51 protein-coding genes and 3 rRNA genes (1 of these 54 cut by a window edge) are annotated in these 57,671 nt (G+C 60.0%); 45 read left to right on the forward strand and 9 right to left on the reverse strand.

Annotated features, from left to right (window positions below; genetic code table 11):
* Positions 1-96: 96 nt before the first annotated feature.
* From hisB to J2S67_RS02495, 6 genes are all read left to right on the forward strand, one after another.
* Positions 97-717, forward strand: coding sequence for an imidazoleglycerol-phosphate dehydratase HisB (gene hisB / locus J2S67_RS02470; RefSeq protein WP_035756988.1), 621 nt, complete (start codon positions 97-99; stop codon positions 715-717).
* Positions 714-1,358: an imidazole glycerol phosphate synthase subunit HisH gene (gene hisH, locus J2S67_RS02475; protein ID WP_310245984.1), complete on the forward strand. Its 645-nt coding sequence runs from the start codon at positions 714-716 to the stop codon at positions 1,356-1,358. Before hisB ends, hisH begins: the two co-directional genes overlap by 4 nt.
* Positions 1,358-1,609: a hypothetical protein gene (locus J2S67_RS02480; RefSeq protein WP_035756994.1), complete on the forward strand. Its 252-nt coding sequence runs from the start codon at positions 1,358-1,360 to the stop codon at positions 1,607-1,609. Before hisH ends, J2S67_RS02480 begins: the two co-directional genes overlap by 1 nt.
* 77 nt (positions 1,610-1,686) lie before the next feature.
* Positions 1,687-2,493, forward strand: a complete 807-nt coding sequence (gene priA, locus J2S67_RS02485) for a bifunctional 1-(5-phosphoribosyl)-5-((5-phosphoribosylamino)methylideneamino)imidazole-4-carboxamide isomerase/phosphoribosylanthranilate isomerase PriA (protein ID WP_310245988.1) — start codon at positions 1,687-1,689, stop codon at positions 2,491-2,493.
* Positions 2,494-2,525: 32 nt separating this feature from the next.
* Positions 2,526-3,494, forward strand: coding sequence for an SseB family protein (locus J2S67_RS02490; protein ID WP_310245991.1), 969 nt, complete (start codon positions 2,526-2,528; stop codon positions 3,492-3,494).
* A gap of 75 nt (positions 3,495-3,569) precedes the next feature.
* Positions 3,570-4,820, forward strand: a complete 1,251-nt coding sequence (locus J2S67_RS02495) for an MFS transporter (protein WP_310245993.1) — start codon at positions 3,570-3,572, stop codon at positions 4,818-4,820.
* 142 nt (positions 4,821-4,962) lie between these two features.
* Here the strand turns inward: J2S67_RS02495 and J2S67_RS02500 are convergent, their stop codons facing one another.
* The gene (locus tag J2S67_RS02500) at positions 4,963-5,352 is read right to left on the reverse strand and encodes a DUF1844 domain-containing protein (RefSeq protein WP_035756996.1); all 390 of its coding nucleotides are present in this window, start codon (positions 5,350-5,352) and stop codon (positions 4,963-4,965) included.
* A gap of 426 nt (positions 5,353-5,778) precedes the next feature.
* Here J2S67_RS02500 and infC point away from each other — a divergent pair, with 426 nt between their 5' ends.
* From infC to pheT, 11 genes are all read left to right on the forward strand, one after another.
* Positions 5,779-6,417 carry a translation initiation factor IF-3 gene (gene infC / locus J2S67_RS02505; RefSeq protein WP_035756999.1) on the forward strand — a complete coding sequence of 213 codons (639 nt, stop codon included), beginning with the start codon at positions 5,779-5,781 and terminating at the stop codon, positions 6,415-6,417.
* A 212-nt stretch (positions 6,418-6,629) separates the two neighbouring features.
* Entirely contained in the window at positions 6,630-6,824 is a 195-nt protein-coding gene (gene rpmI, locus J2S67_RS02510; RefSeq protein ID WP_035757002.1) for a 50S ribosomal protein L35, read from the forward strand.
* 110 nt (positions 6,825-6,934) lie between these two features.
* Positions 6,935-7,315, forward strand: a complete 381-nt coding sequence (gene rplT, locus J2S67_RS02515) for a 50S ribosomal protein L20 (RefSeq protein ID WP_035757005.1) — start codon at positions 6,935-6,937, stop codon at positions 7,313-7,315.
* A gap of 167 nt (positions 7,316-7,482) precedes the next feature.
* Positions 7,483-8,340: a TrmH family RNA methyltransferase gene (locus J2S67_RS02520; protein WP_310245999.1), complete on the forward strand. Its 858-nt coding sequence runs from the start codon at positions 7,483-7,485 to the stop codon at positions 8,338-8,340.
* Positions 8,341-8,428: 88 nt separating this feature from the next.
* The gene (locus J2S67_RS02525; protein ID WP_310246002.1) at positions 8,429-8,932 is read left to right on the forward strand and encodes an NUDIX domain-containing protein; all 504 of its coding nucleotides are present in this window, start codon (positions 8,429-8,431) and stop codon (positions 8,930-8,932) included.
* Positions 8,933-9,194: 262 nt separating this feature from the next.
* Entirely contained in the window at positions 9,195-9,884 is a 690-nt protein-coding gene (locus J2S67_RS02530; RefSeq protein ID WP_310246005.1) for a hypothetical protein, read from the forward strand.
* A 122-nt stretch (positions 9,885-10,006) separates the two neighbouring features.
* A complete protein-coding gene (locus J2S67_RS02535) occupies positions 10,007-10,699 on the forward strand; it encodes a hypothetical protein (protein WP_310246007.1) in 693 nt (230 codons plus the stop codon).
* Between the two features lie 378 nt (positions 10,700-11,077).
* The gene (locus J2S67_RS02540; RefSeq protein WP_310246010.1) at positions 11,078-11,926 is read left to right on the forward strand and encodes a hypothetical protein; all 849 of its coding nucleotides are present in this window, start codon (positions 11,078-11,080) and stop codon (positions 11,924-11,926) included.
* A gap of 224 nt (positions 11,927-12,150) precedes the next feature.
* Positions 12,151-12,972 (forward strand): hypothetical protein, encoded by an 822-nt coding sequence (locus J2S67_RS02545; RefSeq protein WP_070507845.1) that lies wholly within the window; start codon positions 12,151-12,153, stop codon positions 12,970-12,972.
* Between the two features lie 42 nt (positions 12,973-13,014).
* Positions 13,015-14,109 carry a phenylalanine--tRNA ligase subunit alpha gene (pheS, locus tag J2S67_RS02550; protein ID WP_070507847.1) on the forward strand — a complete coding sequence of 365 codons (1,095 nt, stop codon included), beginning with the start codon at positions 13,015-13,017 and terminating at the stop codon, positions 14,107-14,109.
* A gap of 3 nt (positions 14,110-14,112) precedes the next feature.
* Positions 14,113-16,659 carry a phenylalanine--tRNA ligase subunit beta gene (gene pheT / locus J2S67_RS02555; protein ID WP_310246014.1) on the forward strand — a complete coding sequence of 849 codons (2,547 nt, stop codon included), beginning with the start codon at positions 14,113-14,115 and terminating at the stop codon, positions 16,657-16,659.
* Positions 16,660-16,788: 129 nt separating this feature from the next.
* On the opposite strand, the gene J2S67_RS02560 is transcribed toward pheT, so the two are convergent.
* Entirely contained in the window at positions 16,789-17,754 is a 966-nt protein-coding gene (locus J2S67_RS02560) for a quinone oxidoreductase family protein (RefSeq protein WP_310246017.1), read from the reverse strand.
* Positions 17,755-17,909: 155 nt separating this feature from the next.
* Here J2S67_RS02560 and argC point away from each other — a divergent pair, with 155 nt between their 5' ends.
* From argC to argR, 6 genes are all read left to right on the forward strand, one after another.
* Positions 17,910-18,941: an N-acetyl-gamma-glutamyl-phosphate reductase gene (argC, locus tag J2S67_RS02565; RefSeq protein ID WP_310246019.1), complete on the forward strand. Its 1,032-nt coding sequence runs from the start codon at positions 17,910-17,912 to the stop codon at positions 18,939-18,941.
* Complete coding sequence (gene argJ, locus J2S67_RS02570; RefSeq protein WP_310246022.1) at positions 18,941-20,164, forward strand: bifunctional glutamate N-acetyltransferase/amino-acid acetyltransferase ArgJ; 1,224 nt, start codon at positions 18,941-18,943, stop codon at positions 20,162-20,164. Before argC ends, argJ begins: the two co-directional genes overlap by 1 nt.
* Before the next feature lie 126 nt (positions 20,165-20,290).
* Positions 20,291-21,217, forward strand: coding sequence for an acetylglutamate kinase (argB, locus tag J2S67_RS02575; protein ID WP_310248677.1), 927 nt, complete (start codon positions 20,291-20,293; stop codon positions 21,215-21,217).
* A gap of 48 nt (positions 21,218-21,265) precedes the next feature.
* Positions 21,266-22,582 (forward strand): acetylornithine transaminase, encoded by a 1,317-nt coding sequence (locus tag J2S67_RS02580; protein ID WP_377650330.1) that lies wholly within the window; start codon positions 21,266-21,268, stop codon positions 22,580-22,582.
* The gene (gene argF, locus J2S67_RS02585) at positions 22,579-23,550 is read left to right on the forward strand and encodes an ornithine carbamoyltransferase (RefSeq protein WP_310246025.1); all 972 of its coding nucleotides are present in this window, start codon (positions 22,579-22,581) and stop codon (positions 23,548-23,550) included. The genes J2S67_RS02580 and argF overlap by 4 nt, the downstream gene beginning before the upstream one ends.
* Positions 23,547-24,152 (forward strand): arginine repressor, encoded by a 606-nt coding sequence (argR, locus tag J2S67_RS02590; RefSeq protein ID WP_310246027.1) that lies wholly within the window; start codon positions 23,547-23,549, stop codon positions 24,150-24,152. The genes argF and argR overlap by 4 nt, the downstream gene beginning before the upstream one ends.
* 42 nt (positions 24,153-24,194) lie before the next feature.
* Here argR and J2S67_RS02595 read toward each other — a convergent pair whose 3' ends face one another.
* Positions 24,195-24,773, reverse strand: a complete 579-nt coding sequence (locus J2S67_RS02595; RefSeq protein ID WP_310246029.1) for an ankyrin repeat domain-containing protein — start codon at positions 24,771-24,773, stop codon at positions 24,195-24,197.
* A 122-nt stretch (positions 24,774-24,895) separates the two neighbouring features.
* On the opposite strand from J2S67_RS02595, the gene argH reads away from it, so the two are divergent.
* Both argH and J2S67_RS02605 read left to right on the forward strand, forming a co-directional pair.
* Complete coding sequence (argH, locus tag J2S67_RS02600) at positions 24,896-26,368, forward strand: argininosuccinate lyase (protein ID WP_310246032.1); 1,473 nt, start codon at positions 24,896-24,898, stop codon at positions 26,366-26,368.
* 43 nt (positions 26,369-26,411) lie between these two features.
* Complete coding sequence (locus J2S67_RS02605) at positions 26,412-27,020, forward strand: adenine phosphoribosyltransferase (RefSeq protein ID WP_310246035.1); 609 nt, start codon at positions 26,412-26,414, stop codon at positions 27,018-27,020.
* Between the two features lie 107 nt (positions 27,021-27,127).
* On the opposite strand, the gene J2S67_RS02610 is transcribed toward J2S67_RS02605, so the two are convergent.
* On the reverse strand, positions 27,128-28,042 hold the full coding sequence (locus J2S67_RS02610; RefSeq protein ID WP_310246038.1) for a hypothetical protein: 915 nt from the start codon (positions 28,040-28,042) through the stop codon (positions 27,128-27,130).
* Between the two features lie 269 nt (positions 28,043-28,311).
* Positions 28,312-29,163: a hypothetical protein gene (locus tag J2S67_RS02615; protein ID WP_310246041.1), complete on the reverse strand. Its 852-nt coding sequence runs from the start codon at positions 29,161-29,163 to the stop codon at positions 28,312-28,314.
* Positions 29,164-29,463: 300 nt separating this feature from the next.
* On the opposite strand from J2S67_RS02615, the gene J2S67_RS02620 reads away from it, so the two are divergent.
* The 6 genes from J2S67_RS02620 (at position 29,464) to rrf (ending at position 39,877) form a co-directional block, all read left to right on the forward strand.
* The gene (locus J2S67_RS02620) at positions 29,464-31,764 is read left to right on the forward strand and encodes a HelD family protein (protein WP_310246043.1); all 2,301 of its coding nucleotides are present in this window, start codon (positions 29,464-29,466) and stop codon (positions 31,762-31,764) included.
* Between the two features lie 49 nt (positions 31,765-31,813).
* Positions 31,814-33,112, forward strand: coding sequence for a tyrosine--tRNA ligase (gene tyrS / locus J2S67_RS02625; RefSeq protein ID WP_310246045.1), 1,299 nt, complete (start codon positions 31,814-31,816; stop codon positions 33,110-33,112).
* A 140-nt stretch (positions 33,113-33,252) separates the two neighbouring features.
* Entirely contained in the window at positions 33,253-33,768 is a 516-nt protein-coding gene (locus tag J2S67_RS02630) for a ferritin (protein ID WP_035757376.1), read from the forward strand.
* Positions 33,769-34,424: 656 nt separating this feature from the next.
* A 16S ribosomal RNA gene (locus tag J2S67_RS02635) occupies positions 34,425-35,954 on the forward strand.
* A 520-nt stretch (positions 35,955-36,474) separates the two neighbouring features.
* Positions 36,475-39,585: ribosomal RNA gene (locus J2S67_RS02640) — 23S ribosomal RNA — on the forward strand.
* A 175-nt stretch (positions 39,586-39,760) separates the two neighbouring features.
* Positions 39,761-39,877 (forward strand): 5S ribosomal RNA (gene rrf / locus J2S67_RS02645).
* The 16S, 23S and 5S rRNA genes sit together here, the layout of an rRNA operon.
* 221 nt (positions 39,878-40,098) lie before the next feature.
* Here rrf and J2S67_RS02650 read toward each other — a convergent pair.
* Entirely contained in the window at positions 40,099-41,577 is a 1,479-nt protein-coding gene (locus tag J2S67_RS02650; RefSeq protein WP_310246047.1) for an aldehyde dehydrogenase family protein, read from the reverse strand.
* 32 nt (positions 41,578-41,609) lie between these two features.
* Positions 41,610-41,942, reverse strand: coding sequence for an MDR/zinc-dependent alcohol dehydrogenase-like family protein (locus J2S67_RS02655; RefSeq protein ID WP_198020682.1), 333 nt, complete (start codon positions 41,940-41,942; stop codon positions 41,610-41,612).
* Between the two features lie 153 nt (positions 41,943-42,095).
* On the opposite strand from J2S67_RS02655, the gene J2S67_RS02660 reads away from it, so the two are divergent.
* The 8 genes from J2S67_RS02660 to J2S67_RS02695 are packed head-to-tail and all read left to right on the forward strand — an operon-like array spanning position 42,096 to position 49,626.
* Positions 42,096-43,193 (forward strand): hypothetical protein, encoded by a 1,098-nt coding sequence (locus J2S67_RS02660; protein WP_310246050.1) that lies wholly within the window; start codon positions 42,096-42,098, stop codon positions 43,191-43,193.
* Positions 43,190-44,065 (forward strand): HAD-IIA family hydrolase, encoded by an 876-nt coding sequence (locus tag J2S67_RS02665; RefSeq protein ID WP_052048652.1) that lies wholly within the window; start codon positions 43,190-43,192, stop codon positions 44,063-44,065. Before J2S67_RS02660 ends, J2S67_RS02665 begins: the two co-directional genes overlap by 4 nt.
* Positions 44,058-44,264, forward strand: coding sequence for a hypothetical protein (locus tag J2S67_RS02670; protein WP_310246053.1), 207 nt, complete (start codon positions 44,058-44,060; stop codon positions 44,262-44,264). The genes J2S67_RS02665 and J2S67_RS02670 overlap by 8 nt, the downstream gene beginning before the upstream one ends.
* On the forward strand, positions 44,261-45,094 hold the full coding sequence (locus J2S67_RS02675; protein WP_310246055.1) for a TlyA family RNA methyltransferase: 834 nt from the start codon (positions 44,261-44,263) through the stop codon (positions 45,092-45,094). Before J2S67_RS02670 ends, J2S67_RS02675 begins: the two co-directional genes overlap by 4 nt.
* A 25-nt stretch (positions 45,095-45,119) precedes the next feature.
* Entirely contained in the window at positions 45,120-46,208 is a 1,089-nt protein-coding gene (locus J2S67_RS02680; RefSeq protein ID WP_310246056.1) for an NAD kinase, read from the forward strand.
* Complete coding sequence (recN, locus tag J2S67_RS02685) at positions 46,205-47,938, forward strand: DNA repair protein RecN (RefSeq protein ID WP_310246059.1); 1,734 nt, start codon at positions 46,205-46,207, stop codon at positions 47,936-47,938. Before J2S67_RS02680 ends, recN begins: the two co-directional genes overlap by 4 nt.
* Before the next feature lie 40 nt (positions 47,939-47,978).
* Positions 47,979-48,650: an NUDIX hydrolase gene (locus J2S67_RS02690; protein WP_310246061.1), complete on the forward strand. Its 672-nt coding sequence runs from the start codon at positions 47,979-47,981 to the stop codon at positions 48,648-48,650.
* Complete coding sequence (locus J2S67_RS02695; protein WP_035757513.1) at positions 48,643-49,626, forward strand: site-specific tyrosine recombinase XerD; 984 nt, start codon at positions 48,643-48,645, stop codon at positions 49,624-49,626. The genes J2S67_RS02690 and J2S67_RS02695 overlap by 8 nt, the downstream gene beginning before the upstream one ends.
* Positions 49,627-49,636: 10 nt before the next feature.
* Here the strand turns inward: J2S67_RS02695 and mgtE are convergent, their stop codons facing one another.
* Together mgtE and J2S67_RS02705 are read right to left on the reverse strand one after the other, a co-directional pair.
* Positions 49,637-50,980 (reverse strand): magnesium transporter, encoded by a 1,344-nt coding sequence (gene mgtE / locus J2S67_RS02700; protein ID WP_310246063.1) that lies wholly within the window; start codon positions 50,978-50,980, stop codon positions 49,637-49,639.
* Between the two features lie 72 nt (positions 50,981-51,052).
* Positions 51,053-51,232: a hypothetical protein gene (locus J2S67_RS02705; RefSeq protein WP_070490958.1), complete on the reverse strand. Its 180-nt coding sequence runs from the start codon at positions 51,230-51,232 to the stop codon at positions 51,053-51,055.
* A gap of 187 nt (positions 51,233-51,419) precedes the next feature.
* Here J2S67_RS02705 and J2S67_RS02710 point away from each other — a divergent pair, with 187 nt between their 5' ends.
* The 6 genes in view from J2S67_RS02710 to der are tightly spaced (at most 54 nt apart) and all read left to right on the forward strand, a layout consistent with a single transcriptional unit that may run on beyond the window.
* A complete protein-coding gene (locus J2S67_RS02710; RefSeq protein WP_035757520.1) occupies positions 51,420-52,265 on the forward strand; it encodes a ParA family protein in 846 nt (281 codons plus the stop codon).
* Positions 52,262-53,248, forward strand: a complete 987-nt coding sequence (locus J2S67_RS02715; protein WP_310246065.1) for a segregation and condensation protein A — start codon at positions 52,262-52,264, stop codon at positions 53,246-53,248. Before J2S67_RS02710 ends, J2S67_RS02715 begins: the two co-directional genes overlap by 4 nt.
* Positions 53,245-53,847: an SMC-Scp complex subunit ScpB gene (gene scpB / locus J2S67_RS02720; protein ID WP_070490956.1), complete on the forward strand. Its 603-nt coding sequence runs from the start codon at positions 53,245-53,247 to the stop codon at positions 53,845-53,847. Before J2S67_RS02715 ends, scpB begins: the two co-directional genes overlap by 4 nt.
* Positions 53,848-53,901: 54 nt before the next feature.
* Positions 53,902-54,966: a pseudouridine synthase gene (locus J2S67_RS02725; protein ID WP_310246068.1), complete on the forward strand. Its 1,065-nt coding sequence runs from the start codon at positions 53,902-53,904 to the stop codon at positions 54,964-54,966.
* Between the two features lie 3 nt (positions 54,967-54,969).
* Positions 54,970-56,073 carry a prephenate dehydrogenase gene (locus tag J2S67_RS02730; RefSeq protein ID WP_035757528.1) on the forward strand — a complete coding sequence of 368 codons (1,104 nt, stop codon included), beginning with the start codon at positions 54,970-54,972 and terminating at the stop codon, positions 56,071-56,073.
* A 2-nt stretch (positions 56,074-56,075) separates the two neighbouring features.
* Positions 56,076-57,671: the 5' portion of a bifunctional cytidylate kinase/GTPase Der gene (der, locus tag J2S67_RS02735; RefSeq protein WP_239446493.1), read on the forward strand. The gene runs 561 nt beyond the window's last position; the window shows 1,596 of its 2,157 coding nt (coding positions 1-1,596); the start codon lies at positions 56,076-56,078; its stop codon lies off the right edge, out of view.

The following is a 57,671-nucleotide window of genomic DNA, read 5'->3' on the forward strand; positions in this document are numbered from 1 at the left end:
GACGCCGCAACAGCACCCTCATAGAATGAGGGCAGAACAATCCCCACGCAGATGCGTAGACGCGCATCTGCGCATCACATGAAGAAAGCGAGCACCATGAGCGCCCAGCTGATCGGTACCCGTGAAGCCACCATGGAACGGATCACCTCCGAATCCACCGTTAAAGTCACCATCAAACTCGATGGAACCGGTCAAGCGGACATCTCCACAACAGTTCCGTTCTACGATCACATGTTGACCTCGCTGGCGCGCCACTCGCTCATGGACATCACCATCGCAGCGCACGGGGACACAGATATCGACGTCCATCACACTGTCGAAGACACCGCGATCACGCTCGGCGAGGTATTCAAAACAGCGCTCGGTGACAAGCGCGGCATCACCCGCTTTGGCCAGGCAACCATCCCACTGGATGAGGCGCTTGCGCGCTGCATCGTGGATCTCTCCGGCCGCCCTTACGTGATCCATGAAGGCGAACCTGAGGGCCAGCAGTACCACCTCATCGGCGGGCACTTCACCGGTTCGATGACCCGCCACGTCTTCGAATCCTTCGCCTACCACGCAGGCATCTGCCTGCACATCGACGTTCTGCGTGGCCGCGACCCTCACCACATCGTGGAATGCCAGTTCAAGGCTCTAGCGCGAGCACTGCGTGAAGCCATCGAACCAGACGAGCGGATGGGGAACACGATCCCGTCCACTAAGGGAGCGCTATGACCCAGGGCCGCCGGCCGCGTATCGCGGTTGTCGATCACGGCGCGGGTAACGTTCACTCGGTTCTGCGCGCCTTCAAACACGTGGGCGCTGATGTCTCGTTGACCGCGGACAGCGATCAGTTACGTACCGCTGATGGCGTGGTGCTGCCCGGTGTCGGTGCGTTCGCCAGCGTCATGGCGGCACTCAAGAAGGGCTCGCTGCTGCGTCATCTCGGCTACCGGATCGCGGGTGGGAAGCCCGTTCTGGGGATCTGTGTGGGCCACCAAGTGCTGTTCACTGAAAGCACGGAGGGCGGCACCAGGACGGCGGGCCTGGACGAATGGCCTGGCGTGGTTGAGCGGCTCACGGCCGATGTGGTTCCGCACATGGGCTGGAACAGCGTGACTCCGCCGGAAGACACGCAGCTGTTCCGCGGCATCGAAGGCGAACGTTTCTACTTTGTCCACTCCTACGCTGTACAGAGCTGGGATTTCGACGTCGTTCAGCCGCTCATGAAACCGCCGATGGTCACGTGGTCGGATCACGGTGGCCCGTTCATCGCGGCAGTTGAGAACGGACCGCTGAGTTCGGTTCAGTTCCACCCGGAAAAATCTGGCGAGCCCGGCGCCCAGTTGATTAAGAATTGGATGGAGACGCTCTGATGCCCTCACCGATTGTGTTGATGATCCTGGGCGGGTTGCTGGTTGGCGGCACGTATTCGCTCGCTCAACAGGGTGTTAAGCGGGTATGGGTCATCGTGTGTGGCGCGCTGGCTCTCATGTTTTTGATTGCGGCGTGGGCTGTTGCGCAGAAAGGCCCGGACACGGACGATAAAGGCAACGAGGACGCCGTGAGGGAGGGGCAAGCGATCCATGTGGTCGCTGAGTTCCCTCCACCTGCCACCACGGTTTGAACCTTTCTTCCGAGAGCATCGCTTCGTTTCTTCCTAGTTTTCACTTCTTGAGCTGTTGAGAGAGACCCGAAAAACCCATGACTGATCACAAAGCAACTGCGCACACGCCAACTGGGCACACGCCAGCCGAGAATCAGAAACTCCTTTTGTTCCCTGCGGTGGACATCGTCAACGGGCAGGCGGTGCGCCTGACCCAAGGGGAAGCCGGCACCGAAACAGATCACGGCGACCCGTTCGATGCGGCTTTGCGCTGGCAAGAAGCCGGCGCGGAATGGATCCACGTGGTTGACTTGGATGCCGCTTTCTCGCGCGGGGATAACCGTCCAGTGCTCAGACGCATCGCGACCGAGCTGGATCTCAAGGTTGAGCTTTCCGGCGGTATTCGAGACGATGAGTCACTGGATCGCGCACTCGAATGGGGTGCAGCACGGGTCAACATCGGCACCGCGGCACTAGAGAATCCGGAATGGACCGCCAAAGCCATCGAACGGGTAGGCGAGGCGATCGCGGTAGGCCTCGACGTGCGTGGCACCACGCTCTCTGGCCACGGCTGGACCAAAGACGGCGGGGACCTGTGGGATGTGCTCGCTCGCCTCGATGATGCCGGGTGCGCCCGCTACGTCGTCACTGATGTGACCCGTGATGGAACCATGACCGGCCCCAATACCGAACTGCTCGCCGACATCGCGAAGCACACTGATAAGCCGCTGATCGCATCCGGTGGCATGTCCACCCTCGATGACCTACGCGCCCTACGCGCGATGGTCGGTAAAGGCGTAGAAGGCGCGATCATTGGCCGCGCACTCTATAACGGCGCGTTCACCCTCGAAGACGCGCTCGCCGTCGCACGCGGCGAGAAGTCAACAGAAACGAGAAGTACGTAGAGGCGAGAAATAAACCGAGCTGAGAGGCAAACATGGCCAATAACTCCGCCGAAGATAACCTAGCCCAGAACAACCCTGCCCACAACAAGCCCGCCACGGCTGAAAACCCCACCGAGCCCAACCCGGCCGCCGCTAACCCAGCGCCGGGTTCGAAGGCTTTGCCGGCGCACATCCAGCAGGCTTTGCTTGCGGGTGCTGGTGGCGCATCGGACACCGCGGGCCAGTCCTGGGAGGGCCGGGACCTATCGGGTGAGGGCAATCCTCTGCACCAGTTTGACGGCGATGACGGCTTGCCGAATGAGGCGTTGCAGGAAGCCCTTGATGCTTTGAAAGCCGGTTATGGCCCGGAGGACGATGTGGTTGAGGCTTTGGCTGATGCGCGCGTCTTTGTCCCGATTGTGGCTCAGACTGGCCACACGGAGATCGGGGAGCATGGTCATTTGGTGGAGAAGGAAGCGGATATGGCGTTGGTCATGATCGCTGCTCCTGATGGCCGGACGGCTTTGCCTGTGTTTTCTTCGGTGGATCGCTTGACTGATTGGCATCCGGAGGCTCGTCCGGTTGCGGTGTATGCTCCGCGTGCCGCGTTGTCTGCGGTGGATGAGGGTGCGCAGTTGTTGGTTTTGGATCCTGGCGCGAATGTCACGTTCGTGGTGCGGCGCCCGGCGGTGTGGGCTTTGGCTCAGCAGCGGGTGTGGTTGCCGAGCTATCGTGATGATTCGCTTGCGGCACCGTTGCAGGAGGCGGTTTCTCATGTCGATGGTGTGGGTGCGCTGATTTTGGGTCCGGCGGATGGGATCGCGTCGCGGGCCGGTGATGGGACTGTGATGCGTGGCGGCGGTCACGGCCCTGAGTTGGCGGTGACTGTAGTGGTGAATAACACGGTTACAGATCAGGATGTCTCGCGTATAGTTTCTGAGGTTCGCACTGCTGTTGAGGGTACTCAAGAGGTGCAGGAGAAAGCTGATTCGTTGACCATTAGGGTCGCGCAAGGGGGATAACGCATGACCCAGGCGGGTGTTGGGGAGCCGAGTGGTGTTTTCCAGCGTTATGCACGGGTTCTGAGGCGCCCGCATGTGCCAACTCTTTTGTTGGTTGGTGTTTTTGGTCGTTTGCCGCATTCGGCGGCCGCGATCCTGTTGACGTTGCATGTCCGTAACGGCCTGCAGATGGATTTCGCCTCGGCTGGTCTGGTCACGGCGATGCTCACGATTGGTGTAGCGATCGGTTCGCCGTGGCGTGGCCGGATCGTGGATATCAAGGGTGTTCGTCGCGCGGTTTTGCCGTCGATCGTGGTTGAGGCGGGCGCGTTCGGTGCCGCGCCTTTTGTGGGTTTCCAGGTGTTGCTGGTGCTCATGTTTGTGGCGGGCCTGTTTTCGTTGCCGGTTTTCACGGTGGTGCGGCAGTCGATGGGGGTTGTGGTTCGCGGGCCTGATCGCACTACGGCGTTCGCTCTGGATTCGATGACCACTGAGCTGGTGTTTGTGATTGCACCGGGCGGTATCAGTGTTCTTGCTACGGCGATTTCAACGACGGCTTCGCTGCTTTTGGTGGGCGCGCTGGTGGTGTTCGCTGGCGTGATTTTGGTGGTCACGAACCCGCCGACGCGTTCTTCGCAGTTGCCGTCTGCCCCGCGGGAGGCGGTCGATGATTTGGCGGCTCCTTCGCACCCTAAGGATGCTTCGTCGGTTCCTGCGATCACGGGTGCGATCCCGGTGGTTCCGTTGCCGCAGCCTCAGCCTCGGAAGCGTCGTTTCATGCCGTGGCTGAGTATTTCGGCGGCTGCGATGATGGTCATGGCGTTGGGCGCTGGTATGGCGCTTGCCGGTACTGAGGTCGCGTTGGTGGGCTTCAACGAGACCCTGGGTGGTGGCGGTGACACGCTGTGGGTCATGTATGGCGTGTGGTGTTTCGGCTCGCTCGTGGGCGGGTTCGTGTATGGCGCGTTGTCTCGAAAGTTCGATCCGTTCGCGATCATCATTGTTTTGGGTCTCACGCTGGTTCCGGTCGCGTTCTCGTTGACGTTGGCGTTGATTTCGATCGCGCTTTTCGCGTCTGGTTTCTTTATTGCACCGTTGATGACGGCAGCCTCGGAGCGGTTGACGGAGGCTGTCCCGGAGCGTAACCGCGGCCAGGCGATGGGCTTATATGGTTCGGCGATGACTGCCGGCACGGCGGCTGGTACGCCGTTGGTGGGCGTCATGTTGGATGTGGGCGGCCCCACTGTTGCGATCTGTGCGTTGGCTGGCGTCGCGGTTGCTACCGGTGTTGTTGCGATGGTGCTGCGCCAGATTCGTCGTCGCCGTCGCCGGATGGCTTCATCCTGAACCAGCAACATCTAGCCAGCAACGCTGAACCGGCAACGCCTCGCGGACTCAGACCTTCTTAAACACCGACGTGGGGTGAGCTTCCGCTGGGAAGCTCACCCCACGTCGTTGGCAGAGGTGTTCGCGTTGCCGCGTTTGTGTGTTAGCTGACGGGGCCGGTCCATTTCTCGCCGGGGCCTTGGCCTGGCTTGTCTGGGATCATGGACGCTTCGCGGAATGCGAGCTGGAGGGAGCGTAGGCCGTCACGGATCGGGGCGGCGTGCTGCGAGCCGATCTCTGGGGCACCCGCTGTCACAAGGCCTGCGAGTGCCGTGATGAGTTTGCGGGCTTCGTCGAGGTCTTTGAGATCTTCGGCGTCAGGGCCGTCGGCGAGCCCGACCTTGACGGCGGCAGCAGACATGAGGTGGACCGCGGTGGTTGTGATGACCTCGACTGCGGGAACTTCTGCGATGTCACGCAGCTGCTGTTGGGCGTCTGCATACTCGGAGTCCGAGAAGCTGTGTACGTGCTGATTCGAATTCTGATCGCTCATAATGCTAAGCTTGTCACAGACCGTCCTGCTTGTTGATGGTTTATGCCGTAAATGTGGCGTTCATCGCTGAAGCCAACTGCTGCAGCGATAGCGAGAATCATTGATGGCCTGAATCATTGACAGTGCGGATGCGCGCGCCAAGTAAGAATCTGCTGGGTGTGCGTGTTTGGCTTGAGAGCAGGAATTCAAAGCGGAGGTTTCCCACCCGCGATCGCCTCAGGGCGGCCGGGTCAGGTCTAGCAAGTAGCACGCTGGATGCTACGCAGTTTCGATTGCGTGGTGGGTGCGGCTTGCTGGTATCTGAGCCCCCGTGTTGAACCCGGGGGCTTTTTTCGTAGGCCTCCCGAGAACGTCGACCACACCATCGCATGAAGGAGCACTAACATCAGCGACCCACGCATCAACGATCGAATCCGCGTCCCAGAGGTGCGGTTGGTCGGGCCTAACGGTGAACAGGTGGGGATCGTCCGTATTGAGGACGCCCTGCGCCTGGCGGTTGAAGCAGATCTCGACTTGGTTGAGGTTGCGCCGAACGCTCGTCCACCTGTGTGCAAGCTGATGGACTTCGGCAAGTACAAGTACGAAGCTGCGGTCAAGGCTCGTGAAGCTCGCAAGAAGCAGACGAACGCGTCCCTCAAGGAGGTTCGTTTCCGTCTGAAGATTGACACTCACGACTATGAGACGAAGGTGCGTAACGCGCATCGTTTCTTGTCTTCGGGTGACAAGGTTAAGGCGATGATTCAGTTCCGCGGCCGTGAACAGCAGCGTCCTGAGTTCGGTGTGAAGTTGCTTCAGCAGTTCGCTGAGGATGTGGCCGATGTGGGTGTGATTGAGTCGCAGCCGCGCCAGGATGGTCGAAACATGGTTATGGTCGTTGGCCCGCTCAAGAGCAAGGCTGAAAGCCGTAAGGCTCAGCAGGAGAAAGCTCCTCGCCGCCAGCGCCGTCAGCAGCGTTTGGATACGTCCGCTCCACAGGACGCTTCCGGCCAGACGGTTGCGGCATCGGCTCCTGAAGCTATGCGCCGCATGGCGCAGGCCTCCAAAGACCAAGCCAAAGAGGGCTGATACCGGCGTCCACGCCAGGTAAGTCCACACATATAGATAGTTTTCCTCCTCCGTTCCACTTGAGGATGAGCATCATCTGGGGATCCCTTCCGTTGGAGAATCAACGGCGAGTGGGGGAGGAGCCCAGCGGGCGCCCGCGGCACAGTGTGTGCGGGTAGCTGCACCCGATGACCCAGGGGTCATGCGGGAAGACGTACAAGGAGAAGGCTCTCATGCCGAAGTTCAAGACCCACTCTGGGGCTAAGAAGCGTTTCAAGCTCACCGGTTCTGGCAAGATCCGCCGTCAGCGTGCAAACCGCCGCCACTACCTCGAGCACAAGTCCTCGCGTTTGACTCGTCGCCTGAAGGGCGATGTGGTTGTGGCTAAGGCTGATCAACGCACCATCCGCCGCATGCTGGGCCTCTAAACCCACGCTGTCGTGTACGTGCGCTAGAGCGCACACCTATTTGAGACCTTCGAAACTTTTCTAGCCGCATCGTGAAGGTGTGGCTGGACCCCACATGTTAGGAGACACACGTGGCACGTGTGAAGCGGGCAGTTAACGCCCAGAAGAAGCGTCGCGTCGTTCTGGAACGCGCATCTGGTTACCGCGGTCAGCGTTCGCGGCTCTACCGTAAGGCTAAGGAGCAGCTGCTCCACTCGTTCGTATACAACTACAACGACCGTCGTAAGCGTAAGGGTGACTTCCGTCGCCTCTGGATCCAGCGCATCAACGCTGCGGCTCGCGCTAACGGCATGACCTACAACCGTTTCATGCAGGGCCTCAAGCTCGCTGGCATCGAGGTTGACCGCCGTATGCTCGCCGAGCTGGCTGTGTCTGACGCTCACGCATTCTCGGTTCTGGTGGAGACCGCTAAGAAGGCTCTGCCAGCCGACGTGAACGCACCGCGCGCATAACTGAAGCTGTGACGCCGCTATAGCCATCGTTGTGACACCGCGAATGTGACACTGCGAATGTGACACGGCGGCGTGATGCAGGGGGTTCCGACTCGTACGGGTCGGAACCCCCAGTGCTTTAATGCGTGCGATGCGGTCGCGTTGCCACAAGATGGGAGGATGAATGTATGGAGATCATGGATAATCCGCGCGCAGACCGAGTCCGGGCGGCCGCGCACCTAGGGAAGGCCGCGGGCCGGAAGAAGTCGGGGGAGTTCCTGGTTGAGGGGCCGCAGGCTGTACGGGAAGCGATTGCCCAACATCGAACCCAGCGCGGCCTTGTGCGCGAGGTATTCGTTACTGAGCAGCGGATGGAACGTGAACCTGAGCTCGCCCAGGTCGCCGACGCACGGGTCAACGTTGTGACTGAGCGCGTCCTGGCCGCGATCGCGGACACGCAGTCCCCGCAGGGCGTGGTTGCCCGTTGCCGCATCCCGCACGTGAGCTTGAAACAAGCGCTGACGCCGAAGACGAGCCTGGTCGCGGTGCTGGGGCGGGTCCAGGACCCCGGTAATGCTGGCACCATCATCCGTGCGGCTGACGCCGCGGGTGCGGACGCGGTGGTTGCGCTGAAGGGCAGCGTGGATGTTTTCTCGCCTAAAGTGGTCCGGTCCACGGTAGGCTCGTTGTTCCATGTTCCGGTTGTCACGGGTATTGAGCTTGATGAACTGACCGAGCACCTGACCCGTTGCGGGATCGTTTTGCTAGCGGCTGACGGCGGCGGGGATCACGATTTGACGGTGCTTGAAGACGATGCGGCCGCCCGCCAGCACGGCGTGACCGTTAGGGGCTCGATGAAGCGGCCGTCCCTGACGACGGCGACCGCGTGGCTGTTCGGTAATGAAGGCCAGGGGATCTCGGAAGCGGAACGGGCGGCGTCCTTCGCTACGGTCTCGATCCCTCTGTATGGGCAGGCGGAATCCTTGAATGTTTCGACGGCCGCGGCCTTGTGCCTCTACGCATCGGCACGTGCTCAACGCAGCTGAAGGCTTGTGCCCAACGCAGCTGAAAGCTCGATGACAGGGTGCGGAGAATGATCGTGGTGAACATGACAAGCCGAAAAGAGGGAGTGCAGTGAGCGCGCAGAATGGTGCCGTAGGTAGCGCTGGCCAGGTGGTGGGGCTCGCGATTGTGGATGACCTCGTGGATGCTCGGCGTGTGCTGGCAGCGCAACGGGCATATCCGGAATCATTGCGGGGACTGTGGGAGTTCCCGGGCGGGAAGGCCCAGGAGGGGGAGGGACCGCTGGAGGCGCTTGAGCGTGAGATTTCCGAAGAGCTCGGCTACACGTTCAGGGCTGGCCAGGAGGTCGTACCGCCTGCGGGATATGCAGGCTGGCCGTTGGATAACGGGATGACGATGCGCGTCTGGACCGGGGTCCTGTTAGACGCCGATGGGGGAGTGCTGAAGCCGGCCGAGGTCACAACGGGCACGCAACCTGAAGGGGCGGATCATCTTGAGTTGCGGTGGCTGATCCTGGATCAGAACACGGAAGAAGCGGTCGAGTGGATCCCGGCCGATAAGCCGATTGTGAGAGCGCTCGTTGAAACCACGGGCTGCATGCCGACCTTCTGCTGATCCAGTCCTGGTGAGCCGTGTCCTCTTGAGTATGAGCCGAGCCTATTGAGCATCTGTGCGTTGTGTGCAGGCATACGCCAGTAGGGGGATTTCCACTCGATTCGACGTCATCCTGCCGGGGGATCTGCTGCAATGTTCCTTCTGTGAACATGGAGGCATCAACGAGGTTATAAGCCTTCCCCTATGGCCGTTTCAGGTTGCAGACGTTGAGATATGCAGCTCTGCAACCTCCGGCCTTGGCTATCGAGTGAAGCAGGAGATCATGAAGTTCACTAAGTCTTTGAGTGCAGTGACCGCAGTACTTTTCGCTGGCGCTTTAGCGTTGACCGGCTGCTCTGCAGGGGGTGCTGAGAAGACGCAGGAGAAGCCGACGGCTAATAAGTTCACGGATAATATTCACATCGAAGCTCCAGACGATGCGAAGAAACCCCTTGTAGCGAATGTTAGGTCCAAGGTCGAAGTCACGGATGAGACCCTCGAGAAATTGGGTAAGGAACATGGGGTAGACAACCCGGACGCTAAACGCACGCTTGAAGGTGATATGGAAGAGATGATTAAGGCCGTCGATTTAGGCGAGGACCAGGTTCGTCTCACCGCAGAGTCCCACAACGTAGCCCGCATTGAAGTAGACCGCATCCCGATGGACAAGCTCTACAAAATGCTGAGGACTAAGGTTTCCTATACCGATAAGGGAACATATCGGGTGGAGATTCGTCCAATGGTTCTGGAGCCCGTTGAGGAAGATAACCTGACGACAGAGCTGAACGTGACCCTGCCGGAGCCGATCGAGAAAGCGAACGTTAGCGGGAAGGTCGACGGGAACACGGTGACATGGACGAGCGATAACTATGCTGAGGCAATGGAGGGCGTAGAAATCGTACCAGGCGAAATGTTTGATACCGACGGGAAAACCCTTACCGCTGAAACCCGTCCAACAAACACCGATAAGTAAACACAAACATCAAGGCATCAACGAGGCTATAAGCCTTCCCTCTAGGGCCGTTTCAGGTTGCAGACGCTGAGATATGCAGCTCTGCAACCTTCGGCCTTGGCCATCGAGTGAAGCAGGAGATCATGAAGTTCACTAAGTCTTTGAGTGCAGTGACCGCAGTACTTTTCGCTGGTTCTTTAGCGTTGACCGGCTGCTCTACGGAGGGGGCTGAGAAGACGCAGGAGAAGCCGACCGTTGATAAGAACATATATAACGTTGAAGTGGAAGCTCCAGACGGTGCGAAGAAGCCCCTTGTGGCGAATGTTAGGTCCAAGGTCGAGGTCACGGACGAGACCATCGAGAAAGAAGCCAAAAAACATCCGAAGGATGACATCAAGGATGCTAAAGGCACACTTAAGAAACAGATAAAAGCCCTGCCTCAGGTCATCGGTGTGAGTGAGGACCAGGTCCGGCTCACTTCAGAGTCCCACAACGTGGCCTACGTTGAAGTGGACCGGGTCCCGATGGACAAACTCTACAAAATGTTGAGGATCAAGGCTTCCCATACCGATAAGGGAACATACCGGGTGGAGATTCGTCCGATGCTTCTGGAACCCGTGGCGGAAGGAAACGTTAGGGATGAGGTGAACGTGACCCTGCCGGAGCCGATCGAGAAAGCGAACATTAGCGGGAAGGTTGACGGGAACACGGTGACGTGGACGAGCGATAACTATGCCGAGGCAATGGAGGGTATAGAAATCGTACCAGGCGAAATGTTCGATACCGACGGGAAATCCCTCATCGCTGAAACCCGTCCAACAAACACGGATAAGTAGACACCGGCCTGACTTTCGCTGGGTGTGGGGTGAGTGCGTTGTGCGCACTCACCCCTTGGCGTTGCAGTGGCGGTGCATCCGCGGCAACCGCAACGCCAGAGCTTCCCATGCTCACACCATCATTAGAACATATATTCGAATCACTGTCACGCTGAGAATTACTGTCACTTTGAACGAAACGCTGTCACCGCAAAGAAAGGTGCGGGCACCTTCACAGTCGGGGTCATCCTTACGGTGGACCTACTGCTCTGTGCTTTCTGCAAACATGAAGGCATCAACGAGGCTATAAGCCGTCCCCCCTATGGCCTTTCGGGCATGGATGCTGAGGTGTTCAGCTCTGTAGCGTTCCGCCCCCGCCGTCAAACGAAGTAGGAGATCATGAGGTTCACCAAGTCTTTCCGTGCCGTGACCGCGGCGCTTTTCGCTGGCGCTTTAGCTTTGACCGGCTGTTCCGCAGGGAGTGCTGAGAAAACGCAGGAGAAGCCGACCGCTAATAAGTACACGGAGAACATCCAAATCGAAGCTCCAGACGGTGTGGATGGACCCCTTATCGCGAATGTTAGGTCGAAGACCGAGCTCACGGATGAGCTCCTCGAGGAACTGGGTAAGGAGCATGGCGTAGACAATCCGGACACTAAACGCACGCTTGAAGATGAGGTGACAACCTGGCCTGAGGACCTCGGCGTGAGAGAAGATCAGGTCCGTCTCATCGGCGAGTCTCATAATGTGGCCTTCATTGAGGTAGATGGGCTCTCGATGGAAGGGCTCTACGACATGTTCAGGGCCAAGGTTACCTATACCGATAAGGGAACATACCTCGTGGAGATTCGTCCAATGCTTGTGGCTCCGGAAGAGGAACTTAACCTTACGACAGAGGTGAGCGTTACCGTGCCGGAGCCGATCGCGGAAGCGAACGTTAGCGGGAGAGTCAACGGGAACACGGTGACGTGGTCGAGCGATAACTTCGCCGAGGCAATGGAGGGCGTCGAGATTCAACCGATGATGAACGAAGCCGACGGGAAAACGCTCACCGCTGAAACCCGTCCCGCAACCACGGTTGATCAGACACCGATCTGGCTCTCAGCTGTGATCTTCGTGCTCGGTGTCATCGCGGCCGCTCTGATGGTTGCTCTGGCCGTCACTCCAAGAAAGAAAGCATCGAAGCCGGACACCGGAGCGGACACCGGAGCGGACACCGGGGCCGATGCCGCTGAGGGCAACGCATAAGCGAGGACGTGACCCGTTTGCGCCCGTTTCTATCCGTCCTACTTCCCGTTCGCGGCACCTTCTCTTGAAGCAGTGGCGGGGGACTTGCCGCAATGTGCTTTCTGTAAACATGGCGGCACCAATTAGGCTATATATGGCCGTCCCCTATGGAGCTGCCTGGCTGTGGCCTTGAAGCGCCTAGCCATGCAGTGTCCAGTCTCAGCCGTCGTACAAAGTAGGAGATTATGAAGTTCACCAAATCTTTCCGTGCAATGACCGCGGCACTTTTCGCTGGCGCTATGGTGCTGACTGGTTGCTCTGCCGGAGGTGATGGCGCATCGAATGCAAAGCCTGAGGTGAATAAATTCACGTACGATGTCGAGCTCGAGGCTGACGTCCGGACTCCGGAGAAGCTCGAGGGGAACGTCGATGTGCAGCTTGAGCTGACCGAAAAGATGCTGCAGGAACAGCGCAAGGCGGGCGGGGACGATAAGTTCTCGGCTAAAGCCCAGCTCGAGGGGGTCAAGCAGGTGCTGGCTTCACGGGTCGGCATTGATGAGAAGAAACTGAAGGTCGTCGAGAAATCGGAGCAGGACGCGCATCTGATCGCAGAAGACCTCACGATGCAAGAAGTCACCGATCTCGTCGCGGTTCAGGCCGAGTACACCAGTGATGGAACATATCTCGCGCAGGTGTATCCGATGGTTATTGCCGGCAACCAGCAGCAGGGCACCGTTGCAGAGCTCAACTTGACTCTGCCAGCGGCGATCACTGAGGCGAATACCGGTGGCCAGATTAGCGGCAACACTGCCACATGGACTACCGAGAACCTTGAAGAAGCTGTCAAGGCGAATGAGGCTCCGGAGTTTCTCACCGCTGAAACCCGTCCCGCAACCACGGTTGATCAGACACCGATCTGGCTTTCAGTTGTGATCTTCGTGCTGGGCGTTATCGCGGCCGCTCTGATGGTTGCTCTGGCCGTCATTCCAAGCAAGAAGACGTCTAAGTCGTCAAATACCGCGAAGCCAAACACCGCGGGCACCGATGCTGCCGAGGGGAACGCGTAAGCGTCGCCACTTCTTTCGTATAGATAGGACTGACTAACATCCATGGAGAAAGAAACTGCTGTGCCAGAGTCTCCAGCGCAGGTAGCTACAGAGATTCCGCCGGTTCCGCATCCGACTGATGAAGCCGCCGTTGAGGCTGTTGTTGCGGCCGCGTTGACGGCGTTCGAGAAGGCAAGCGATCTTGACGAGCTGAAAGCCGCACGCCTGGCTCACCTGGGTGACAAAGCGCCGATCACGCTCGCTAACCGCGGCATCGGCAAGCTTGAAAATAAGGACAAGGCAACCGCCGGTAAGCTGCTCGGTGGCGCCAAGGGCCGCATCAATAAGGCGTTGGCGGCACGCACCGAGGTTCTTGAAGCGGAGCGTGCGGCCCGTCGTTTGCGTGAAGAGACCGTGGATGTCACGGCTCAGCCGCGCCGCACCGTCTTAGGTGCACGCCACCCGCTCTCGCTTCTGCAGGAGCGCGTTTCAGACGTGTTCGTCGGCATGGGATGGGAGATCGCCGAGGGCCCCGAGGTTGAATCCGAGTGGTACAACTTCGATGCGCTGAACTTTGACCAGGACCACCCGGCACGCGAAATGCAGGACACGTTCTTCGTGGACCCGCCGTCCCAGCACCTGGTTTTGCGCACCCACACGTCGCCGGTTCAGGTGCGTTCGATGCTGGACCGCGACGTCCCGATCTATGTCTTGTGTCCGGGCCGCACGTTCCGCACCGATGAGCTGGACGCGACTCACACCCCGGTTTTCCACCAGTTTGAGGGTCTCGCAGTGGATCAAGGCCTCACTATGGCGGACCTCAAAGGCACGCTCGAGCACTTCGCACGCCAGATGTTCGGCGTGGAAGCGAAGATCCGTTTGCGTCCGTCCTACTTCCCGTTCACGGAGCCATCCGCTGAGCTGGATATTTGGCATCCGAACGCTAAGGGCGGCCCGCAGTGGATCGAATGGGGCGGCTGCGGCATGGTGCACCCGAACGTTCTGCGTTCCGGCGGCATCGACCCGGACGTGTACTCGGGGTTCGCGTTCGGTATGGGTGTTGAACGCACCCTGATGTTCCGCAACATGGTCCCTGACATGCACGACATGATCGAGGGCGATATCCGCTTCAGCCAGCACTTCGGGATGGAGATCTAAGCAATGCGTATTCCACTTTCTTGGTTGCGTGAGTTCACCGAACTGCCTGAGGGTGCTCGCGCGGAAGACCTCATGAACGATGTGGTCCGTGTGGGCCTTGAGGAAGAGGCCGTTCACCGTCCCCTCGATGAGCTGACCGGCCCGATCGTGGTTGGCCAGGTACTCAGCCGTGAACCGGAGGAACAGAAGAACGGTAAGACGATCAACTGGTGCTCTGTGCGTGTTGTGCCGGAAGGTCAGGAGCAGACGTTGACGGGCGAAGGCATCGATCCGTCCGGTGTTCAGGGGATCGTGTGTGGCGCCCACAACTTCGATGTGGGGGACAAGGTCGTCGTGACCTTGCCTGGCGCTGTGCTGCCAGGGGATTTCCGCATCAGCCCGCGCAAGACCTACGGTCACGTTTCGGCCGGCATGATGGCTTCGGCTCGCGAGCTCGGCTTGGGCGATGACCACGACGGCATCCTCGTGTTCTCAGACCTCGGCCTGGACCCGGAGATCGGCCAGGACGCGCTTCCGTTGCTCGGCTTCACGGATGAAGCCGCTGAAATCAACGTGACCCCGGACCGCGGCTACTGCTTCTCGATCCGCGGCGTAGCCCGCGAATACGCGTTGGCCACCGGCACATCGTTCACCGACCCGGCATCCAAGGTCACCGTGGCCGCGCCGACCGAGGCCGAAGTTGAGACCCGCATCGAGGATCAAGCGCCGATCCGCGGCGTCCAGGGCTGCACGCGCTTCGTGACCCGCGTCGTCACCGACATCGACCCGGAAGCGACCACCCCAAGCTGGATGGCTGAGCGTTTGCGCCTTGCGGGCATGCGTCCGGTCTCGCTTCCGGTGGACATATCCAACTACGTCATGTGGGAGCTCGGGCAGCCGACCCACTGCTACGACCGCGATAAGCTCACCGGCGGCATCACAGTGCGCCGCGCCGAGGCAGGCGAGAAGCTCGTGACGCTGGATGAGAAGGAACGCGAACTCAACCCTGAGGACCTCGTGATCGCGGACGAATCCGGGGCGATCGGCATCGCCGGCGTCATGGGTGGCGCCTCCACCGAGGTCTCGGATGAGACCCGCACGATCGTGATTGAGGCAGCGAACTTCGACCCCGTCAGCACGGGTCGCAGCCGTCGCCGCCACAAGCTGCCGTCCGAGGCCGCTAAGCGCAACGAGCGCGGCGTGGACTGGGACATGGCCTCCGTGGCCGCCCAGCGCGTCGTGGACCTGCTGGTCGAGCTCGCGGGCGGCCGCGACACCGGCAAGGGCGCAGACGTGGGCGAACGCCCAGAGCCAACGCTCATCCACGTTCCGGCGCACTACCCGGCCGAGCGCGTCGGCATCGAATACACCGAGGAACAAATCGTATCCGCGCTCGAAGGTGTTGGCTGCGAACTCAACCGCACCGATGAAGGCGGGGACGTCACCGTTCCGCTGTGGCGTCCAGACATGACCATCGCTGATGACGTCGTCGAAGAGATCGCGCGCGTGGTCGGCTACGAAAACATCCCTTCCTCAATCCCGGTTCCACCGCCAGGCCGTGGGCTGACCGTGGCTCAACGCAGCCGCCGCCGCATCAGCGATGCGCTCGCCGGCGCCGGCATGACCGAGGTGCTCGCGTACCCGTTCGTGTCCCAGGCTCAGAACGCGGCGTTCGGTTCCACTGAAGCCGACGCCGAGGTTGAGGCTGTGCGCCTCGCCAACCCGGTGTCTTCCGAATACGGCTGGATGCGCTTGTCGCTTCTGTCGGGGCTCATCGAGATCGCGCGCCGCAATAACGGCCGCGGCTTCCGTGACCTCGCACTCTTCGAAGGTGGGCTTGTGTTCTTGCCTGCCGAGATGCAGGGCCCGGTCGAGTTGCCTGCGGGCGGGGAGCGCCCATCGGCGGATGTGCTCGCGGAGCTGAACGCGACCGTCCCTGTTCAGCCGTGGCACATCGCTGCTGTCATGGTCGGTAAGGCCTCCCGCGCGGTTCTCGGCGAGACCGAACGCGCGTGGGACTGGGCGGACGCAATCGATGCCGCGCGCCTCGTCGCTGACACGTTGGGTGTTGAGCTCGTGGTCCGCCAGGGCAGCCACCACTCGTTCCACCCGGGCCGTGCCGCGCGTCTTGAGACGAAGGACGGCCAGCTCGTGGGCTGGGCCGGGGAACTTCACCCTGACTGGTTGGCCTCCCAAGACCTGCCGGAACGCATGGTCGCGATGGAACTGGACGCCGAGGCGTTGATCAACCGGATGCCGGAGGCCGTGATCGCTGAGCCGCTCACGACGTTCCCTGCAGCGACGCAGGATGTCGCGTTGACCTTGGCGGCGGATATCCCTGCCACCGATGTCCTCGAGACGTTGCGTGAGGGTGCCGGCGAGCTGCTGGAGCACATCGAACTGTTCGATGACTACCGCGGCAAGGGCATCGAAGAAGGCCAGAAGTCGCTCGCGTTCGGTATGCGTTTCCGCGCCGCTGACAGGACGCTGACAGCCGACGAGGCCTCCGAAGCCCGCCAAGCGGCAGTGCAGCTGGCGGCCGAGAAGTACGGGGCCCAACTGCGCGGCTAGCGTGCCGAACGGCTAGTGAAGTAAGTAGCTAATTCAGCGTGTAGCTAATGCAGCGAACAGAGCTGAGGGGCGGTGCCGTGTGGCGCCGCCCCTCACGTGTCTGTATTGGTTCAGTACGTTTGCGTTGGATTAGATGGTGAGCACGAGTTTGCCGGTTGTCTTGCCGCTTTCGAGGTCGGCGTGGGCTTGGGCGGCGTCGGCGAGGTCGTAGGTGCCTCCGATGCTGACCTCGAGTTCACCGTCGGCGAGCATCCCGAATACGTCGCTGGCCCGCCACTGGAGCTCTTCGGTGGTGAGGCAGTAGTGAGCCAGTGACGGCCGGCAAACGCTGATCGAGCCTTGGGCGTTCAGACGTTGTAGGTCGAAGGGTGGAACCTGTCCGGATGCGCCTCCGAAGAGCACGAGCATCCCGCGGGTCCGCAGGCTTGCCAGTGAGTTGTCAAACGTGTCTTTCCCGACGCCGTCGTAGGCGACATCCACGCCGCGGCCGTCGGTAATCTCCAGGACCTTCTCTGGCACTTCATCGTATTTCAGCACGTAGTCCGCGCCCTTGGATTTCGCGATCGCGGCTTTCTCGTCACTGGAGGTTGTGGTGATCACGGTCGCGCCCTTGGCTTTGAGCATCTGCGTCATGAGCCCACCCACACCGCCAGCGCCAGCGGTCGTGAGAACCACATCGCCGTCTTGGACGTTATAGGTCGAGTTGATGAGGTAGTGGCTCGTGAAGCCCTGCAACGGCAACGCTGCCGCGGTCGTGAGGTCGAGCCCGTCCGGGATGCGCGCGAGCTTGTTCTCATCAACGAGCATGTATTCGGAATAAGACCCCCGCCCACCTGCGGTCGCGACAGCATCCCCAACCGAGAAGTTAGTCACACCCGACCCTACCGCGGCCACGGTCCCGGCACCCTCGCTGCCGGGAATGAACGGCAGGTCCACGGAATAGACGCCGCTGCGCTGATACGTCTCGATGAAGTTCACGCCTGCGGCAGCGACCTTGACCAGAACCTGGTTTTCGCCTGGCTCGGGAACCTCGATGTCGGTGAGGGCGAGGACCTCGGGGCCTCCGGTGTGTTTCATCTGGATCGCGCGGGCCATGCTGGCCTCCTTTGCATATTTTTTGATTCGAGATTCTCGCGCTCTGATAGAACGCAACTCAACGCTTATAGCGGGGTGGAGGTAGGGATCATTCCCGGCCCGTCATCATTGCATAACTATTCGTTGGAGTGAATATGGCGGCGTATCATGTGCTTATGACGTATTCGGTAGCGGTTTCTGGAGCCACAGGTTACGCCGGCGGCGAGGTTTTGCGCCTGCTCACCCAACATCCACATGTCAGCATTGGCGCAGTCACGGCGCATTCGAGCGCAGGGGAGCGGTTGGGTGTTTCGCAGCCGCACTTGCGTTCGTTGGTAGAGAGGGTGGTTGAACCCACGAACGCTGAAACCCTCGCAGGCCACGATGTGGTGTTCCTAGCGTTGCCGCACGGAGCTTCCGCCGAGATCGCTGAGCAGCTTGGCGAGGACGTGTTAGTGATCGATGCGGCAGCGGATCACCGTCTCGAAGACCCAGTTGCCTGGGAAAAGTTCTATGGAAGTGAACATGCTGGCTCGTGGCCGTATGGCCTGCCTGAGCTACCAGGGCATCGCGAGAAGCTTCGCGGCACCAAACGCATCGCGGTACCTGGATGCTATCCGACCTCAGCGCAGCTGGCACTCGCCCCGGGGATGGCGGCGAGGCTCCTAGAACCGCAGGATGTTGTCATTGTTGCGGCCTCCGGCACCTCAGGTGCCGGCAAGTCCCTCAAACCGCATCTGCTGGGTGCGGAGACGATGGGCGGGATGAGCCCGTACGGCGTCGGTGGGATGCATCGACACACCCCGGAGATCGAACAGGGCCTGAGCGCGCTAGCCGGTGAACCTGTCCAGATTTCTTTCACACCAACGCTGGCCCCGATGCCGCGTGGAATCCTCACCACGGCCACCGCCCGCGTCAAGCCCGGGGTGAGCGCAGAGCAACTGCGTGAGGCGTGGGTGAACATGTACCAAAACGAGCGGTTTGTGCATGTTCTGCCTGAAGGTCAGTGGCCGCACACCAAAAACGTTGCAGGCTCGAACCATGTTGAGATGCAACTGGCCTTCGATGCGCACGCCGGCCGCGTCATCGTGACCGCGGTGGTGGACAACCTGACCAAGGGGACCGCAGGGGGTGCGGTTCAGTCGATGAACCTTGCGCTCGGCTTGGAAGAACATGCTGGTTTGCAGCAGGAAGGTATGGCTCCGTAATGAGCAAACATGTCAGCGTTGAACCGCTTCCGGAATACACCTCAGCAGATGCCGCCCGCGAGCTCGCGGGCGTGACGGCCGCGAAGGGTTTCCGGGCCTCGGGCGTCACCGCAGGTTTGAAGCCTTCAGGTAAGCCAGATGTTGCGTTGGTTGTCAATGACGGCCCGGACTATGTAGCCGCGGGCGTGTTCACGACTAACCGCGTGTGCGCGGCCCCGGTGCGTGTTTCGCGTGCCGCGCTGGAACGCAACCGTTCTGCGCACGCGATGGTTTTGAACTCGGGTGGCGCGAACGCGTGCACTGGTCAGCAGGGGCTCGCGGATGCGTTGGCTACCCGCCAGCACGTCTCGGACCTGTTGGGTTGTGAGCCTGACCAGGTTCAGGTCGCCTCCACCGGCATGATCGGTGTCCTGCTCCCGATGGATACCTTGTTAGCCGGCACGGATGAGGCGTTCAAGCAGCTATCGGTTGATGGTGGGGCGGATGCGGCCCACGCGATCATGACCACCGACACCGTCGCCAAGCAGGCTCAGGTGACTGCCGAGGCCGGCTACACGATCGGCGGGATGGCCAAGGGCGCCGGGATGTTGGCGCCGGGACTCGCGACGATGCTCGTGTGCATCACAACCGATGCGGTGATCGAGCAGCACAGGCTTGAAGCCGCACTGCAGCAAGCTGTCGAAGTGTCCTTCAACCGGGCTGACTCGGATGGTTGCATGTCCACGAATGACACCGTGCTGATCATGAGCTCAGGCGCATCCGGTGTCAAGGCGGATGAGGAATTCGAGCAGTTGCTCGCATCCCTCTGCGTAGACCTTGCACGCCAGCTGCTCAGCGACGCGGAAGGCGCAAGCCACGACATCGCTGTCACAACCATCAACGCAGCCTCCGAGGCCGACGCACTCGAAGTCTCCCGTGCCGTGGCCCGCTCCAACCTCTTCAAGACCGCGATCTTCGGCAACGACCCGAACTGGGGCCGCGTGGTCTCCGAGGTCGGCACCACACAAGCCGCCTTCGAACCCGAGAGCCTCAGCGTGGCCATGAACGGCGTCTGGGTTGCCCGCAACGGCGGGGTAGGGGACTCCCGCGAGCTCGTGGACCTATCAGCCCAACGCGACGTGCACGTCGAAATCGACCTGCACGCAGGTGAGGCAACAGCGACGATCTGGACCAACGACCTCACCCACGACTACGTCGAAGAAAACTCCGCGTACTCAACCTGAGCTCACCGCACCCGTCGCTACCGCCACCTCAACCGATAAGGAAACCTCGTGAGCAACCCAGATCCCGGCCCACAAGACCCAGCCCAACAGAACCCGGCACCGCAGACGTCGTCGATCAAGACACCGATCAATCAGCGTTCCCAAGCGGAACGGCTCGCGCTCGCCGCCCGCAAAGCGGAGGCGCTGGTTGAGGCTCTGCCGTGGATTCAGCGTTTCGCTGGGACGCGCATGGTCATCAAGTACGGCGGCAACGCGATGATCAATGACCAGTTGCGGGAAGCGTTCGCTCAAGACATCGTGTTTCTGCATCACATGGGTGTTCATCCGGTCGTGGTTCATGGGGGTGGGCCGCAGATCAACGCGATGCTGGATCGTCTGGGTGTCGAGTCTAAGTTCCGTGGCGGGCTGCGCGTCACGACCTCGGAGACCATGGATATTGTGCGGATGGTCTTGACAGGGCAGGTGGGCCGCGAGCTGGTGGGTTTGATCAACTCGCATGGACGGTATGCGGTGGGGCTTTCGGGCGAGGACGGTCAGCTGTTGCGTGCCAGCCGCCGCGGCACGGTGGTGGATGGTCATGAGGTCGATTTGGGGCTCGTAGGGGAAGTGACTGGTGTTGATCCGAGCGCTGTCGAGGACCTGATCGATGCTGGCCGTATCCCGGTGATCTCAACGGTCGCCCCGGAGATCGATGCGTGGGGCCAGCCAACGGGCGAGGTCCTCAATGTGAATGCCGATACGGCCGCCGCGGCTCTTGCTGGCGCGTTGGGTGCCTCCAAGCTCGTGATCCTCACGGACGTTGAGGGGCTATACGCGAATTGGCCGGATAAGGATTCGCTGATTTCTTCGCTAACCGTCAGCGAGTTGGTTGAACTGTTGCCTTCGCTGGAGTCGGGGATGATCCCTAAGATGACGGCGTGTTTGGCGGCGATCGAGGCTGGGGTGTCTCGCGCTCACATCGTGGATGGGCGGAAACCGCACAGCATGATGTTGGAGATTTTCACGTCCGCTGGTGTTGGTACGCAGGTGGTTCCGAACGGTGAGGAGGCCTGAAACGTGAGTATTGAAGATTACGATGCGGTAGCGCAGTCAGCGTTGGCGCTGGCTCAGGAGGCGAGTGGCTCCCATAGCGCGGCTTCGGAGACGGGCGAGACCAATGAGAGCCTTTTGGGACGCTACAAGGAAAGCCTCATGGGTGTGTTCGGCACGCCGCAGCGCCCTCTGGTGCGCGGGCGGGGCTCGTACGTGTGGGATGCCGACGGTAATCAGTACTTGGATCTGTTGGCCGGTATCGCAGTGAACGCTTTGGGACACGGGCACCCTGATGTGGTGCGTGCCGTGTCTGAGCAGATCTCCACGTTGGGTCATGTCTCAAACTTCTTCACCTCTCCTACCCAGGTGGCGCTAGCCGAGAAGATCCTGAAATTGGCCCAAGCGTCTTCCGGTTCTGCCGTGTTTTTCACTAATTCGGGTACTGAATCCAATGAGGCGGCGTTCAAGCTGGCCCGCCGCAATGCCGGCACTGATGAGAAGCCGCGGACCCGCATCGTGGCTTTGAAGCAGGGTTTCCACGGCCGCACGATGGGTGCGTTGTCTATGACGTGGAAGCCGGCCTACCGTGCTCCGTTTGAGCCGCTGGTACCGGGCGTTGAGTGGATTGAGCCGGGTGATGTTGATGCGCTCACAGAGGCGGTGGATGAGACGGTTCAGGCCGTGATTGTTGAACCGATTCAGGGTGAGGCCGGGGTGCGTGAGCTTCCCGAGGGCTATCTTGAGGAGGTCCGTAGACTGACCCGTGAGCACGGGGCGTTGATGATTGTCGATGAGGTGCAGACCGGTATTGCTCGCACAGGCGAGTGGTTTGCTTCGCTATCGCGCGTCACTCCGGATGCGATGACGTTGGCTAAGGGCCTCGGTGGCGGTATGCCGTTGGGTGCGTTGGTCACGTTTGGTGAAGAGAATTCGAAGCGTTTGAGCGCAGGCCAGCACGGGACGACCTTTGGCGGTAACCCGGTCGCTACCGCGGCGGGGCTCGCGGTCCTTCAGGCTCTGGAGTCTGAAGGGATTGTGGGTCACGTCAAAGAAACGGGTGCATGGCTTGCCGAACAACTTGCGCAGTTACCTGAGGTGGAGTCTGTTCACGGTAAGGGTTTGCTGCTCGGTGTCGAGGTGGGCGAGGGGATCGCACCCCACATGGTCCGCGTCGGGCTTGATGCCGGTTTCATCATCAACGCAACCGGGCCATCGACGGTCCGCTTGGCTCCGCCGCTGAACATCTCCCGCGATGAGCTACAGACATTCCTTGAGGCGTTCCCGCAGATTCACGCTGAAGCACAGTTTCACGCTGAAGCCGCGAAAGCGCGCGAACAAGAAGGCACAGGTGAGGACGATACCCAGAAAGAAGGCCAGCAAGCATGAGTTCGGTACGTCACTTCTTGAAAGACACAGATCTGAGCCCTCAGGAACAGAACCGGGTTCTGGATATGGCTGAGCGCCTGAAAGCTCAGCGGTGGTCTCGTTCTCCGTTGGCGGGCCCGCAGACTGTCGCCGTGATTTTCGATAAGACCTCAACCCGTACGCGGCTCTCGTTCGCGACCGGGGTCGCTGACTTGGGCGGGCACGCGCTTATCATCAACCCGGGTGAGGCACAGATGGGGCATAAGGAAACCATTGAGGATTCGGCGAAGGTTTTCTCCCGCATGGTTGCTGCCGTTGTGTGGCGTACGTTCGCCCACGCGGACATCGAGGAGTTCGCGGCGCACGCGAGCATCCCGGTCGTGAACTCCCTGACCGATGACTACCATCCATGCCAGATCCTCGCTGACCTGCTGACCATCCGAGAACACAAAGGGAAAACCGCCGGCTTGAGCATCGCCTACCTTGGCGATGCCGCTAACAACATGGCGAACTCGTATCTTTTGGGGTGCGTGACCGCGGGTATGCACGTGCGGATCGCAGGTCCTGAAGGCTATCTTCCGGCCGCGGACGTTGTGGCGGAGGCGCAGAAACGCACGGAAGAAACCGGCGGCAGCGTAGTGGTGACAACTGATCCGGTCGAAGCGTTGAAAGACGCCGACGTGGTGGCCACGGACACCTGGATCTCGATGGGGCAGGAAGATGAGAAAGAGCAGCGGCTCAAGCTGTTCACCGACTACGCGGTCGATGATGCCGCGATGAGCCACGCTGCCGCGGACGCGATCGTGTTGCACTGTTTGCCGGCCTACCGCGGTTTCGAGATCTCCGAGTCGGTGATCGACGGGCCGCAGTCGGTGGTGTTCGATGAGGCAGAGAACCGTCTTCACGCCCAGAAGGCTCTCTTGACGTTCTTGCTGGATGAATCCGGCCTGGCGGCGGACGCACCGAACGGCAAGGAGGAAGCCCGATGAGCGAGTCGGCACATTCCTCCGCGGGCTCCGTACACAGTTCCTCGGGCTCCGCACACAGCTCAGCGGCGGGGCTGAAGACCCCAACCCAGTTGACCACCAAGACAGCCCGGCAGGCGCGTATCCGCGAGATCCTCAGTACCGCGTCGGTGGGTTCGCAGGCCGAGCTGGTCAACATTCTTGCTGACGAGGGTTTCCACGTCTCGCAAGGAACGCTCTCACGCGACCTTTTGGATGTTGGCGCTGTACGGGTGCGTGGGGCCAACGGTACGGGATACGTGTACCGTTTGTTGGCTGATGGTGAGGACCCCGCCGCGTTGAGCCGCCCACACGCGAGTGCTGCGGGGGAACCGGAAGCGTGGGGTGGCAAGCTCGCTCAGCTGTGCACCCAACTACTGGTCGCAGCTGATTCGAGCGCGAACATGGCGGTTCTCCACACCCCGCCAGGGGCCGCAAATTTCTTGGCGCAAGCGATCGACCGCGCCGCTATCCCTCTGATTCTGGGGACGGTGGCAGGCGACGACACGGTGTTAGTGATCACGCGTGACCCGCACGGCGGGGACGATGTGGCCCGCCGATTCCTCGAGATCGCAGGCGCGATATAGACGCGTCGGGTGCCTGATAGCTAGCCCGCTTGCGCTCGCCGACTACTCGGGTGAGCCCTCCAGCAGCGGTAGTAGCGCCGTTTGGTCGAAGGTTTTCGCGGCATCGACCGCGTTGGGTGTTCCCGCATCGGGCCGTGCTCCGCGTTCCAGAAGCGCGCGCACGAGTGGCTCGTCACCGCGGAACACGGCGCACGTGAGGGCTGACTGATTCGACTGATTGAGGTAGTTGACCTCGGCGCCGGCCTCGTCGATGAGCGCGAGCGCGAGCTCGCTTTGGCCTGAATAGGCGGCAAGGATCAAAAACGTGTCGCCGCGGCTGTTCTGGATTTCAGCCGGAATACCCTGCTTGACGTATTCGACCAGCAACATGTCGCCCTCACGGGCCATGTCGAAGAGCTTGTTGAGGAACTCGACCTGTTCATCACTCAATGCCGGCCCGGTGCCACCAACGTGTGGTGGCGCGGCGATTGCTGCTTCGAAGTCCGTTCCGGAGCGGCGGCGCGGATCAGCCGGGTGCAGGGGCTGTGCATTGCCTGGCTGCGCGTCGGTTGGCTGCGCATCGCCTGGCTGCGCGTCGCCTGCCTGCGCGTCGTTTTGGTGTGCATCGTGCGTTCCACTCATAGGCAACATCTTAACGAAGCCTGGGTGGCTCCGTGTCTTTGAACAGTCATAGACGGGGTGGCCATAGATAGAATGGACGGCGGTGCTTTGCGCCCGCAACCCGGCCTTTCAAGGAGTAATACATGACGGCAGAACAGAACGCAGCGCCTCACGGCACGAATGAGGGGTCGTTGTGGGGTGGTCGTTTCGCTGATGGCCCGTCGGAAGCGATGGCCGCGTTGAGTAAGTCAACGCATTTCGATTGGCGTTTGGCTCGCTATGACATTGCCGGTTCGAAGGCGCATGCGCACGTTCTGCACCGCGCGGGCCTGTTGAGTGATGATGAGCTCGATGGCATGCTCACTGGCCTTGAGAAGCTGGATGCGGACGTGGTTTCGGGCGCGTATCAGCCGGCTTTAAGCGATGAGGATGTTCACGGTTCCCTCGAGCGCGGCCTGATTGAGCGTACGGGCGCGGAACTGGGTGGGAAGTTGCGTGCGGGGCGTTCGCGTAACGATCAGATCGCAACGCAAGGCCGCATGTTTTTGCGTGATCACGCCCGTTTGATTGCTCGCGGGGTTGTGGATGTTATCGATGCGTTGATTCAGCAGGCGCAAGCGCATCCGTATGCGCCGATGCCGGGGCGTACGCATCTGCAGCATGCTCAGCCGATCTTGTTGAGCCATCATTTGTTGGCGCACGCGTGGGCTCTGTTGCGTAATGTTGAGCGTCTGCGTGACTGGGACGAGCGCGCTAATGTTTCGGCGTATGGTTCTGGGGCACTGGCGGGGAACACGTTGGGGTTGGACCCTAACCGGGTAGCCGCGGATCTAGGGTTCGCCTCCGCTACGTGGAACTCGTTGGATGGTACGGCTTCGCGTGATGTGTATGCGGAGTTCGCGTGGGTGTGCGCGATGATCGGCGTGGATTTATCGCGGATTTCTGAGGAGATCATTTTCTGGGCCACCAAGGAAGCGAATTTCGCTTATCTTGATGACCGTTATTCGACGGGTTCCTCGATTATGCCGCAGAAGAAGAACCCGGATATCGCTGAGTTAGCTCGCGGTAAGGCGGGCCGTCTGATCGGTGATCTGACGGGGTTGTTGGCTACGTTGAAGGCTCTTCCGCTCGCGTATAACCGTGATCTGCAGGAAGATAAGGAACCGGTTTTCGATGCCGCGGACACCCTAGAGATTCTGTTGCCTGCGGTTTCCGGGATGATCGCTACGTTGCGTTTCAATACGGAGCGGATGGCTGAGCTGGCTCCGCAGGGTTTCGCCCTGGCTACTGACATTGCCGAGTGGCTGGTCAAGCAGGGTGTCCCGTTCCGTGTGGCTCACGAGCTGTCCGGGCAAGCGGTGTCTCTGGCCGAGTCGAAGGATTGCGAGCTGTGGGATCTCACCGATGAAGACTATGCCGGTATATCGGAAGCGATGACCCCGCAGATGCGTGAGGTCTTGTCCACGCGCGGCTCGCTCGAGGCTCGTTCTGGTCAGGGTGGCACGGCTCCGGATGCGGTGGCACGCCAGTTGGAGGCCCTCATCAAGTCGGTGCATCAGGTGCGTCAGTATGCTGACGGGCCGTTGCATTCCGATTCGTTTGGTCCGCGTGCGTAGAGTTTTTCAAGGAGTACACCTGTTGATGTCGAAGGATGCTGTCATGAGTCAGCCAGCGCAGATGCGTGAGAGAACGCAAGCGGGGGATGCGGCTAGTGAGCCGCGCAAGCCGGTGGAAGAACCGGTAGGGGAATCTATTGAGCAGCTGCTGGATCGTTTGTGTGCGATCATCCCGGACCACCCCGAGCCTGGCATCACGTTCCGTGATTTGACCCCGGTTTTCGCTGATGCTGAAGGGCTGCATCGGGTAGTGGATGCGTTAGCTGAGCCGTTCGCTGGTCAGTTCGATGCGGTGGCTGGTTTGGAAGCGCGTGGGTTCTTGTTGGCGTCCGCGGTCGCGTATGCGGCGGGTGTGGGCCTGATGACGGTGCGTAAGGGCGGCAAGCTCCCGCGTGAGGTGTATTCGCGGGAATATCAGCTGGAGTACGGCACTGCCTCCCTTGAGGTTCACCGTGACGCTTTACCTAAGGGCGGCCGGGTCTTGTTAGTGGACGATGTGCTAGCCACCGGCGGCACCGCAGCTGCGGCTGCCTCTTTGGTTGAGCAGGTCGGCGGCACTGTTGCTGGTGTTGCTGTGGTCCTGGAGTTGGATGGTTTGGGTGGCCGCGAGAAACTCGATCCGTGGAAGGTGCACGCTCTGCAGCGCGTCTGAACCGTAACCCACGGGTGCCGAACTCTCTGAAACGGGTTCGGTGACACACGAAAGAAGGTGGCCCGGTCGTCATACGACGACCGGGCCACCTTCTATCTTCCCACGGATTAGGAATCCGAGCCGCTACCCGAGGCTCCTGGACCTCCCGCCCCGCCAGGCATGATTTCGCTCATGTCGACGGTCTCGTCCTTGGACGGAGCCTCGATCTTGAACTCCTGGTTGAAGTCGCTGATGCGAGCGCGGCCCTTCAGATCCTTTGGCATCGGGGCTCCGGAACCTGTGTTGCCGGTGTTGAGCTGATTTTCCGACATGATGTCTTCGCCGCTACCTTCAACAGCGAGGAGGGTTTTGCCGTCAGCGGCGTCGATAAAGAACAAGGTTTCACCGTCTTCTCCAGTGCCCTTGTATTTGAATGCGCTCTTGCCGTTGATCTCTGCAGGCTCACCTTGGTCCTCGACCTTGGAAATATCAAGCGACTCAGCGAACTTGGTGAAGTCTGAAGCGTTTGGAGCTGACTGGCCTGTTTCAGAGAACGGCATCGTCATGTATTTACCGCGCATTTTGTCGAAGGTCTCGCGTATTTGCGGTGGCACCTCACCACCTGCGTTGGCAAAAATGTTGTCTAGAAGGTCGTCGCCGAACTTCATGTACATGTTTTCGCCTACGAGCTTCATGTCGAAGCCACCCTTGATTTGCTGGCCACCCTGCGTGATGTCCATCTTGATCTTCATGTCTGCAGCGACCTGCGGATCAACGGTTTGGACTGAGCTAATCTGCACCTTTCCGTCGGAAGCAGTGAACTCGCCCTGCAGCTTGTAGGACTTCAGGTTCTGCAACTGCTGCTTCACATCAGCGCTGATTTCGGAGAACGGTTTTGCCTGCCCCTGAGCGTTGTTGTTCTGCTGCTGGCCAGCCTCACCGTTGTTCGAAGCAGGCGCGTTGCCGTCGTTGCCGCATGCTGTCAAAGCGAGAGCGGAGAGGGAGAGAACGGCAAGCCCTGCGCGGAGCTTATTCTTCATCATTGTTGATCTCACGGTTCCTTTCGTTCCGTGGGATGAACCGCCAAATGAGCGATGCATCGAGGGTGCTCGTCTAAACAAGAGTATCAAGTACGAGTTTTCGTCAGTTTCGTAGACTAACGTTACGGGGTTGCTGAATAGAAATGAAAAATAAACGAACCCCGCCGCAAAATTCTCAGCCTAGGCACATCTTCTGCGAGTCAGCCACACAGGCGCGCCGCACTCAGTGAGGACCGCTCACCACCGGACGCTAGCTAGTCATTGGACGCTGGCTAGTCATTGGACCAGGGAACTGTTTCGTCTTCCTTTGGCTGTGGAATCAGGGCGGTTTGGTTGAAGCGGCTGAACTGGATGATGTGCCCGTCGATGCGGGTGTCCACGGCAACTAACGCGTGGGAGTCCACATCGATGTAGAGCACTACGTCGTCGGCGCCGACGTATTTGAACACGTCCTGGCCGTTGAGTTGGATCTTCTCTGCTTCCTCGGTGAACGAGTCCCAGTCGATGGTTGAGAGCATTTGGTCGCTCAGTTTCACGGGGTCGAGGTTCTTGAGCTCGGCTTCCTGTGGCGTCATCGTCACGTAGTGGTCGAGGATGTCGTCGACGTTTTCGTCTTGACCGTTTTCACCTCCGGCGCCGAGGCTACTCCAGAAGACGCGGTCGCCTTTGAGGTAGATGGTCTCATCGTCGAGGATGAGGTTCATTTGGCCGTCCGCGCGGGTGCCGCTCACATGGCCTTCTAGCGCCATAGCGTGGGCGGGTTGGCGGTGGAAGACACCCACGAAGTCGATCGTGAGCCCTTTGAACATCGTGGTTCCGTCAGCTTTATACGTTGACATCGTGGCAAGCGTTTTCAGGATGTCGAAGCGAATGTCAGCGATCTGCGGAGCCTGCACACCGTCTTCGCCATCTTCTGCATCCGTTGTGGAGCTTGCCGAAGATGCAGCTGGTTTCTTCGTCTCCGAGGGGGCCTTCGATGTCGGGGCTTTGGCTTGGGCCGATTCCGGCGTAGCTGAACCTTCAGTTGGGTTATCAGAGCCTTCCGTGTGTGCGGGCGTTTCGTCAGGCGCGTCTTCGTGTGCCGCGGCGCAGCCGGTCAGCACACCCAGCATAGGCACACTCATAACAAGCAGTGCAGCCACACATCGTGCGGTGAACTGTCGTGGCGCGCGAAACTCTGTCACTTCAGACCTTTCCGCCACATCAGAACTTTCTGTCACGTTGGAACTCTCCGCCACATCGGAAATCTCTGTCACGTAGGAACTGCTTATCAAGTGTATGTGAGGGCATGCGGACAAGCGCCTCGAGGCGGGCATGATGTGTGCGTGAGCGTAGAATGGACGGTCGCGCATTTTATTCGCTCATCCACAGCGAGGCGCGGACTTTGCAGGCAGACGCAGGCTCTATAGGTAGGGGGATATCGCGTGCAACAGCCACGGTCTGACAGCACGGAGCAACAGTATGTTTCACAACTGTATGCCCGGGTTGATCAGTTGCGCACCCAGAAGGTTGAACAGCTGAAGAAGGTTCAAGCCACGGGCGCGATTGGTAGCGTTCAGAACGCTTCAGAACGTGACTCTTTTGCCGCCCTGTACGAGGACCGGATCGCTCAGCTGGAAGCCGTTGAGCATCGTCTGGTTTTCGGGCGCATCGACCGTAGCGAGGACATTGAGTGGCGCGTGGGCGAACCGGTCATTGAACAGGCGCGCGCCCGTTATATCGGCCGTATCGGTTTGACTGATGAGCAGCAGCAACGGTTGCTCATTGACTGGCGTGCCCCTGAGGCTGCGACGTTCTATCAGGCGACCCCGTTTGAACCGTTGGGGGTTGCTCGCCGCCGCCACTTGAGCCTCAAGGGGCGCACGGTGGCCGCGTTTGAGGACGATGTGCTGGACCCTGATCTCGCGACCGCCGAGGGTGCCTCACATTCCGATGGGGCACTCATCGCGGCCTTGAACGCTCCTCGAACGGGCAAGATGGGCGATATCGTCGCCACGATTCAAGCGGAACAGGACCGGATCATACGCGCCCCGATGCGCGGCGTCACGGTCGTGCAAGGCGGGCCTGGCACCGGCAAGACTGCCGTCGCGCTGCATCGCGCCGCATACCTCTTATATGAGCAGCGTGAACGCCTGGGCCGCGCGGGCGTATTGATCGTGGGTCCATCGCAGACGTTCATGTCTTATATCGAACGCGTGCTGCCCTCGTTAGGCGAGACCGGCGTTGTTATGTCCACTGTCTCGACCCTCTACCCAGGCGTTGACGGTGTGCCGGAAACCAACCGGCAGGCGGCCCGTCTCAAGGGTTCCCTGCACATGGTCGAGGTTATGAAACGCGCGGTGGCGCAACGTCAACGCACCATCCCAGGTAAACGCAAGCTCACCATCGAAGGCCTCACTGTCACGCTAAAACCTAAGACCATCAAGCGGGCGCTCGCCGTGGCCCGTGCGAGCCGCCAGCCGCACAATAAGGCCCGTGAGGTGTTCGTGGACCACGCGGTCGCGGAGATCCTGGAGCTGTACCAAGCCGCTGTTGACAGCGATGGTGTGCAGGGCTCCGAGCAGGAAACCGCGGCGTTGGAGCGCGATGTTCGTGCCAGCCGCGATGTGCGTGTTGCCTTGAATCTGTGCTGGATGCCGCTGACCCCTGAACAGTTGGTGAGGGACTTGTTCAGCAAACCAGAGATCCTGGATGCGGTTCTACCGCGGCTCTCGTCTGTCTCGCGTGAGGCATTGTTGCGGGAGCCGGGCGCTGCGTTCACGGAGGCGGATGTTCCTTTGCTGGATGAGGCTGCGGAGCTGTTGGGTCCGTTGCCGGTAGCCTCGAGTGCGCAGCGCGCTGAGAAACTGCAACGCGAACGCGATGTTGAGAACGCGAAGAAAGCGCTTGAGAACGTCAACGCGGAGCTTGAAGAGATCGGCGTCGACGGTGTGGTCGATGAAAATATGCTGCTTGAGTTCAACGAGCACCGCGCTACGGGTTTGAGCGCGGTCGAGCAGGCCGAGCGCGACCGGGAATGGACCTACGGGCACGTGATTGTGGACGAGGCCCAAGAGCTCACGGCGATGCAGTGGCGGGTTCTGATGCGGCGCGGACCGCTGAAGTCCTTCACGATTGTGGGCGATATTGCGCAGGCCACGACCGTGGGTTCGGCTTCCTCGTGGGCGGATGCGCTGCAGCCGCATGTGGGGAAGCGGTACCGCTTGGAGGAACTCAGCGTGAACTATCGCACGCCTCGGCAAGTGGTTGAGCTCGCAGAGAGGCTCGCACGAGCTGAGGGCCTACCGATTTCTGCGGCTCAGGCTGTGCGCGATGCCGACACTGACCCGATGGTGCGTGAAGTCGCAGACTCCGAGCAGGTGCTCACGCATGCCGGCGATGCCGTGGCTCGCTTCATGGACAAGACAAGCCAGGGCCTCATCGCAGTTATTTGTCCGCAGGCTGAACAGACTGCCGCGATGGAGGCTTTATCGCAGCGGTTTGATGCCCAGGTGGGAACTGGTGCCGGCGATGCGGCGGCCGGCCAGCGCATCGTGGTGTTGACTACGGATCAAGCCAAGGGCCTCGAGTTCGATGCGGTGGTTGTGCTGGAACCCAACGCGATCGTGGCCGAAGATCACACCGCGGCAGGGCTGTATGTGGCGATGACCCGCACAACGCAGGACCTTGTGGTGATCGCCCCTGAGGGCGATCTGCCGGCGGCGTTACAAACTGAAGATCAATAGTCCGGTTGGTAGCATGACCAATGTGACCGAAAAGGAGAAAGCCGACGTAATGGCACAGACGAACGACCCCTCATTTGACAACATTTTCCAGGAGCTGAAGTGGCGCGGCCTCATGTACGTGTCCACCGATGAGGAGGCCCTGGAGAAGGTGCTGGCAGGGGAGCCTATTACGTATTATTGTGGCTTCGATCCGACCGCCCCGTCGTTGCACTTGGGTAACTTGGTGCAGATCCTGGTTCTGCGCCGCCTGCAGTTGGCGGGGCATAAGCCGTTGGGGCTTGTGGGTGGCTCGACCGGTTTGATCGGCGACCCTCGTCAGACGGCCGAGCGTGTTTTGAACACCCCGGAGACGGTTCAGGAATGGGTTAAGCGTTTGCGTTCCCAGATTGAGCGTTTTCTTTCCTTCGAGGGCGATAACGCCGCACGCATGGTCAACAACCTCGACTGGACCAAGGACCTCACGGCGCTAAGCTTCTTGCGCGATGTGGGTAAGTATTTCCGCGTGGGAACCATGATCCGTAAAGAGACCGTTGCTAAGCGGTTGGCTTCGGATGAAGGTATTTCTTACACCGAGTTCTCCTACCAAGTCCTTCAGGGCATGGACTACCTGAACCTCTACCGCGAATACGACTGTGTTCTGCAGACGGGTGGTTCGGATCAATGGGGCAACCTGACCTCCGGCGCGGATCTGATCCGCCGTGTTGAGGGTGTGTCTGTCCACGCGTTCGGCACCCCGCTCATCACGAACTCTGATGGCTCTAAGTTCGGTAAGTCCGAAGGCAACGCGATCTGGCTGGATGCCGAGATGTGCTCGCCGTACACGTTCTATCAGTTCTGGCTCAACACTTCGGATGCGGATGTGATCGACCGTTTGAAGGTCTTCACGTTCATGCATCGGGCGGAGATTGAAGAGTACGCGAAGAAGGTTGAAGACGAGCCGTTCCGCCGTGAAGCGCAGAAGCGCCTCGCATGGGAAGTGACTTCGTTGGTTCACGGCCCGGAGGCAACCCAAGCAGCGATCGATGCTTCCGAGGCCCTGTTCGGTTCCGGTGAGCTTGCGGCGTTGGATGCTGGCACGGTCGATGCTGTGTTTGCTGAGCTGTGTGGCGCTGAGGCTGCAAGTGGCTCGAATATCGTTGATGTTCTGGTTGCCGCTGGCATCTCTAAGTCGAAGTCTGAAGCGCGCCGTTCGCTGGGTGAAGGCGCGATCAACGTGAACAACGTCAAAGTGACTGACCCTGAGGCGACGTTCGAAACCGGTGAGGGCTTGGGTTCTGGTAGCGGCGCGGAGGACGTCCTGATTCTGCGTCGCGGACGCCGAACGCTCGCTGCGGTTCGTTTGGTCTAAGTGGATTTGGGCTAAAGCGGCTTTGGTCTAAGTGGATTTGGGCTAGAGCGGCTTTGGGCTATGTGGCTGATGCCGCTTCCGGTTTCACCTGTAGCGATGAACCCTTCCAATCGGGAGGGGAAGAGCGTAGCGTAAAGATCATGACACTGACACCTGATTTTGAAGCCAAGGTTAACGAACAGATCACCCTCGAATTCGAAGCGAACATGGTGTACCGCCAGCTCGCTATCGAGGCTGATAAGCAGGACCTCACGGGTTTCGCGAAGTGGTTGCGCGCGCAGGCCGATGAAGAGATCGAGCACGCCAATAAGTTCATCAACCATCTCTTGACCCGTGACGGGGCCCCGAAGATCGGGGCTATCGCGGCTCCGGATGTGGCGGAGAACGCATCCCCGTTGGAGCTCTTCACAGCCGCACTCGAGCACGAAAAGAAGGTTTCGCAGGCTATCCGCGATCTGTACCGGGCCGCCGATGCCGCTGGCGATATCGATTCGCGTCCTCTTCTGGACTGGTTCATCAACGAGCAGCTTGAGGAAGAGGACACTGTGAGCGAGATCATCGGCCAGCTCAAGCTGGTGGGCAACGACGGATCGGGTCTGTTGCGCCTCGACACTTCGTTGGGCGCTCGTACGAGCGACGGAACTGAAGACGAGTAGTTTCGACAGCTGAACTAGGGTTTAGAACTAGACCTAGCTTTCCTCGCCTGGGTGGTCACCGGCAGTGAACCGGTGACCACCCAGGGCGTTTAAGCCCGGAAACTCAAGGATTCTCGGCATTCAGCGCGAGCGGTGTGTGGGTGGTTTTGCGTTTTGGTGTGGGTGTGTGTAGAGTATTTTCCTGTTGCCCACACGGATGGAGTGCCGGTTGCCGGCGTGTCTGGTGGACAATGACTCGGGATTCATCTATCGGCTAGGTTTGTTTCTGGTTTCGGTTGGGTGGGGTTTCGGGTTTCATATCTGCCATATGGTTGCTTTCTTGTAGAGGGTTTCCGGGTTGTTTACCTGGTTTTGTTTCCTTGGAAAGCTTGTGGTAGAGTGAGTATCCGCTCTTGAGTGAAGCGTCCTGGTTTCCTTTCTTACTTCGCATGGTTTGTGTGTGGGGTTTGTGGGGCGTGGAGTCTTGGGTGTTTGTTGTTTGAGAACTCAATAGTGTGCCAAGTTTGTTTGTTGATACCAAATATTTTTTGTTTGGTGGTTGCCTGCATGCCTTTGATCCCTGTCAGGGTGTGTGGGTTTCTGCTTGGATTAGATGTGACCGCGCCCCTTTTTTGTGGGATGTGGTTGTCCGCTTTGGAGCATCTGTTTTTATGTTTTTTGCGGAGAGTTTGATCCTGGCTCAGGATGAACGCTGGCGGCGTGCTTAACACATGCAAGTCGAACGCTGAAGCCTGGTGCTTGCACTGGGTGGATGAGTGGCGAACGGGTGAGTAACACGTGAGTAACCTGCCCTTGACTTCGGGATAAGCCCGGGAAACTGGGTCTAATACTGGATATGACTCCTTACCGCATGGTGGGGGGTGGAAAGATTTATCGGTTGGGGATGGACTCGCGGCCTATCAGTTTGTTGGTGGGGTAATGGCCTACCAAGACGACGACGGGTAGCCGGCCTGAGAGGGTGACCGGCCACACTGGGACTGAGACACGGCCCAGACTCCTACGGGAGGCAGCAGTGGGGAATATTGCACAATGGGCGCAAGCCTGATGCAGCGACGCCGCGTGAGGGATGACGGCCTTCGGGTTGTAAACCTCTTTCAGTAGGGAAGCAGCCCTTTGGGGTGACGGTACCTGCAGAAGAAGCGCCGGCTAACTACGTGCCAGCAGCCGCGGTAATACGTAGGGCGCAAGCGTTATCCGGAATTATTGGGCGTAAAGAGCTCGTAGGCGGTTTGTCGCGTCTGCTGTGAAAGCCCGGGGCTTAACTCCGGGTGTGCAGTGGGTACGGGCAGGCTAGAGTGCAGTAGGGGAGACTGGAATTCCTGGTGTAGCGGTGGAATGCGCAGATATCAGGAGGAACACCGATGGCGAAGGCAGGTCTCTGGGCTGTTACTGACGCTGAGGAGCGAAAGCATGGGGAGCAAACAGGATTAGATACCCTGGTAGTCCATGCCGTAAACGTTGGGCACTAGGTGTGGGGGACATTCCACGTTTTCCGCGCCGTAGCTAACGCATTAAGTGCCCCGCCTGGGGAGTACGGCCGCAAGGCTAAAACTCAAAGGAATTGACGGGGGCCCGCACAAGCGGCGGAGCATGCGGATTAATTCGATGCAACGCGAAGAACCTTACCAAGGCTTGACATGGACCGGATCGGCGCAGAGATGTGTTTTCCTTTCGGGGCTGGTTCACAGGTGGTGCATGGTTGTCGTCAGCTCGTGTCGTGAGATGTTGGGTTAAGTCCCGCAACGAGCGCAACCCTCGTTCTATGTTGCCAGCACGTGATGGTGGGGACTCATGGGAGACTGCCGGGGTCAACTCGGAGGAAGGTGGGGATGACGTCAAATCATCATGCCCCTTATGTCTTGGGCTTCACGCATGCTACAATGGCCGGTACAATGGGTTGCGATACTGTGAGGTGGAGCTAATCCCAAAAAGCCGGTCTCAGTTCGGATTGGGGTCTGCAACTCGACCCCATGAAGTCGGAGTCGCTAGTAATCGCAGATCAGCAACGCTGCGGTGAATACGTTCCCGGGCCTTGTACACACCGCCCGTCAAGTCACGAAAGTTGGTAACACCCGAAGCCGGTGGCCTAACCCTTGTGGGGGGAGCCGTCGAAGGTGGGACTGGCGATTGGGACTAAGTCGTAACAAGGTAGCCGTACCGGAAGGTGCGGCTGGATCACCTCCTTTCTAAGGAGCACTCAACACCACAACCTGTATGGATATATGCATGGTGGTTGGTGGTGTCAGAGAATAGATGGTGCTGCTGTCACGGGTGTTGACAGGTGCCATGCTCATGGGTGGAATATCAACGAAACCACGCACTCTCTTGGGGGTGTGTGGGTCTTGGTGCATTGTTGGGTCCTGGAGCAACAAACCACCAGGTACGTAGCGGGCATGTTTTGTGTTCGTGTGTTTGGTGTGGTTGTTTCTCTAGTGTGTCCCCGACCTAATACAACACGCTACTGTGTGCGCTGGTTCTTTGACTGGTGTGTCTGGTGTGGTTGGTGGGTGTGGGGTTGTTGTTTGGTTACTGCATAGTGGACGCGAGCATCTTGTGAGGATGACACCCCTTGTGGGGTGTTGTTTTCATGTATGTGATTTTCTCAACCCAACACAATCAGTCCAGTCTTTTCCTTTTTTGGTTGGTTGGTTTGTTGGTTGTGTGGGTTGTGTTTGTTGCTCATGAATCAATGGTTTGCATATGTGTGTGTAAGTTGTTGAGAGCGTATGGTGGATGCCTTGGCATCAGGAGCCGATGAAGGACGTGGGAATCTGCGATAAGCCTGGGGGAGTTGATAACCGGACGGTGATCCCAGGATGTCCGAATGGGGGAACCCCGCATGCTGTGAGGTGTGTGACCTGACACTGAATATATAGGTGTTATGGGGGGAACGAGGGGAAGTGAAACATCTCAGTACCCTTAGGAAGAGAAAACAATAGTGATTCCGTTAGTAGTGGCGAGCGAACGCGGATGGGGCTAAACCTGTATCGTGTGATACCCGGCAGGGGTTGCGGTGCGGGGGTTGTGGGTGTATGTGTCCAGTTACTGCCGTGGCTGGCTGGTGAGGTGCGGGCGTGGAGACGAAGCAGTGTGAGTGCTGCACCGTAGAGGGTGTGAGTCCCGTAGTCGTATTATGTTCCGCCGCTAGATCGTATGACCCGAGTAGCACGGGGCTCGTGGAATCTCGTGTGAATCTGCCAGGACCACCTGGTAAGCCTGAATACTACCTGATGACCGATAGCGGATCAGTACCGTGAGGGAATGGTGAAAAGTACCCCGGGAGGGGAGTGAAATAGTGCCTGAAACCATGCGCTTACAAACCGTCAAAGCCCTTTAGGGGTGATGGCGTGCCTTTTGAAGAATGAGCCTGCGAGTTAGTGCTGTGTCGCGAGGTTAACCCGTGTGGGGTAGTCGTAGCGAAAGCGAGTCTGAAGAGGGCGTTTCAGTGGCACGGTCTAGACCCGAAGCGGGGTGATCTACCCATGGCCAGGTTGAAGCGTGTGTAAGAGCACGTGGAGGACCGAACCCACCTAGGTTGAAAACTGGGGGGATGAGCTGTGGGTAGGGGTGAAAGGCCAATCAAACTCCGTGATAGCTGGTTCTCCCCGAAATGCATTTAGGTGCAGCGTTACGTGTTTCTTTACCGTGGTAGAGCTACTGGATGGCTGATGGGCCCTACAAGGTTACTGACGTCAACCAAACTCCGAATGCGGTGAAGTGAGAGCGTAGCAGTGAGACTGTGAGGGATAAGCTTCATGAGTCGAGAGGGAAACAGCCCAGAACATCAGCTAAGGCCCCTAAGCGTGTGCTAAGTGGGAAAGGATGTGGAGTTGCTGAGACAACCAGGAGGTTGGCTTAGAAGCAGCCACCCTTGAAAGAGTGCGTAATAGCTCACTGGTCAAGTGATTCCGCGCCGACAATGTAGCGGGGCTCAAGTACACCGCCGAAGCTGTGTCACTCCATACTTTTGTGTGGGGTGGGTAGGGGAGCGTCGGGCATGTGGTGAAGCCTGGGTGGAAACCATCAGGTGGAGCGTGTTCGAGTGAGAATGCAGGCATGAGTAGCGAATGGCGGGTGAGAAACCCGTCCGCCGAATGATCAAGGGTTCCAGGGTCAAGTTTTTCTTCCCTGGGTGAGTCGGGACCTAAGGCGAGGCCGACAGGCGTAGTCGATGGACAACGGGTTGATATTCCCGTACCGGCGAAGAACCGTCCATATCGAAGCGATGATGCTAACCACCCCAACCACACCAGACCAGCCACTTTGTGGCTAGATGGTGTGTGCGGCGTGGGACCCGATTCGTGGAGGTAAACGTAGTAACAGGTGTGACGCAGAGAGGTAGCCGGGCCAGGCAATGGAATCGACCTGGTCTAAGAGTGTAGGCCGGTGTATAGGCAAATCCGTACACCATAATGGCTGAGACTTGATGGGCGCCCACTATGGGTGGGTGATCCGGTGATCCTGTACTGCCGAGAAAAGCATCGACGTGAGGTTCTAGCTGCCCGTACCCGAAACCGACACAGGTGATCTGGTAGAGAATACCGAGGCGATCGAGAGAATCATGGTTAAGGAACTCGGCAAAATGCCCCCGTAACTTCGGAAGAAGGGGGGCCTGCCTCGTGACCCCCACATGCTGGGGTGAGCGGGTGTGGGCCGCAGAGACCAGAGGGAAGCGACTGTTTACTAAAAACACAGGTCCGTGCGAAGTCGCAAGACGATGTATACGGACTGACTCCTGCCCGGTGCTGGAAGGTTAAGAGGACCTGTTAGAACATTCGTGTTCGAAGCGGAGAATTTAAGCCCCAGTAAACGGCGGTGGTAACTATAACCATCCTAAGGTAGCGAAATTCCTTGTCGGGTAAGTTCCGACCTGCACGAATGGAGCAACGACTTCCCTGCTGTCTCAACCATGAACTCGGCGAAATTGCAGTACGAGTAAAGATGCTCGTTACGCGCAGAAGGACGGAAAGACCCCGTGACCTTTACTATAGTTTGGTATTGGTGTTCGGTGCGGTTTGTGTAGGATAGGTGGGAGACTGTGAAGCAGCCACGCCAGTGGTTGTGGAGTCATTGTTGAAATACCACTCTGATCGTATCGGATGTCTAACCTCGGCCCGTGATCCGGGTCAGGGACAGTGCCTGATGGGTAGTTTAACTGGGGCGGTTGCCTCCTAAATGGTAACGGAGGCGCCCAAAGGTTCCCTCAGCCTGGTTGGCAATCAGGTGTCGAGTGTAAGTGCACAAGGGAGCTTGACTGCGAGACTGACAGGTCAAGCAGGGACGAAAGTCGGGACTAGTGATCCGGCAGTGGCTTGTGGAAGCGCTGTCGCTCAACGGATAAAAGGTACCTCGGGGATAACAGGCTGATCTTGCCCAAGAGTCCATATCGACGGCATGGTTTGGCACCTCGATGTCGGCTCGTCGCATCCTGGGGCTGGAGTCGGTCCCAAGGGTTGGGCTGTTCGCCCATTAAAGCGGCACGCGAGCTGGGTTTAGAACGTCGTGAGACAGTTCGGTCCCTATCCTCTGCGCGCGTAGGAAATGTGAGAAGGGCTGTCCCTAGTACGAGAGGACCGGGACGGACGAACCTCTGGTATGTCAGTTGTACCGCCAGGTGCACCGCTGATTAGCTACGTTCGGGAAGGATAACCGCTGAAAGCATCTAAGCGGGAAGCCTGCTTCAAGATAACATTTCCAACCAAACATTGCTTTGGGAGAGGCCCCCAGCTAGACCACTGGGTTGATAGGCAGGAAGTGTACGCACGGACCATAGACGTGTTCAGCTGACCTGTACTAATAGGCCGATCACTTACACACAACACCAACCTCATCCTCTTCAATAGCGAGGGTTCGCGTCCACTAAGCGGTCACCACACCACAAACCCACCCCAGCGGTGATACACAACAACTGAATACAGCAACACACACGTACACGTAACAGATTTCCCCAACCAGCACCACAACGAGAGTGTTGGGTTTGGGGTGAGAGAGTTACGGCGGTTATAGCGTGGGGGAAACGCCCGGTCCCATCCCGAACCCGGAAGCTAAGCCCCACAGCGCCGATGGTACTGCAACCGGGAGGTTGTGGGAGAGTAGGACACCGCCGAACACACTATAGAGAGGATGTTGGTCCCGAAGCTCCCAACCCCCACACAAGGGGTTCGGTCGCAGCATCGGGACCAACACCTGTATAAAACACAAACACAACACACATCGATCTTCGATTTCACAGTGTCGTGTGTCTTAACGGTAAGTGCGGCCCCTGCTTACAACAAGGCCGCACTTACCGTTTGCGCCGCGTCCTATATCAGCTGCAACGTAGATGATTCATTAGAACGGGAACTGGTCCGTCCCTTCCGAGACACTGACCCAGTGATCGGTAGTGAACTCTTCGATGGCCCACTCGCCGTTGAAACGCCCAAGACCCGAGTTCTTCTCCCCGCCAAACATCACGTGTGCTTCATCGTTGACGGTGATGTCATTGACGTGGGTCATCCCGGCCTTCACTTCGCGAGCGAAACGCATACCGCGACTCAGGTCTTGTGTGTACACAGCCGACGACAAACCGAACTCGGTGTCGTTCGCGAGTTCGAGCGCGTGGGACTCATCGTTGGCCTTGATGATCCCGACAACCGGGCCGAAGATTTCCTCACGGAACAGCTCCATCTCCGGGGTCACATCAGCGAATACGTGCGGAGCGATCAAACGCCCCTCAATAGGCCCAGCCAGAACCTCACGCGCGCCTTCTTCGCGAGCCTGTTCGATCTTGGCAGTCACAGATTTCAGCTGACTGTCGTTGATCACCGGGCCAACGATGGTGTTGTCATCCATCTGGTCGCCATAAGCGATGGATGCGGCGCGCTTAGCGTATGCATCAACGAAGTCGTCATAGAGCGGGGCCTGGACAATGATGCGGTTGACTGACATGCAGATCTGTCCCTGGTGAAGGAACTTACCCATGATCGCAGCGCCAACAGCCTTATCCAGGTCCGCATCGTCGAGGACAACGAACGGAGCGTTACCGCCCAGCTCGAGCGCGACCTTCTTGATATGTTCACCGCCAACCGCCGTACGGCCCACGCCCTTACCTACCGGGGTGGAACCCGTGAAAGAGATCAGACGCGGGGTAGGGTGCTCCACGAAGTAATCGCCAATCTCCGAACCAGCACCAACAACAACATTGAGCACGCCTGCTGGCAATCCAGCCGCCTCGAAAATCTTGGCCAGCAGGAGACCGCCGGTCAGCGGTGTGTCAGATGCCGGCTTGAGAACCACCGCGTTACCGCAACCCAATGCTGGCGCGACCGAACGCATCGAGAGCGTAAACGGGAAGTTCCACGGGCTAATGACACCCACCACACCCAGCGGTTCACGGAAAACGTAGTTAGTTTTGCCAGGGGTGTTGGACGGCAGGATCTGCCCAGTGATGCGGGTCGGGAAAGTAGTGGCCTCGCGCAGCGAGCCGACAGCCAAGCCGGCCTCGACCGTCGCCTTGAGCGCACTCGAGCCGGACTCCGCGCGGATCAATTCGATGATCGCGCCCTGGTTCTCCTCGATCCAATCCGCGGCCCTGTTGAGGACCGCGCCGCGTTCCTTGGGCGGGAGAGCGGCCCACTCGCGTTGGGCATCTGCCGCTGCCTCGTAGGCGGCATCGACGTCTTCTTGGGAAGCCTGACGGATGGTCGCGATCGGTTCGTCATTGAACGGGTTCACGGTAGTGGCAGAACCCTGGGATGTTCCAGCGCGCCAACCACCGATGTAGAGGTCTTCAGAGATCAGATCAGCGTATGAGGACTGAGCTGCAGACATGTCTATTCCTTTCGTTTGGAAGTACTAAGAGACTACTGGTCAGCGGTCGAGACCTTCAGGACAGCCTTGATGGTGCCGCCCTCATGGGCATCGGCGATCGCCTGGTCGAGCTCGTCGAAACCATAGAAAGACACGAGCCGGTCGAACGGGAAGCGCCCTTGACGGTAGAGGTCGATCAGCGCAGGGATCAGCGTGCGGCTGTTGGACGAGCCGCCGAGCGTGCCCACCACTGTCTTACCGAACAAGGTGCGCATGTGGTCCATGGAGAACCGTGCCTCTGCAGGCGCACCGCCCACCAGGATGAACGTGCCCATCTGGCCCACCGCATCGGCGGCTTGTTCTATGACTTTGATGCTGCCGGTCAAAAGGACATGGGACACATGTGTTGAAACGGGCGGTATCAACAGACTATTTGGATAGAAAGAAAAGTGTGATTGGCGGGCTTTCCCTCGAAGTCGTCGCTAAAATGGTCAGAGGCGCTTGAGGCACGAGCGCGGCACAATCACAAAGAGGGAAACGTGGCAGACGAGCAGAAACGTCGCTCCCCACGCGGAGCAGGCCAAGAACATGGCAAGAACCACCACAACCGTGGCGGGCACAAACGTGGACACGGTGCCTCACCACGTGGAGAACGTAGTCGTGACGACTGGAAGCGCGGCGAGCGTGGTGGCCGCGACGAGCGTGGCGGGCGTCCTGACCGGCGACGCGGTGAGCGCCGTAACGATCGGCAGCGTAACGACCGCCAGCATAATGAGCGCAACCGCCCGCAGGGACGCCGTGGCGGCGACATTCGTGCGGCGAACCGTCCAGACCGCGAACGCTCACCAGAAATCGATCCGAGCGTAACCGGTAACGAACTCGATAAAGAAACGCTCCGCGAACTCCGTTTCCTCGACGAAAAGCACCGTCCATGGGTAGCGAAGCACCTCGTTATGGCCGGCGCACTGATCGATGTTGACCCTGAACTCGCCTTCGCGCACGCAGAAGCGGCATCGCGTCGTGGTGGCCGAGTTGCCCTCGTTCGCGAAGCTGTAGGGCTGACCGCGTATGCGGCCGGCAAGTACAGCGAAGCACTCCGTGAACTGCGTACCCACCGCCGCATTTCTGGCGTCCACGACCACATCGCCACGATTGCTGACTGCGAGCGTGCCGTAGGTCGCGTTGAGAAAGCCCTTGAAACGCTACGCTCCGAAGAAGCTAAGGCGCTCAAGGGCCAGCCGCGTGCCGAAGCAGCGATGGTCGAAGCTGGGATCCTCCTCGACGCCAACAAGAACGAAGAAGCCGTCAAGGCTCTGCAGATTCCAACGCTCGACAGGAACCGTGCGTTCATCTTCAGCCCACGCCTCTTTGAGCTGTACGCAGACGCACTCGAAGCCACCGGGCAAGCCGAAGAAGCGGCTACTTGGCGTGCGCGCATCCCCGTTGCGATGGAGGCGCTGGGACTCAACGATGTTGAACCAGAGATCGTAGACCTCGTGGAAGACGATGTAGACTCGGACGAGGACGAGGCCAAAGAGACCGAGGCCAAGGATGGCGCCACCAACGATGCGGAACTTAATCCATCGGGCGAAGGCGCAGCTGACGTCGAAACCAGCGGCGAGGCCAGCGCGGAATGACCGGCGCCACGCATCAGGACGCGTCCCTGCTAGACATGCATGACGCCTTGCTGTGCGACCTTGACGGGGTTGTATATGCAGGCCCGGACGCAGTTTCGCACGCGGTCGAAGCGCTGGTCGCGGCGCAGGAGGCCGGTGTTCGCGTTGCCTACTGCACCAATAACGCATCCCGCACCCCGGAAGAGGTCGCCGAACACATCAGCTCGCTGGGCATCCCGACCATGCCCGAGCAGGTCTTCGGTTCCTCGCGAGCCGCTGCGGAACATGCACGGCAGACCGCAGCGGATGCACAGCTTCAAGAGCCGACCGCTTACATCGTCGGGACCGAAGCTCTACGCCGCGAAGCCGAAAACGCGGGCTTCAAACTTGTTGATTCAGCCACCGAGCAACCCGACTTTGTGTTGCAGGGCTTCAACCCCGACGTCACGTGGCGGCACCTCGCGGAAGCCGGCTACGCGATCACCGCAGGCGCGCGATGGATCGCAACAAATACGGACACGACGATCCCTCGGGCGGAAGGTATCGCTCCGGGCAACGGGACGCTCGTCGCCGCGGTGGCGGCCGCGACCGGGCAGGAACCTCTCGTGACCGGTAAGCCCGCCCCGACGCTGATGCAGATGGCGGCGCGAGCCGTGGGAGCACAAAATCCGCTCGTGATCGGCGACAGGCTTGACACCGATGTTGCAGGCGGGAACGCTGCCGGCTTCGCTACCGCGCTAGTCCTGACCGGGGTCGATACGCTCGCATCCGCCCGCAAGGCGGAGCCTGGGCTGAAACCGCGTTACGTACTCAATGATTTACGCGACTTGCGGGCACCAGCCAACTCCTGTGTACTCGAAGACAGCGGAACTCAAGAGAGCCTGAATGACTAGCGAGAACTCACCAGAACACGACGCGGCAACGGAACAGCCGGCACAAGAGTTGCCTGGGCAGGAACAGCCGGTGCAGGACCTACCGGAAGTGTTGCAGCCGCTAGCTGACCTCGATTCGCTCCCAGTCAGCGATCATCCCGAACGGTTCAGCCGCGTTCTTGACGACCTCACTAATGTCCTGGAGAGCGATCTTCCGTGAGCGGGACTCAACGCCTTGACGCCGCACTCGCAGACCTCGGCTATGCGCCTTCGCGCACCCGGGCGGCCGTCTTGATCCGGGAGGGCCGCGTGTTCGTCGACGGCAAGCCGGCAACCAAGCCCGCGGCCAAGGTACAGGTGGGTGCGAGCATCGTGATCCAAGAGCATGCCGAGGACCGTTGGGTGGGGCGGGCCGCCGGTAAGTTGCACGCGGCGTTGGAACGCTTGAGCACGCACGGGATCAGGTTGCCGATCAACGGGGCAACCTGCATGGACGCCGGCGCTTCGACCGGCGGGTTCACCCAGGTTTTGCTGGATCATGGGGCCGAACGTGTCTATGCGGTCGATGTGGGCCACAGACAGCTGCACCCAAGCCTCGCTTCAGACGCCCGCGTTGTGAACCGTGAAGGCGTCAATGTTCGTCACCTTGAACCGGGCTTCATCCCTGGTGGGGTTGATGTGGTGGTGGGGGATCTTTCGTTCATCTCGCTCACGCTCGTGCTGGAGCCGCTAGCTGCTCAGCTGAAAGAGGGCGGCCGGATGATGATGCTGGTCAAGCCTCAGTTCGAGGTGGGCCGTTCCGGGCTGAATAAGGCCGGGGTTGTGGTTCATCCAGCCTTGCGGCGCCACGCCGTGACGAAGGTTGTGGACTTCGCTGAACAGGCCGGGCTGGGTTTGGAACCCGTGGCTGTGCTGCGCTCTGAAGTGCCGGGGCAAGACGGAAACGTTGAGTTCTTCGTGATGTGGATAAAAGAAAACACTACGGAGACGGATTCATCCACAAGAGAGCGCAACCTCACTGCTTTGCTGGACGCCGTTGACTATTCTTGAAGATCGGTAACAACAAGGAGCGTCAGTGCGTCGGATCTTGGTCATGACCCACACGGGTCGAGAAGAAGCTGTAGCGATCGCAATGCGAGCCGCGAGAGCTTTATCGGCCCACGGGCTTTCGCCTGTCATGATGCGCGATGAAGTCGATGTGATCGGCCAGATTCACGTTGACGGCGCGATGATGGATGTGGACACCAAGGTCGAGGTCCTCGGCGAAGGCGTGGGGCTGGATGAGCTCGAGCTCGTGATGGTGTTAGGTGGGGACGGCACGATGCTGCGTTCCGCCGAGCTCGCGCGCGGCAGCAACGTTCCGCTGTTGGGCGTGAACCTGGGGCACGTCGGCTTCCTGGCCGAGAGTGAAAAATCAGATATCGATGCGGTGGTTGAGGCGATCGTCAACCGCGCTTACACCGTGGATGAACGCATGGCGATCGATGTGCAGGTGTGGCACGAAGGCCGTCGCGGTGCGCACACGTGGGCGCTGAATGAGGCCGCCGTTGAGAAATCGAACCGTGAACGCATGCTTGAGGTAGCACTCGATGTAGATGGTTCCCCGATCTCCACATTCGGTTGCGACGGTGTAGTGTTTGCGACTCCTACGGGCTCGACCGCGTATGCGTTCTCTGCCGGCGGGCCGGTCGTGTGGCCAGAGGTGGAAGCGTTAGTAGTCGCCCCGATCTCCGCGCACGCACTGTTCGCTAAGCCGCTGGTGATCGCGCCCTCCTCCACAACCGCTGCTGAAGTGCTGACCCGCACGGACGCCACGGGTGTCTTATGGTGCGATGGGCGCCGCATGGTTGAACTGGCCCCGGGCTCCCGTGTTGAGGTGACCCGCTCCAAGACCCCGGTGCGGCTCGTGCGACTCACGAACACCCCGTTCGCTGAGCGGCTTGTGGCTAAATTCAAGCTCCCCACCATCGGGTGGCGCGGGCCTGTTGAAGACCCGGGTGTGCACCCTAAGACCTCCGAACTGCCCGCGGTGCGCCGCATCAGCGTGGTGGAACCTCCACATAATTCCGAACGCCTGCCACCGCATCGGGCAACCGAGCTTTATCACGGAGAACCTTCGGCCACCCTGTTTGAAGAGCATCCGCGGCGAGGTGAGCCACGATGATCGAGTCAGTCAACATCCGCGGTTTAGGCGTTATCGAAGAGGCCTCGCTACCATTCGGCCCGGGCCTGACGGTGGTCACAGGTGAAACCGGCGCGGGTAAAACCATGGTGGTGACCGCGCTCGGCCTGATCTCTGGGGCGCGAGCCGATTCCGGTGTGGTTCGGCGCGGCGAAGACTCAGCAGTGGTTGAAGCCACCGTGGTTGGGTCCCAGCAGGATGCCGCGTTCCAGATCGCCGCCGAGGCCGGCGCTGAAACTGATACCGAAGACGGCGCGGACGAGGCTGTTCTCTATCTTTCCCGCACGATCGCGGCGAAAGGCCGCAGCCGTGCCCATGCAGGCGGGCGGGCCGTCCCTGTAGCGGTGCTCGGCCGCATCGGTGAATCCCTTCTGACGGTTCACGGGCAGACAGATCAACTGCGGCTTCGCGGTGCTGCCGAACAGCGAGCCGCACTCGATGCCTTCGCAGGGGCCGAGCTCGAGGCTGCCCTGGCGCAGTACAAGGCTGTCTACCAGGACCTGAAGGCCGCCCGTGAAGAGCTCGCTGACGTTGAGCAGAACCGCTACGAACGTCAGATGGAAGAACAAACCCTGCAAGCCGCGCTCGAAGAGATCGATGCGGTAGACCCGCAAAAAGGCGAAGCGCAAGAACTCGATGCGCGCGCCGACAGACTCAGTCATATCGAGGAGCTACGCGAGGCCGCGGTGAGCGCGCACTCCGCGCTGGTATCGGAAGAGATCGGCGAAGCCGTGGACGTGGTCTCCCTCTTGGATGCCGCCCAGCGTGCCTTGGAAGCAGTCGATAGCCAGGACCCGGCTTTGGCTGAGCAGACTCAGCGTCTGCGCGAGGTCGGGTATGTGATCTCCGATATCGCAACCGAGCTTGCAAGCTATCAGCAAGGCCTTGACGCGGACGGGCCAGCGGAGCTTGCCGCAGTCGAGGAGCGGCGGGCAGTGCTGAACTCCTTGACACGTAAATATGCTCCCGATGTGGACGCGGTCATCGACTGGGCCGCCCAGGCTCGCGTCCGTCACCTCGAGCTATCAGATGATCCGGCGCGCGTTGAAGAGCTCGCAGAAAAGGTCGAAGCACTTACCTCCCAACTCGCCGAGCACGCCGAGCGCGTTCATACCCTACGCGCAGATGCTGCCCAACGGTTGTCCGAACGCGTGGATGAGGAACTTGCGGCCCTCGCGATGCCGAACGCCCACCTTGCGATCGAGGTCACCGAAGCCGAACCAGGCCCGCACGGCGCTGATGAGATCGCTTTCCTCCTAGCGCCGCACTCCGGCGCTGACCCGCGCCCACTCGGTAAGGGAGCATCCGGCGGTGAACTCTCACGCGTCATGCTCGCCCTCGAAGTTGTGCTCGCGGCCACTGACCCGGTCCCGACGTTCATCTTCGACGAAGTCGACGCCGGAGTCGGCGGGGAAGCGGCCGTGGAAATCGGCCGCCGCCTGGCCCGGCTGGCCCGCCACGTCCAGGTGATCGTGGTGACCCACCTGCCGCAGGTTGCAGCGTTCGGTGACCAGCACCTCACCATCAACAAGACCAGCCACAGCGAAGGCGCTGACGGGTTCACCGCATCGGACATCAAGGCACTCGATGAGGATGAACGCGTCAAAGAACTCGCCCGGATGCTCGCGGGCCAATCGGAATCCGAAGCGGCCCGAGCCCACGCGCAAGAACTACTCACAGACGCATCCCGCGAACGCAACGAAGCCACCTGAAACTCAACGTCAGCGACTCAAGAACGGTCACGAGGAGCCCATGTCCACGCATCAGTCAGAACACCAGCCCAACACCGGGGCACACGAACTCGGTGACATCCAGGTTCCTGCTGCCGTGACTGACGCGCAAACCGTGTTCAGCGGGGCGATCTTCGACATCACGCGTGAAACGTTCACAATGCCCGGGGGCGATAAGCCCATCACGCGCGAGTTCATGACCCACCCCGGCGCCGTGGGGATCCTCGCACTCGATCGAGACAACCGGGTCCTGCTGCAAAAACAGCGCCGCCAACCCGTGCGGGCTGAACTGTGGGAAGTCCCGGCAGGTCTACTGGATCTGGAAGGCGAGGCAGCATTGGATGCCGCGCGGCGCGAACTCGCAGAAGAAGCTGACCTGCGCGCAAACACCTGGCATGTTCTGGCGGACCACTACATGTCTCCGGGGTGCTCCTCGGAAGCGATGCGTATCTACCTCGCACAAGATCTGCACGAGATCCCTGAAGGTCAACGCCACGAACGCACCGAAGAAGAAGCGTTCCTGGAACCCCAGTGGGTCCCACTCGAAGAAGCTATCACCGCGGTATTAGAAGGCAGGATCGGCAACCCGACCACGGTCGTCGGAATCCTCGCGCTCGCCGCCCACAACGTGCACGGGAACCGGACCCTACGGCCAGCCGGTGCGCCATGGACGGCACGCCCGCAACATGCCTGAAGCAGCACTGAGCGCGCTTGAGAGCAGCGCGGACGTCTATCTGCAACACCTGGTTGTTGAACGCGGTCTTTCCGCCAACACCGTGGCCGCATACCGCCGCGACCTGCGGCGCTACACCGACTACCTCGCTACTCAAGGCATCACGCACCCCGGCGATGTCACCCCGCAGAACATCAGTGCGTTCCAACAGTCGCTGAGGGACGGCGCGGATGGGAAGAAGCCGCTCGCGGCGCGTTCAGCTGCGCGCACGGTTGTTGCGGTGCGCGGGATGCACTCATTCTGGACGCTTGAAGGGATCACCGCCGACAACGCGGCAGCAGACATCCACCCCAACGCGGTGCCGCAACAGCTACCTAAAGCCTTGAGCGTTCCCGAGGTCGCTCGCCTCATCGAAGCCCCTGACACCTCGACACCGGCGGGACTACGGGACCGTGCCCTCATCGAGTTCCTGTACGCGACCGGGGCTCGCGCATCAGAAGCGGTGAGCCTCGATGTGGATGACCTGAGCCTAGCGCTAGACACAACCGAGGCTGGAACGGACCGCGACGCGGAAGGTCAGAAGCTACCCTCGGTGGTCCGGGTCCGGGGTAAAGGCGATAAGGAACGATACGTCCCGCTGGGCAGCTACGCAGTCGAAGCGCTCAACGCATACCTCGTACGGGGACGGCCCGCCCTGGCTGTCAAAGGGAAAGGTAGCCCGGCGCTGTTCCTCAACCAGCGAGGCGGCAGGCTCTCACGCCAGTCGGTCTTCAATAGCGTTACGGCCGCCGGGCATAAAGCGAACCTCACCCAAGAGATCAGCCCGCACACGCTACGGCACTCGTTCGCAACGCACCTCATCAGCGGCGGGGCGGACGTCCGTGTGGTTCAAGAGCTGTTGGGGCACGCATCGGTGACCACAACTCAGGTCTACACGATGGTTACCGCTGACACGCTGCGTGAAGTCTTCGCGACATCGCACCCGCGTGCCCGCTGAGCCGAACGGCTTAAATACCAAGAATCGCAGACGCGATGCCGAAGTAAATGAGCAGGCCGGTCGCGTCGCAGAACGTGGAGATAAACGGGTTGGAAAATACTGCCGGGTCCGCGCCGACCTTCTTGGCAATGATCGGCATCATGCCGCCCACCACGGCCGCCTGAACACACACCGCAAGCAGAGTCAGGCCTATCACGGCGCCGAACGTGAACCCGTAGATGAACCCAGTGATCACAAATGCGAGCGAACCCAGGATCAAACCGAGCACGAAACCGACCCGTAGCTCACGCCAAATCACTTTAGGCAAGTCACGAATACGCACTTCGCCCACGGCGAGCGCGCGCGTGACGGTGGTTGCGGCTTGGTTGCCGGTGTTACCGCCGGTACCGGTCAGTAGTGGGATGAAGAGCGCGAGGATCACGACTGTGGAGAGTTTGTCTTCGAAGAGGTCGAGGACTTTGACGGTCAGCGCGGCTGAGAGCGCGAGCATCACGAGCCATACGACGCGGGAGCGGACGATCCGCATGATCGAGGAGGAGAGGTAGGACTTCTCGAGCGGTTCGGAACCGCCGGAGCGTGCGGCGTCTTCGGCGTCCTCTTCGCTGATGATGTCGACTGCGTCGTCGTAGGTGAGGACACCGAGTAGTCGGTGTTCGGCGTCCACGATCGGCATGGCGAGTAGTTTGCCTCCGAGGAAGCGGCGGGCGGTTTCTTCACGGGGGTCGGTTGCGTGCGCCGATTCGGCTTCGCGCATGATCTCGCGGACGCTCAGCTCATCGTTGGAGGACAGCAGGCGGCGTAGCCCGGTCACGCCGAGGAGGATGCGGGAATCGTCCAGGACCGGGAGCATGTAAATAGTTTCGGGTTCGTCGATGTGCGCTTTGACGTGGTCGATGGCCTGCTTGACGCTCCAGTTGGGGCGTAGCCACAGCACTTCCGGGGACATGTAGCGCCCGATCGCGTCTTCCGGATAGCCAAGCACCGTGGTGGTCATGGCGCGCTGCTCTGAGTCCAGCCCGGACATGAGACGGTCAGCGACCTTGGCGGGCAGCTCGTCGAAGAGGGACGCGCGGTCATCGGGGTCGAGCTCGTTGAAGATCTCTGAAATTTCGCCGTGCCGCAGCTCAGCGATCAGTTCCGCCTGAGTTGCGGGGGTGAGGCTTTCAAACACCGCGAGTGCCGTGTCTTTATCCAGAACCCGGTACACGATCGCCGCCTGTTCGGTCGGCAGCGTTTTCATGAGGTAGGCCATGTCGTGGATGGGGACCTTGCGGGCAAGATGGCCCAGCTTGATGAGGTCTGCCTCTTTTCGAGGGTGTTCCCTCAGCGAATCAATCAGGTGATCCATCGTCATAGTGACTCCTCAACCCGGGGCGGGGAACGTTGTAATATGCTGTGGCCGCTCTTACATTACCCGGCAGGCGCTTCAATCAGCTGCGAAATGAACGATGCGGGCCGCGACTCGCGCTTGCCCGGCAGGTCGCGTGCGCTTGTCTGGTGGCTCGCGTTCGGCTGAAGGCAGGTCACTTGCCAAAGTTTCGAGTTTCACTTGAGGGTCAAGGCTCGCCGATACAGAGGCGAAAATCCGGATAAACAGCTCATTCACCACTAGCCTTAAAGCACAGCACACAATTGATGCAGTGCACGGTGAAACTCAAAACAGAGTAGAACTCAGCACGGAGTACAACTCGGTACAGAGCGGAACTCGGTACAGAGTGGAACTCAGCACAGAAGGGCGGTCTGCACACGTGAGCGATCCAAACTCCTTTGGCCGAGTACCTGCGCCTGGTGGTATGCAGGAGCTCAACGCTCTAGGACGCCCCTTGACCCAACTGCCTGAACCGCCGGTTCTCACCGAACATGGACCAGCCCGCATCATTGCGATGGTCAACCAGAAAGGTGGGGTCGGGAAGACGACCTCATCGATCAACCTCGCCGCGTCCCTGGCCGAACTTGGCCGCCGCGTACTCATCGTCGACTTCGACCCACAAGGTGCAGCCTCCGCAGGCTTCGGCGTCAACCCGCACGAACTCGACCTGACCGTCTACAACGTGCTCATGGAACGCCACGTCGACATCCGCGACGCGATCCTGCACACCGACGTAGACAACATCGACCTGCTGCCAGCCAACATCGACCTCTCCGCGGCAGAAGTGCAGCTTGTCAACGAAGTCGCCCGCGAACAAGTCCTCGCCTCACAGCTACGCAACGTCTCCGATGACTACGACGTCATCATCATCGACTGCCAGCCATCCCTCGGCCTGCTAACGGTCAACGCGCTCGCCGCATCCCACGGCGTCATCATCCCGCTCACCGCCGAGTTCTTCGCGCTACGCGCCGTAGCGCTACTGATCGACACCATCGAGAAAGTGCAAGACCGCATCAACCCAGACCTACAGATCGACGGCGTGCTCGCGACCATGTACGACCAACGAACCCTGCACTCGCGTGAAGTCCTCGGCCGGCTCGACGAAGCATTCGGGGACAAACTGTTCGAAACCGTGATCCGCCGCACCGTGAAATTCCCGGACGCCACGGTCGCGATGGAACCGATCACCGAGTTCGCGCCATCCCACGCCGGAGCGCAAGGCTACCGCCGGCTGGCTAAAGAACTCATCGCACGCGGCGGAGCTCCGTGACGCTCAACCCCGCCACGGGGACACAACAGTCAGCGCCGGCAATACACACGCCCGCCGCTGAGGCTCAAGCATCAGGCACCGGGCACGAGAGCACCGCCCCTAAAGCCCCCGGTCCGGCCGCGAGCGCGAACTTCCAAGTAACGCTTGAGAACTTCAACGGCCCCTTCGAAGTTCTGGTCGAAATGCTCAGCCGACGCGACCTCGACATCACCGAAGTCGCGCTCGCCGAAGTCACGGATGAGTTTGTGGCTTATCTGCGAACACTGGCTGACGAGGTCGGAGCGACTGTCCTGGACGAGACAACAGAGTTCCTGGTTGTCGCCTCAACGCTGTTAGATATGAAGGCCGCGCGCCTGCTCCCACAAGGTGAGGTTGAAGACGCCGAGGATATTGAACGCCTCGAAGCACGCGACCTTCTATTCGCCCGGCTGCTGCAGTACAAGGCGTATAAAGAGGCCGCGAACGTCCTGGAGCACCTACTGGAGGCCGGAAGCCGTTTTGTTCCACGGCAAGTCAGGGCCGAAGATCCCGATGTTCGCGAGCACCTCCCGGAACTCGAATGGACACACACCCCGCAACAGTTCGCACAGATCGCCGCGAAAGCACTGACCCGTAAACACACCACCGAACCGGAGGCGGTCGGTACCGACCACATCCACAACGCACCTGTCTCAGTCGCGGAACAGGCCCAACACATCGCCGCCAGGCTAAAGGCAGCGAAAGCACTCACCTTCAGCGAGCTCACCGCCGATGCCGAAGCCTCGCTGGTTGTGGTCGCCCGGTTCCTGGCCCTATTGGAGATGTATAGGGACCGCGCAGTGGAGCTTGACCAAGAGTCCCCGTTGACCGAGATCATGGTCGAATGGATCGCTACCGGAGCCGGAGAGTTCCGCGTCGCTGAATACGATGGCGACGAGGAAAACGCTAACGACGTCAGCGTCAACGACGCCAGCGACGGCAACGACGCAGGAGGAACACCATGAGCCAAGAGACGGATACCACCGGTGACGCGGAAGTTCGTGAAGGGCTTGAAGCTGTTCTGATGGTCGCTGACCGGCCGCTCACCGAGGACGAACTTTCCCAGCTGCTTGAGGTCGATGCGGCACTCGTCAGCCGCGTACTGCACGGGTTGGCCGCCGAATACGATGGCGAACCGGACCCAGCAACCGCCGGCTTCGGTGCCCGCCGTGGCTTCCAGCTCCGACGAGTGGGTGGCGGCTGGCGTATTGGGGCGCGGCAGGAGCATCGTGAGCTTGTTTCTCGTTTTGTTCTTGAGGGGCAAACAGCCAAGCTGTCTGCGGCAGCGATGGAAACGCTGGCGATCATCGCCTACCGGCAGCCGGTGTCCCGCGCCCGCATCGCGAGCATCCGCGGGGTGAACGCCGATGGCGTGGTGCGTACGTTGATGACGCGCGGTTTGATCGAGCAAGTCGATACCGATGAGGTCACGGGTGCGGGTCTCTTTGGGACCACGCCGGTACTTCTGGAAAGATTAGGCGTAGACAGTCTTGATGAACTTCCTGATCTGTCGCCACTTTTGCCAGGTGTTGAAAACTTGGATGATGTACTGCCCTCGTTGTGATAATGACGGCGAAGGCGGATTAGTCATTCGCTAATCATAAGGACGTTGAGACGTATGACTCGCCAGACTGGATCGAATCCGCGTGGGGGTTCGTACCGCCGCGGGCACGGTAAGCCGAAACAGCAGCCGAAGGGGCATCAGGCGGGGCAGGTTCGTCGTGGCCGCGCTCCCAAACAGGACGAGGTTGAGCAGCACCTGGGCGGCCAAAAGCCACAGCGTCCGAGCCAAAAGACACAGCGCGGTAGTCAGAAAGGCGGCGCGAACGGGCGTGACCAGAAGCCGCGTGGTCCGCGGGCTTTCGCTCAAGAGCGGTTCAATGATCTAGGTCCGGTGCGTCGGCGCCGTCGCGGCCCGTCGACCCCGGTGAATGCGGGGCCGCGGAAGGAACACAGCGAAGGCGAGCGTCTGCAGAAGGTCATGGCGAACGCGGGTGTCGCATCGCGCCGTGCAAGTGAGGAGATCATCCTCGCGGGCCGTGTTGAGGTCAACCATCAGATTGTGACTGAGCTGGGTACGCGTGTGGATCCTGAGGTGGACGTGATCCACGTGGATGGGATCCGTCTTCAACTGGACACGGAGAAGACCTACCTGGTGTTCAATAAGCCGGCAGGTGTCGTGACCTCGATGAACGACCCGGAGGGCAGGAAAGACATTTCAGATTTCTTGCGTGAAGGTCAGGCTGAGCGCTTGTATCATGTGGGCCGTCTGGATTATGAGACGGAAGGGCTGCTGTTGTTGACCAACGATGGCGAGCTGGCCCACCGTTTGACGCATCCGTCTTTCGAGGTGGCTAAGACGTATCTGGTTCAGATCCGTGGCCCGTTGCCTGAGGGCGTGGGCGCGCAGATGCGTGAGGGGATCGAGCTTGAGGACGGTTTGGCGAAGGTTGATTCGTTCCGTCTGGTTGATGGCGCGGGTAAGGACCTGGTGGCCGAGGTGGTTTTGCACGAGGGTCGCAACCGGATTGTGCGTCGCCTTTTTGATGCGGTGGGTTTCCCGGTACGTCGCTTGGTGCGTACCCAGATTGGCCCAATCACGTTGGGGCAGCAGCGGCAAGGTTCGGTGCGTCGCCTGAATAAGACTGAGGTGGGGCATTTATTGGCGGAAGTGGGTTTATAGGCTGTGGCTGAGGGGTACCTTCAGGGGCCCGTTCTGGTGATTGGGACGGGGCTTTTGGGAACGTCGGCGGCTTTGGGTCTGCGTTCTGCAGGCCTTGAGGTTGGTTTGCGGGATGCGTCTCCGACCGCGCAGCGTATTGCCGTGGATATGGGGGCCGGGTTTGTGGCGCCGCGGGGCACAGACTTCGCGCCGGCTTTGGTGGTTGTTGCCACGCCGCCGGATGTGACTCCGGGTATTGTGGCTGAGGCTTTGGCGGAGTTCCCTGAAGCTGTTGTGATCGACCTTGCCTCGGTTAAGGGCTCGGTCATTGACGTGTTGAAGGCTAACGACGATGTGGCTGAGGCTGATCTGGCTCGTTACGTTGGCTGCCACCCGATGGCTGGGCGTGAGAAGTCTGGGCCTGCCGCTGCCCGGGGTGCGTTGTTTACGGCCTCGCCGTGGGTTGTTGTCCCGCATGAGGGATCCACCTCGCATGCGGTGAAGACGGCGAAATCGGTGGGTTTGGATTTGGGTGCCTCGATCACGGTGATGGATGCGAAGACCCATGATGCCGCGGTCGCGTTGGTTTCGCATTTCCCGCAGATCGCGTCTTCACTTTTGGCTTCGAGGCTTTTGAACGCTTCGGCGTCCTCGTTGGCGTTGGCGGGTAATGGTTTGCGGGATACAACCCGGATTGCGGCGAGTGACCCGAAGTTGTGGATTCAGATTCTGGCGCATAACGCTACCGAGTTGATTCCGATTTTGGAGGGTTTGCAGTCGGATTTGGATCGGTTGTTGGCCACGTTGCGTGACCCTTTCGCGTCTGGTGCTGCGTTGGATCTTGCGGAGTTGATGACGGAAGGTAATCAGGGGCAGGCGCGTATTCCTGGTAAGCACGGCGCGCCGCCGCAGTCTTTCGCTACGGTTTCTGTGATTGTGAATGATGAGCCTGGCCAGGTGGCCCAGTTGTTGACTGATATGGGTGAGGCCGGCATCAATATGGAGGACCTGCGGATGGAGCATTCGGCGGGTTATGAGGTTGGTTTGGTTGAGATCCAGGTTTTGCCTGGGCGTCGCGATGAGCTCGTGTCTGTTTTGACGGGCTTGGATTGGAAGGTTGTGCAGTGAGTATGGATGCGCAGGATGCTTTTGGTTCTCTGATTGTTGCTATTGATGGCCCGGCGGGTTCGGGGAAGTCGTCGGTGTCTAAAGAGGTGGCCCGGACGTTGGGTTTGGGCTACCTGGATACTGGCGCGATGTATCGTGCGGTGACGTTCGCGGCGTTGGAGTCCGGTATTGATCTCTCGGATCAGGATGCTGTTGCCCAGGCTGTGATCGAGGCTGATATCCAGTTGTCTACTGACCCTGATGATCAGCGGGTTGTTGTCAACGGCCGGGATGTGACTAAGGAGATTCGTGAGCCGCGGATCTCTGAGCGGGTTTCTGATGTTTCCACGAATCTGAAGGTGCGCGAGAACCTTGTGGAGCGGCAGCGTAACGCGATTGAGGACGCGGGCCGGATTGTTGCTGAGGGCCGCGATATTACGACGGTGGTGGCGCCTTTCGCTGATGCGCGCGTCTTGCTCACGGCCTCTGAGGAGGTGCGGATGAAGCGCCGTGGCTTGCAGTTGAATAACACGCAGTCCGCGCAAGCCTTGGCGCAGCAGGTGGGGGAGCGCGATAAGAAGGACTCCTCGGTTGTGAACTTCATGGAGGCTGCTGAGGGCGTGACGCTGGTGGACACGTCCGAGTTGAATTTTGAACAGTCTGTTGAGGCGGTTTTGACGGTTGTTGAGCATGAGGTCAGCAAGCAGGCCAGCGCGATTGTCGATGGTGATGATGAATCGGATGAGCAGCGTGCTGAGGCGTTGCTGGCTGGCTTGCAGGACTATGAGCTCGATGACGAGGATGCCGCGCTTCTAGCTGGTGAGGGTTGGGAAGCCGATGAGGCTGGTGAGAACCCTCCGGTGGTCGCGATTGTGGGCCGCCCGAATGTGGGCAAGTCCACGCTGGTGAACCGTATTCTGGGGCGCCGTGAGGCGGTTGTTGAGGACCTTCCGGGGGTCACTCGTGACCGTGTGACCTATGACGCGGAGTGGAACCTGAAGCGTTTCCGTGTTGTGGATACGGGCGGTTGGGAAGCTGATGCGAAGGGCATGGACCGCTTGGTCGCTGAGCAGGCTGAGCGTGCCGTGGACGTGGCTGACGTTGTGGTTCTTGTGGTCGATGCGGTGGTGGGCGCTACCGCGGCCGATGAAGCGATCGTGAAGATGCTACGCCGCAAGGGCCGACCGGTCTTGTTGGTTGCGAATAAGGTTGATGGCCCCTCACTTGAGGCTGATGCGATGGCACTGTGGAACCTTGGTTTCGGTGAGCCACATCCGGTCTCGTCTTTGCATGGCCGTGGCACCGCGGACGTTTTGGACGAGCTGATCAAGATGCTGCCGGAGGAATCAGCTTTCGGCGAGGCCGAGCCGGAAGGCGGGCCGCGCCGCGTGGCGCTGCTAGGCCGGCCGAACGTGGGTAAGTCTTCGCTTCTGAATAAGCTGGCAGGCCATGAGCGTGCAGTGGTTTCCGATGAGTCCGGCACTACACGTGACCCGATCGATGAGTTCGTGGAACTGGATGGCCGGATCTGGAAGTTCGTTGACACGGCGGGCTTGCGCCGCAAGCAACACATGGCATCGGGTGCTGACTATTACGCATCCCTACGCACGGCCTCGGCT

This window comes from Pseudoglutamicibacter albus (assembly GCF_031458175.1).
GTDB lineage: Bacteria > Actinomycetota > Actinomycetes > Actinomycetales > Micrococcaceae > Pseudoglutamicibacter > Pseudoglutamicibacter albus.

Coding starts and splice junctions, on each gene's coding strand:
- hisB (WP_035756988.1), top strand. CDS start 97: ATGAGCGCCCAGCTGATCGGTACCCGTGAAGCCACCATGGAACGGATC.
- hisH (WP_310245984.1), top strand. CDS start 714: ATGACCCAGGGCCGCCGGCCGCGTATCGCGGTTGTCGATCACGGCGCG.
- J2S67_RS02480 (WP_035756994.1), top strand. CDS start 1,358: ATGCCCTCACCGATTGTGTTGATGATCCTGGGCGGGTTGCTGGTTGGC.
- priA (WP_310245988.1), top strand. CDS start 1,687: ATGACTGATCACAAAGCAACTGCGCACACGCCAACTGGGCACACGCCA.
- J2S67_RS02490 (WP_310245991.1), top strand. CDS start 2,526: ATGGCCAATAACTCCGCCGAAGATAACCTAGCCCAGAACAACCCTGCC.
- J2S67_RS02500 (WP_035756996.1), bottom strand. CDS start 5,352: ATGAGCGATCAGAATTCGAATCAGCACGTACACAGCTTCTCGGACTCC.
- rpmI (WP_035757002.1), top strand. CDS start 6,630: ATGCCGAAGTTCAAGACCCACTCTGGGGCTAAGAAGCGTTTCAAGCTC.
- J2S67_RS02520 (WP_310245999.1), top strand. CDS start 7,483: ATGGAGATCATGGATAATCCGCGCGCAGACCGAGTCCGGGCGGCCGCG.
- J2S67_RS02530 (WP_310246005.1), top strand. CDS start 9,195: ATGAAGTTCACTAAGTCTTTGAGTGCAGTGACCGCAGTACTTTTCGCT.
- J2S67_RS02535 (WP_310246007.1), top strand. CDS start 10,007: ATGAAGTTCACTAAGTCTTTGAGTGCAGTGACCGCAGTACTTTTCGCT.
- J2S67_RS02540 (WP_310246010.1), top strand. CDS start 11,078: ATGAGGTTCACCAAGTCTTTCCGTGCCGTGACCGCGGCGCTTTTCGCT.
- J2S67_RS02545 (WP_070507845.1), top strand. CDS start 12,151: ATGAAGTTCACCAAATCTTTCCGTGCAATGACCGCGGCACTTTTCGCT.
- pheS (WP_070507847.1), top strand. CDS start 13,015: ATGGAGAAAGAAACTGCTGTGCCAGAGTCTCCAGCGCAGGTAGCTACA.
- pheT (WP_310246014.1), top strand. CDS start 14,113: ATGCGTATTCCACTTTCTTGGTTGCGTGAGTTCACCGAACTGCCTGAG.
- J2S67_RS02560 (WP_310246017.1), bottom strand. CDS start 17,754: ATGGCCCGCGCGATCCAGATGAAACACACCGGAGGCCCCGAGGTCCTC.
- argC (WP_310246019.1), top strand. CDS start 17,910: ATGACGTATTCGGTAGCGGTTTCTGGAGCCACAGGTTACGCCGGCGGC.
- argJ (WP_310246022.1), top strand. CDS start 18,941: ATGAGCAAACATGTCAGCGTTGAACCGCTTCCGGAATACACCTCAGCA.
- argF (WP_310246025.1), top strand. CDS start 22,579: ATGAGTTCGGTACGTCACTTCTTGAAAGACACAGATCTGAGCCCTCAG.
- argR (WP_310246027.1), top strand. CDS start 23,547: ATGAGCGAGTCGGCACATTCCTCCGCGGGCTCCGTACACAGTTCCTCG.
- J2S67_RS02595 (WP_310246029.1), bottom strand. CDS start 24,773: ATGAGTGGAACGCACGATGCACACCAAAACGACGCGCAGGCAGGCGAC.
- argH (WP_310246032.1), top strand. CDS start 24,896: ATGACGGCAGAACAGAACGCAGCGCCTCACGGCACGAATGAGGGGTCG.
- J2S67_RS02605 (WP_310246035.1), top strand. CDS start 26,412: ATGAGTCAGCCAGCGCAGATGCGTGAGAGAACGCAAGCGGGGGATGCG.
- J2S67_RS02610 (WP_310246038.1), bottom strand. CDS start 28,042: ATGATGAAGAATAAGCTCCGCGCAGGGCTTGCCGTTCTCTCCCTCTCC.
- J2S67_RS02615 (WP_310246041.1), bottom strand. CDS start 29,163: ATGAGTGTGCCTATGCTGGGTGTGCTGACCGGCTGCGCCGCGGCACAC.
- tyrS (WP_310246045.1), top strand. CDS start 31,814: ATGGCACAGACGAACGACCCCTCATTTGACAACATTTTCCAGGAGCTG.
- J2S67_RS02630 (WP_035757376.1), top strand. CDS start 33,253: ATGACACTGACACCTGATTTTGAAGCCAAGGTTAACGAACAGATCACC.
- J2S67_RS02650 (WP_310246047.1), bottom strand. CDS start 41,577: ATGTCTGCAGCTCAGTCCTCATACGCTGATCTGATCTCTGAAGACCTC.
- J2S67_RS02665 (WP_052048652.1), top strand. CDS start 43,190: ATGACCGGCGCCACGCATCAGGACGCGTCCCTGCTAGACATGCATGAC.
- J2S67_RS02670 (WP_310246053.1), top strand. CDS start 44,058: ATGACTAGCGAGAACTCACCAGAACACGACGCGGCAACGGAACAGCCG.
- recN (WP_310246059.1), top strand. CDS start 46,205: ATGATCGAGTCAGTCAACATCCGCGGTTTAGGCGTTATCGAAGAGGCC.
- J2S67_RS02690 (WP_310246061.1), top strand. CDS start 47,979: ATGTCCACGCATCAGTCAGAACACCAGCCCAACACCGGGGCACACGAA.
- J2S67_RS02695 (WP_035757513.1), top strand. CDS start 48,643: ATGCCTGAAGCAGCACTGAGCGCGCTTGAGAGCAGCGCGGACGTCTAT.
- mgtE (WP_310246063.1), bottom strand. CDS start 50,980: ATGACGATGGATCACCTGATTGATTCGCTGAGGGAACACCCTCGAAAA.
- J2S67_RS02710 (WP_035757520.1), top strand. CDS start 51,420: ATGCAGGAGCTCAACGCTCTAGGACGCCCCTTGACCCAACTGCCTGAA.
- scpB (WP_070490956.1), top strand. CDS start 53,245: ATGAGCCAAGAGACGGATACCACCGGTGACGCGGAAGTTCGTGAAGGG.
- J2S67_RS02725 (WP_310246068.1), top strand. CDS start 53,902: ATGACTCGCCAGACTGGATCGAATCCGCGTGGGGGTTCGTACCGCCGC.